The sequence below is a fragment of the Cupriavidus metallidurans CH34 genome, from assembly GCF_000196015.1.
GTDB classification, from domain to species: Bacteria; Pseudomonadota; Gammaproteobacteria; order Burkholderiales; family Burkholderiaceae; genus Cupriavidus; species Cupriavidus metallidurans.
This window is the reverse complement of record NC_007971.2, coordinates 167,992-223,684: the sequence shown is the minus strand read 5'-3', so window position 1 is coordinate 223,684 and position 55,693 is coordinate 167,992. Positions and strand designations below refer to the sequence as shown.

Here is a 55,693-nt window from a genome sequence, read left to right as displayed (position 1 = left end):
ACAGTTTGCGGTCGTGACGACCATGGTCAATGAGGCAGATGTTGCGCTGAACGAGGCCGAGCCGATGGGCTGGCCCTCGATGAAGTAATCGTACGCAACCTACCGTTTGATGAACCAAGGCCCGCTAAGTCGCGGGCCTTTTTTCATGGGTCAGTGGTACTTGGGCGCCAATTCGATTGCCTTGGCTACATGCGGTTGTAGCTCATCCAAATAGGCATCAACGTCGGCATCCTTCTGTGCCAACAGAGCTTTCTGCCCGACCACGTTTGGCCATTTTACTGCCGCGGCAGCTACGTCGATTGCACCGAGCAAGGTGCGCATTCGGACGCCGCGGTACCTCTCTTCGAGTTGGTCCGTTCTGATGACGTACCGTACAAGCATCGGTGAGACTTGCGCGGTGGCGGCCAATTGCATGGGGTCTTCTATGGCGCCAAGCTCGTCGAAAGTCAGACTCAGAACATCCTCAAACGTGAACTGTTTCATATCGAAAGTAGGTGGCTAAGGCTCACGGCGGATTGTACCAATCAACTCTGGCCGTGGCCTTGCCTCCCTTACCCCTCTCTCGCGCATGTACATCCAGAATGCTGACCGGAGATCAGTGCAACGCCGCCTTGCGCTTTGCTCGCTGGTACCAGCCTGGTAAGTAGGACGCCCCTTCGGCTAAGTCTTTCGCCAACTCAGGGTGTGACCGTGCCCAGTCCTGCAGAGCTGACCAGGCAGGTGAGGAAAAGAACCGCTCTTCGTCGTCCCCGTACTCGGCTTCACCGGCAACCACGATGCCAAACTCTTTACTGAGCTGCTGGATCTGTGTTTCCGAGAACCGCGTCAGATCAACCCTGGCCTCACTGGAGTACTTCACCAGCCACCATCCCTCTTTCTGGGGGCGGCCATTCTTTGGATGGGGCTGAAACTTCCGAAGCATCGAGACGCCGAGCGGAGTGCTGTCCATCCAGCCGTCTCCGCAAGTGATATATGGGCCATCGCTCGTAACGAAGCCTTTGCAGAGCAGCCCACCAAAGTTCGCTCTGTGGAAAATGCGGGTGGAGTAGCTGTCGTCGTTAGGGTCGATCACAAAGCACGCTAACACCCCTTCAAGGTCGTTAGTGCTCAGTGGCGACGCTATGGCAGCAAGGCTCTCTGGTCTAGCAGAGGTATGGCACACCGCCTCCATGCTCGCCCCCAAAATTGGCAACGGATAGGGCCCTCCATCGTGGCGGCGTTCGGATTCAAGCGTTATATAGGGCATTTCCAAAGGCCAGCTTATACGGGCGGTCCAAGGGCCATCATCAGGACTAAGCTTTGTCCCGCGAGTAATGAAATCCATGAAGGCCTCTACAGGGCCAGGGAACACCCGTTCGTCCTCAGAATTCCGTCCGAGAGAAGTTAAAAACGGGCCCTGCAATGCCCACCACTGGGCATCGCGACAACCAGGCATCAGCCCGCAAAGGTGATGCCAGCTGGCCACGTCAAAGATGGCGGCAACCAGCGCCTGCGCTTGCGCAGTGCCGGCTTCGGTTGCTCCCGCGATGCTGAGAAGCTGTCGAGCCAATATCAGCCACTCCGCCGGGCTAGGCCAGTGACCCCACTGCGGCGTCGTTTGCTCGCGATCACCTACCTGGACTGATTCGAATCCCGGCCATCGCTTGATTCGATTGGCGAACTCCTTTTCCGAGTCGCCGTTCTTGTGCAACCGACCTAGCGCGTGCTCGGCGCGGTCAAGTGTCGCGCTGGACCAGCGAGGCGGCTCAGGGACTGGTCTAATCTCTGCAAACGGGACGTTGTCGCGCGAGAATGCAAGGATATTGTGGGCTCGAGATATAGCGGTTGGCCATTGATCGGAGTCTCGACACATATCTAGCAGAGCGGCGACACACTCTGCCTCCGATGCTCCTGCCATTAGCCAGTCGTAGCGACTCGCCAGGACATCTGCTGAGTTTTGCAGCTCAATCAGATAGCGTGCTTGGGGCAGACCGCCTTCGGCGATTGCGACAGTCTCGAAATCAGGCTTGGTGAACAGGTCTTCGAAGCGGTCGTACCAATTCCCACCCAGACAGACTTTGACGTTGCCCAAGAAAGGCTCGAGTCGTCTGGCCAGATCGTTCCAGAACCCGTTGGACCCATAGGGGTGTGCAAGAGCAGGCATGCTGAGTCTTCCATTTTGCGCGGCGTGAGAGGTGTGCACATTGCCTCGGCCGCGACAGAAGTCAGCACGAGAATGAGGAGGTGGAATAGGCCCTGTTTTACCATCCGCCGAGTCGGCGGGTGCACGGAAGGCTTGGGCAGCGCTCCAAGCATGATACTCATCGTCGGCAGAAGATCAAGTGGTCTGATCATTGGTCTGGGTGACCGGCCGTTCCCCTGCCATGTCATGCCGCCATTGGCTGGCCCGCCCCTGCTCAATAGATCTGGTCGTGAAGAATGATTGAGGTACTGTCGTCTGGCCCTACCAAGGCAATGCCTTCTCCAGTCATCGTGTAGAGCGGCTGACTCGGAAAGACCCTGCGCACGCTTGCCAGATCGAGAAACTTTGGAACCTCAACGGGGCTGTCTCCGGCGAGTTCGGGCGAAAGGTCGCCGCCGCCTGGCAAGTCAGAAGGCGACCCTCCGGTTCGCACCTCAAACGGAGGCATCGCGAGAATTCCAAGCGGGATGTAGTCGGCAATCACCCATTCGTTGTAGCAACCTTGGCGCCGATTGGAAATCGTCAGCGCCAATTCTTGAATTGAGAGGCTCGCTGGCGCGTCGCACATTCGGCTTCCCGTCTGGTCAGTCCACGAGCCACAATCTGCCGCATCTGCACACCGTAGGGATTGCGGAGAGTGCAGGCCGAGAATCACACCAACGCAACCAACCGCATTGCTCGCATAGTGTTGCCCAAACCGGTCGCCTGGCATGACCACCGACGCGGAGAGTCCTCCTTGCGCTTTCCCGTCAAGTACCTTCTGCAGGTCGTCAGGGAACCACAATCTTTCAGCGTCAGTTTTCCCCGCGCCTTTCGGCGCCCCAGAAAAATGTACGAGCAGGCCACTGACGCCTTGGAGGAGTTGATACACCTCGCCGACTGTGGGTCGAATGAGAGAATTCGTCATTGTTGATCGTCTTGCGATTCTGGTGATGGTTGGTCTTGATCTGTGTCACAGGGCGCACATGGGGGGCGGCTAGATTACCTCCGTCGCGCCGGGCTTAATTGCCGAAGTCATTGCGCCGGGGTGAATACAAACTGCTGCATCCAGGCTGCAAGGTCTTCCAGCGCTTGCAACGCCCCGCTCAGCGTCGCATCCTTGGGCATGCCGCTGATTCCGAGATACTTGGTCGATCGACCCTCCTCAAACAAATTGTCTGCCGGGTCCGAGTGGGTACGCCATGAACTGACTTCGTTCTTCGTGTCGGCGTAAAACCTTTGTTTGATCTCTTCGATGCTTTGCTTTTCGGTACCGAAGCTGATGTAGCCGAGAACGTAGAAGTACAGCGCATGATCTTCATCCGTTTCATCTTCACCATAAGCCAGTACCACCTTCGAATATTTTCCCCAGCTAGCAGGATAAATCTCGACTACATGCTGGTTAAGGGATCGCCAGACCTGCTGTTTCGAAGTCAGCGCGACGGACCCTTCTAGTGTCATAGCCGATAGACGTTCTCGCACGCGTGCCGTGGCATCGTGCTCAAGCTGCGATTTGAACTCGCCTAGGAGATCGGCGGCCTGGCTAAGTGCATGGAAGTTTTTCAGGGCAAAGCTGAATGCTGCGTCTGACATTATGGTGCCGCTCTCTGGGTTGGCGAGTGACTCTAGGTGGTTGAGAAATTCTCTGTAGAAAAAGTGCCACTTTGATACCGGTGCCCGAACGAATTCCTGGCCTAGAAGATCGAGCGCTGTCTTCACGAGATCGGGATAGGTGACCACCGGCCATCCCAATGGAACATCGGAGGTCCTATCGGTCGGGCGGAGTACGCATTTGATAATTGGCCCACCGGCTGCGCGTTCAGCAAGCAGCCGGTCGTAAACGTGGAACGGGTTTCCGCGTGCGGTGGCGTAGACCTTATTCTCGATGCCCAGAACGAAGTCCCCGTCAGAAATCACGAGATCAAGGCGTTTTACAGAATCACTCTCTTGATCGGTCTGGGCAACTTCCCGTTCAGCGGTAACGCCGTCCCAGTCGACCGACTCGACTATGATCCCTTCAGCCAGGCCTCTATTTGCGAGACACGATAGAAGTGCTTTTGCTAGCCATCGCGGCGCTTGTGGTTCCGCACCCATGAAAAGAGCCATCAGGTCGGACGTAGGGTTCTCCAAATACCCCGCGCCGCCAACCGCGTAGAAGTTGAGTTCCGGCGATTCCATCTGGGGCAGGTCCCCGATCTGCCTCAAAACCTGTGCAAGTTGCTCCATTAGTCTCGTATCTCTTCAAAGCCGGTCTGTGTTGTCGCCACACGCTTGGCGGCGGATTTACCCGCCGCACACATCGCAGGTCAGCAGGCCATTGATGTACGGCCGGTTTCCCTGATGGGGGTCAACAATCTGTTTGGGATGGTAATGGCCCTGAACGCAATCGGGGGGGATGTCTTGGCGAACGACATAGCAGGGGGGCTCACCCCCAAAACCCAAGGGGCGCCGAGCGGCTAGTTGCCCCCACTCGGACAAGATCATCTTCGCCACTTCAACATGCTGCGCCGCAGGCACGAGGCCTACTGGGACATCGACCTCCAGAATTGTCGGGATGCCATAGTTGCGAAGCCGGAAGCGGTAGTCTTCACCACTCAGGGGACGGCCCAGATGCGCCGCGAGCGCCATCAAATATTCACTACCTTGGATGAGGTAATGGCCGCATTGTTTTACTAGAAATTCGTCACTTCCCACGAGCCACATTTTGCCCCGCTCCCTATCGCTGCGGTCGGCGAACTGCTTGATGGCACTATCCACGTCCTCCTTGGGTACATCCGAAAAAATCTCGCGGAACGCGTCGCAAAGAAGTTCGCTGTCTTGCCCGAGCAAGCCGCGCTCGTAGTAGCTGGCCAGCTTCAACGGGCGGCAGCCATGAAAGCCCTTGAAATGCGTGTAGTAGCTGGTTAAGCCAGCGACGAATTCGGGTAGGACGTATTCCGAGTCGGGTAGCCAGGCAAAGTCGTCCGACCAGCATTTCGGCCGCTCTTGCGAGAGATGCTGTCGCAGTTCGACGGTTAGCACATGGCCTGCATAGTGGCGGATGCTAGCCAGCCAGTTCCGGCGCATTCTCCAGTCAAAAACCTTGGTATTCATTAGGGTCAATTGTCAGCTAGTACGGTTAGGCGCAATGTAACTGAATTGCCGCGCGGCGATCGGCGATCATGACACGTCCGGAGTACGGCGCGAGGCTTTGGCAGTGACCGTGACCTAGACCAAGGATGGCCCATTTTCATTCCTCGAAGCTAGCGCCCAACCTGATGCCTTGATCAGTTGAAGCAGGCGACCGAGTTGTGAGGAGGCGACTGTCTGGTTGATCGTCGGAAATAGCTCACTCAACATATCGTCGAACGTCAGTATCCTGATGGGGTTTCCATTCAAGCTCTGGCGGAACTCTGGGTGCTGTTCCCAAGCAGTCCGATCTGCTTGGGCAGTGAGCCGCGTCACGGCCGTTACGTACGTGAATGCCTTTGCGCCCGTGGCTCGCTCCACCTCAGCGCGAAACGCCTGCGCCCATTTCGGCCTGGCGAGCTCGCGAAATGCCATCCATGCTTCCCTACCATTCACCTTCTTGTTCTTGGCGATCGCATCACTCCAATACTGCGGGCTGAAGCCTTGCTGCCAGCTCTTGCAACTGACTACCACCACCCGTTCGGGCCCCTGCATTAGCGGGTGAATGCCGATCACGTCGACGTCGCTGTGAACCGCATCGGCTTGGGCGACATAGTCGACATGGTCTTTGGCTGGTCGGAACTTCAGGTTGTGCTGGGTGAAATACCCCTTGTGCTGGAGGTACTCGTCGACCATCTGCTCCAGAATGTCTTCTTTCATGTCCCCTGCCCTTTGTCTATCGTGGACCCGAATCAAGCTGTTGGCAGTACCGATCTTCCAACCCCCAATAACTTAGGGGAAGGTGCGTACCAGGTACGCGACGATTTGGTGGCCAACGGTGTTGAACTGCTCAAGTGACGTAACCATGAACTTCAGTTCGTCGCCTCTGCCACTTGCGTACTGCCGAACTTCGATGCGCTCGTTGATGAAGTCAACGACTAGGCGCACGCGAGGCTTGTCACTAGCAACCCACGCGGTCTCTGCAATGTCCACGCTCACTGTGCGACGTTGTAAAGCCCAGCCGCTGACGGTAGTGACCAGCCTCTTGCCGAGCCGCATTTCAATGCGGTAGGCACGCGCTAGCATCTTCGCTAGCAGGCGTGCTCGACGAACTTCGAACATCGCTTCCCCCATAGGTTGATTTCAATTACGTTGATTGCGAATCCCAGAACTTCCTCATTGCAGCTCGGCGGCGGGCGTCCTCGGTCGTGACGTAGCGGGTGGTGGTATCAAGCGATGCGTGCCCCGCGTTTTGCTTGACGGCCTCGAGCGGTGCGCCAGCGGCCAATGCATGGGAAATATGGGTGTGCCGCATCCAGTGCGTGCTGGCCGCCGCCAAGCGCGAGGCGCCTCGGGCGTCGACCGCTTCCAGCTCGGACGCGCACGCCTGGAAGAACCGCTTGATCTGCCGGTACAACGTGGTCGCCGCCAATCCCGCCTCGGCGGGGGCCGTGTCAATCTTCGCCCACCCCCCTGCCCGTTCCTCCTGGTCGGTCGCGTGGCCGAGCAGCGCCACACCGCGGCACCGGGCAGGATCACTGGCGAACCCCCGCGACTCCAGATACTCGCCCAATGCGTGGACCGTCGTGTCGGGTACCGGCACGCGGCGCAGCTTGTTCCCCTTGCCGATCACGGTGAGCCACCAGCCCTCCTCACGCTCGCCGGTACCGGGCTGGGCCAGGCTCACCCACTCCAGATCGTCCGTGCTGGCCGCGATCACCTCGGACAGCCGCAGGCCGGTCGCGTACAGCAGCGGCAAAGCGACCTGCAGCCGGCGATGGATGGACGTCGCCGGCAGGCGGGCCAGACACCCTTTGACAAAGGCCCACTGGTCCTCTGTCAGGCTGCGGCCGACGTCCAGCTCGGGTTTGGCGCTCGTCGGCACGTGAATGCCCTGCCAGGGATTGCCGGCCAGGTAGTTCTTGGCGTTGAGATACGCATACAGGTTGGCCAGCACCCCGATCGCATAGCCTTGGGCGCGAGGATTCAGCGGGCCCTCGAATGGTCGCCAGAGGGGCGTCCATCGCTCCCGCGAGCGCGGGCCGCACCATTCCTTCGGTGGGTCGGCGAGGAAGTCCCGGTACGCCATGCAGTCGTCCGTGTCCATGGAGGACAGCGGCTTTCCCCGGGCCAGCATCGACCACAGGAGGAAGCGTTCCGCCTCCTTCCGGTACGCCCGCTGGGTATTCGACAGGTAATTCAGCCAGTCGTAGGGCCCCTGCCCCGTGCCGACATCCTTGCGCTTCTCCCGCAGGCGCAAGATCCGATCCGGCGCCAGCCCGGGTTTGGAGCGCAGCCAGGACAGCACCGCTTCGTAGTCATTGTGGGCGTTGATGAGGCAGCGAGCCTGCGGCAGGCGGTAGGCGCCGTCGCGACCGTCCAGATGGACAGGCAGCACCAGCTTGTCGAGCGGGACCAGGGCGTTTTCCTTGCCGCGGGGCACGACCGAAGCCATCTCGTGCACATAGCGCCTGCGGCGCGGTACGGCCACGTGGTTGCCGATCGACCGGCCCAGCGTCTCGGCGTGAGTGGTCAGGAAGGCTTCGATCGCCCTCGCCTTGCCGGCGCCAATCGCCGGCAGGCCGCGGGCCCAGCCGGCACCCAGCCCGTCAATGCGATCGAGCAGATCCGCCAGCGTCGTCACACCGGCCACCTCCAGCCGCTCCGCGAGGGGTTCGGCCAGCCAGGCACGGCACGCGTCGCCGGCGAGGACAGGCTGGGCGTACCGTTCTTCGAGCCAGTCGATCGCCTCCAGCTGGCGGCGCATCATCCGGGCGCGCTTGGACTCCCGTTTCAGGGCGTCGCCATAGCGTTCCTGGTAGGCGGCCAGTTGCTCGGACTCGCCAAAGCCGTCCATGCCGGTCTCCGCCACAAACTCCTCGAGCGACGGCAGCCCCAACCCTTTCTGCCCGATCTTCCGGAGGTCCCTGGCTTCCAGCTTCAGGCGGCGGGCGGTACCGGGGCGCTGGGCCCGAGTTGCCGCGGCGACGAGCTCGCTGCGCAGCCAGGCTGTCACCCGACGGACCTTGGGATGGGTGGCAAAAGCGTGCGCGGCCGGATCGGCTTCGATGTCGGCCTCCGCGCCCTCCTCGCCCTCCGGGGATCGGGCCAGCAATTCCTGGTCGGCCTCGATCTCGCCTTCCTCCATCAGATAGCGTTCCCACATGGCCCGTGCATGCAGGCCCTGGATGATGGCCCGCAGGAACCCGAAATGCCCCCGATGCAGCTGCCGGCGCGTGACGGACCGGCGTCTGCGCAATGGCGTCACGATGGTGGCCCCCGATGCCGGGGCGTTCATGCCGAAGCCTCGCGCATGGCCCGGGTGCGCTCGCGGTGCTTGGCCAGGTAGCCGCGCTGGCCAAGTGTCGGCACGACCGCCAGCCGCAGGTCCGGGCTGAGACCCAGCGCGTCACGCGCGGCGGTGTCCAGTTCGGGCGAAATCAGTATCCGGCCGTCGTCGTCGAACGCGATCAGCCCCGTCTCGAACAGGCAGTCGAGGTTCGCGGCCAGCAGCAGGCCGTTGTCGATATCGTGGCGAGCGGTGGGCGTGTCGCCGCAGTCGGCCCAACGATGGATATGGGCCGCGCGCAGGACCGCCGGCGTCGAAACGCCGCTCACGGCGCAGCAGCCGTGCAGCTGGAGAAGCGCCTCGCGGAACCGTCCCTGTCCGATCCGCCCCCGCACCTGACGCGCCGCTTCCGTCGGCAGCCCGTTCTGGGCGGCCAGCGCCTCCAGCGCGGCGTCGAGCGGGTCCGGGGCGGCACGCAAGGCGCCGCCTGCCTCGGCGATCGCGGCCCGGTCCTGTGCCGATGGCGCCTGACCGGCTGGCAGACCGAGCAAGTCGGCAGCCGGGTACGCGCGGCCGTCGAGGACCACTTGCAGCGGGTCCATACCTGCGCCCGCGGCCTCCAGCTCCATCCCGGTCAGGCCGGCGGCGGCGGCGCGTAGTTCACCGGCGCCCCACGCCGGCTGGGACCGCGTCGGCGTCCGGCCACGCTTCAGGGAGAAGCCCAAGGCCTCGAGGTGCGCGCGATATCGCGTGTACTCGCCGTCGGGCATTTTCCAGTTGAAGGTGGGCAGTTCGGCTGCGGTACACGCCTCCTGGCCGATCGCGCGTGGGCTGTACCAGAGTCCGTCGAGGCCCAGCCGCCATTCAGTCTCGTGCGGCTTGTTGGCGATGTGTTTCATGGAAATGGCCCATTCCATCCTGTCTCGCAGCGCGGCAGCCCCGGCCTCGACGTCGTGCCGCTGCAGTCGCGACCACGCTGGATTGTCCGCTGCCGCGACCTCCTGCCCGGGCCGTCGCAGCGGGATATCCATCGCAGCCAGGCGGCGGCGGGCGGCTTCCCCGGCAAGCGTGTCGCGCGTGAGCTCGCCAAAGCCGGCGTGCCGGTGCGCGAGCGCCAGAATGGCCTTGGTCGGGTACCACTGCCCTGCGATCTGCGCCTCCCATGGCGTGCTCGACTTCAGGGCGGCGACCCGCTCGCCCGCCTGCCACGCGCTCGCGGCGGCCTCCAGGTGGGCATGGGTGATCTGTTGGAGGGTGTCGGGATCGCGGGCCATGTGGTTTGGTCGGTGGGGCGCAGAACCCGCCAGCCCAATGCCGGCGCGGCCTCCGCGCGAATTCGTCACATTATAGGCGGAGGCGTGTGCGCGATGCTAGGTGACCCGTACCTTATTTTGTGTGTGCTTGATAAGTACGGTTATCATGCACAGGCGGAAAGCACCACAATCAAGCGAAAGTGCTTTATGTGGCATTTTTTTGGCGACGGCCAACTTATGGGCACGTAACAAGAAGAACGGCCAGCGCATGGGGCTGCTAGCGGTTCCCGCGTAGCCGCCAGGTTGGGGCCGGTATGAGCGCAGTGCCCCCGGCATGCGGCGCCGGCAAAGAAAAAGCCGGCTGGCGCCGGCTTCTTCCCAGTAGAGCGTGGCCCGCGTCAGACGACTGTCACCGGCAGGTTGCCCGAGATCTGCAGCATGTCGTGCTTGGTGAGGAATTCCTCGCCCGTGATGCGGATCTCGGCGATGTGGGTCGTGCTCTGCGCGGCATCCGTCTGGGCGTCGAGGAGCGCCTGGGTGCCGGCCTGCACCAGCGTCGGCAGCGAGTGCTGAACGACGTTGGACCAACGGGCGCTGGTGATCTCGACATCGACCTGCGTGATCGTGGCACCGGCGACCCGAGGCTTGGGCAGCAGCTCGGCCATCATGCTGAAGCCGTTGGCGTACTTGAAGGTGATGAGTTGCATCGCGTCCAGCGATGTGTGTGGGTAAATCGGATTAACCATATTGTGTAGCCTTGTATGTTGCGTCGGCCGGATAGGCCCGACCGAGTGCATTGATCGTGCCGCGCCCGGACCCAAAAGTCAAAATGCGAGCGGACGTAGTAAACCCCGCGCGCACGCCGTCAGGTGTGCGCCCCTGGGCGGTTTCACCCCCCTATATATAAATAGAGGGCACGGAACAGCGCGGCGGTACCCTGAGAGTTCGCCCGACGCAACCAGTCAGGGCAGGAGCCCGAGCCGCACCGCATACTCCTCGTCAGTCAGGTTTTTCATCTCCCGTGCGCGCACTGCCGCAGGATTTGGCTGACGGATCAGCGAACCTAGCGGGCCGGGCACGTCGACCGACGGGAAGAGAAGATCCGCGCGATCGCGTTCTCGGGCAATGTTCACGAACATCTGGACTTCAGGTGGGAGGGGCATATTTGCTCCGCTGCTTTAGGAGCCTTCATTGTCACGGCGACGCGCGACGCAGATCGGGGGCGTTTTCCTAGCTTCTGCGACCGTAAAAAGTCGACGTTCGCGGCGGAGCAAGCTGGGCCAGATCTGCCAGAGGCGTTACCGGGCCCTGCACGGGCTGGGTGGCTAGCCCGCTGGGACTTCGGGGACAATGGCCGTTCCGCTGCACGGCCGATCGCCTTTTTATGCCCACTGTCCCCATCCACAAAGAGTTTCGCCTGCTCTCGTCGACGCCAAACCTGACCTGGCAGAAGAAGACGCCGCCGGCCTCCGGGGCACACGTCAACATCTGGTGGCTCTATCTGACTATGCAGAGAGCCAGCAAGCTCGGGCTCACGCTGGGCGGGTCCGGACAGGAGACCGTGCGAGCTACCGCGGAGGCAGCATTGTCCGTGTGTGCCTGGGATGGCCACGGCTATTCGGTGACGCCAGCGTACTCCCGCCTCAAGGATTACGTGAAGCCATTCCTGTCGGGGACCCTGGGTGCGGGGCTAGCCCTGCTCCAGATGGACCACGCCGGCTACCCATGGATGGCGCACTGGGAGGACTGCGGGGGGCAGACAACGTCAGCGCATCCCGACTTCGTGTTCTTCCGCGCCGCAACCGCGACCACGCCGGCGGCCGTGTGCCTCGCCGAGTCAAAGGGCTCGCGAGCGACGACGACTGATTTGGATGTACAAAAGGACTGGGAACGGCAAGTCTGGTCCAACCGCCATCAGGTTCTCACCCTGCCAGGTGGGGGAAACGTTGCGCCCACGGAGGGAACGCTCGTTTCCAGTGAGCTGCCCGGACCCGCAGGAAAGAAGCGGTTCCGGTCCACCCTGGTACACGGGGTGTTTCCGAGCGGGCTACCGGCCGTGACTCCTGCTACCGCATCGTCGCCCGGCGGCGGAGTGGGCCCGAACGCGGCCGGCGGCAATCAACCGCTGGATCAGCACGCCCCAGAGATGGACTGGCGGGGCATCCAGCGTGCCAGCCTGCGCCACACTTGCCGACTGCTCGACATGCCGCTGACGGAGTCCATTCTCGCGAGCCGATTCTGGGACGGCTTTTCGCTCAATCTCCTTTTCACCCAGCCACGACCATCAGCCCGTCGCGTCGTACTGGAGCTGCGCGATCGCCGTGCCCTACTGGGATGGGATGATCAATCCGAACCTGACGTTGTCTACGCGGGCCCGCCGCAGGTTGTGGTCCAGCCGGACGGCAGTTGGTGGGGAGCGACAATCTACTGTCGCGCCAGCGTGCTACGGGAAGTGCTCAGGGGGCGGGTTGTTGATGTCGTCGATACTACCGAACGGCGTGTGAGATCCTGGGGGGAAGGCGGGCAGCAGATGATCCGGTTGGAAGCTGCCGACGGCGTCGGACTGATGGTGCGCAAGATGTTCGGAGCCCCTGGCTCCTAAAGCCAATCTGGAAAGGCTGGTGGAAACACGGCCTCCACAAAAGCGAAAAAGGGCGATCATCGGTCGCCCTCTTCTGAACGTGCTGCTTGTGATTAGGCTGCCGCGTCCTTAAGCTTCTTCAGCGGACGCACCTTCACCTTGACCGATGCCGGCTTGGCGGCGAACCATTGGTCTACACCAGTGAAGGGATTCTTCCCGAAACGCTTTTTCGTGGCAGGAACCTGGATAGCGGCCACCTTGAACAGGCCCGGCAACGTGAACTCGCCAGCGCCCTTTTTGTGGATTGCGCTCACGATGGTGTTCTCGAGATGAGCCAGCACAGTCTGCACGGTCTTCTTGTCCAGTTCAGTCTGGGCGATCAGGTGGGCAAGCAAACTCGACTTGTTGAACGTCTCCTTCAGCGGCTTGACCACCGGTGCCGCAGCGGCGGCCTTCGGTGCTGCCTTCGCAGGGGTCTTCACAGCAGCCTTCTTGGCCGCGGGCTTGGCGGCCGGCTTCGCAGCGGCCTTGGCAGTCGTCTTAGCTTTGGTAGCCATTTTCGGTTCGTAGTCTTAGAGGTTTAGCGTGCCAACGCACTGGCGATCTGCCCGGGCGCGACACTGCCCGTGATATTGCCATGATGACGAGCGTTTTCAAGGCCTTTTTTGAGTATCCGCGTTACAGGATGTTCCGGTGTTGTCGTGTCCATGCATCGCAGGCGGAAGCGCGGCGTATAGCCTTGCGCCGGCAGCGCCGTCGCCGATTGATACGAAATCAGCCAGGTCATCAACAAGCCCATCGACGACGCTAGCGCGTCCACCGAAGCGACCTTGCAGGGAATGTGAGCGCTATGTCGCTTGACCCGCGAGGATCGTTCGCGGATAACCAAAGCTTGCCAACAACCAGTTGCACAGATGATCAGGTTCAAGCTTCCCGCGATGAGAATCGCCAACGTCGCGATTCTCTTCTCGACGTACTTCGCCTATGCAGTTGCTGTCTCAGCCTACTCGTACGCTGTGGCCGCACACAGGTGGGCGGCTCCTGGGAAACCTCAGGCAGAGAGGTTCTCCACGGAGGTGCGTCAGTACGTCTCAGCACTGCAAAACTGGGAGACGCAATGGCATTCGCTTTTTCCGAATACCCTTGACCACCTTCTGTTCGGCATCTGGTGCGCGGCGTTGGTGTCGATTGCTGCTTTGGTACTGCTTTGCTCGGATCAAAACGCTGGCACCGGCACGTATCGACTCGGTCGCAAACTCCGCATTTCCCTTGCAGCGACTCTCGCAGTTTTGGCCTTCTGCGGCCTATCGATTCGGCCTTACAGTTGGCTTGACTACATCACGGCGGCGTCGGCCGGACTGGTGATCGTTGCTGTCGGCATTTCAAACTGCAACGTTATCGGGTTTGCGCGGCGCAGACCAAGTGCGTTTGTTTTCGTGCTCGGGATTTTCCTTTGGCTGCGCTTGGGAGTAGGTTGGGAGTTCCACCAGTGGTTGATCGACGATCCCAAGGCGGAAGGCACGCCAAGGGAGCTTACTGCCTCCATTGTGGGACTGATTGTCGGGTCATACCTTTGGGGCAAAGTATGTCGGGGACTGGAGCGCATCCTGCGCCGGATTAGAAGTGGCAGGAGCCAGCAGAACGTTGTGGTGAACGCAGCGGCATAGCGTGGTTCCTTGCGCGGTACGAGGGGAACGCGTTGAAGCGCCGAGACTTCCCCCCTGAAGCACAAAGGCCCCACGAACCGCGAGGTCGTGGGGCCTTTCGACTTCTGAACGCCAGTCGCTAGCTGCTAAGGCTTCCGGCTATTAGTGGATCACAACGGAAAGAGTCGTGCCGGCCGGTACTTTAACCGTCTCGGTGTATCGACCCTTCGCAGCTTGCCGCACGACGGGCAGGCTCGCATATGCCTGGAGCGTGGTGGGCACCGTCTGAGTCAGCGTCCGGTACGGCGCGTAGGCCGTCGGATCGATGGCCGGAATGTTGTACCCGTTGTCGGAGCGAGCCGGGAAACCAAAGCCCTTGGGGCTCGTCGCTGCTGGAATAAGCGCTCCCGCCGTTGCCGAGAATCGGCGGAACTGCCCCACGAAACTGGTGCCGGGGAAATTCGTCTTGATGACGGTATCTAGCACGTCGACCGAGTTCGTCGAGCTCATGTTCCCCAGCAGGGACTTGAACATGCGCAAGCCCAGTTGGCGATTCAGGAAGCCGCCGAACGATCCCGATACGGAGTAGCTATCGCACGATGCGCTGAACGGCGTCCAGTCGAGCAAGCTGCAGTTGTAGCTTCCGCCCTTGTACTTGACGTAGTCATAGAAGCGAACGTCTCGAATGGGATTGTGGCCGGGATCGAGCGTAGCGCTGGCGAAATCCTCCATCATCATCGCCGTGGCTTCTTCCAGCCAAGTCGCGAACATACTCTCCACGCCGCCCAGAACGCCACGGCGATAGAAATTTTGGGCGTGCATCCCTTCGTGCGCCATCGTCATGACCACTTCCGTAAGACCAGTGGCGCCGTCGAGGTACAGGGTTTCCGAGTCCAGATACAGCGACAACGACTCATTGCTGTACGGATTCGACGCACTCTTCGCAATGGCATTTCGCGAATAGAAGTAGCCTGTCATCCCGTACGGGGCGTTGTTGCGATCGAAGTTCAGAATGACGATATCGATCGGCTGGCCCGTGCCTGGGATGAGATTGATATAGCTGTGAGAGCCCCACAGCGGGCCGCCGACATCCTTCAGCATGTCGTAGACCTTGCCGGGCGAAGCGAAGCGGTCGACAAGCTGGTCGATGATTGCTGAACTGACTTTCGTCGGGGCATTCTCGGAGTTCTCCACCCAGAAGTTCACCGTGACACCGTCGGTCGTCGTTGCCTGGCGAACCAGGGTGGTCGATCGGACGGAATTGTCCTCGTTGAACCAGTCGCGCGTGTCATTCACAACGGACTTGCTCGGCCCACTGGACATCGAGTATCGCGGTGCGGTGCCTTGGCTACCGGCAAGGGCGGCCCAGCCATTTCGGTTGAACTCGCCGATGCGCTGCTTCGCATCGGTGGCGGGGTCTTGCCAACGCAGCTGGCTTGCTGCGACCGACGGGAAGCGGGAGGCAGTCAGCGAAATGGCAGGCATGGGCTGCGCGACGCCGCTCTCGTTCGTGAAGACAAGCGTCACATCCTGACCGGTAAGGCCATCAATGCTCACGGGCACATCGGCGGCAGCCAACGAGGCGTTCGTTGCCTGCCACACCCCGACGCCGGTGCCGGAGTACGTATTCGAATCAACCGCGCCACAGTTCAGGCAGGACGGCGCCACCAGGCTGGTGGGCTTGGCCGGCGTGACGGGCGTGGTTGGGCCTTCCGGTGTGCCGGTCACCGGTGAGCTGGGAGACTGCGGGGTGGCCTGGGGCGTTTCCGCTCCATCACCACCGCCACCACAACCTGCGAGGGCAGCGACCAACATGGCCAGTGCCAGAGCCCCCTTCTTGTTTGACAAAGTTCGCTGAATGCGCATAACGACGACTTCTCCTGTTGTTATATGAATCGACTTTTCCCATTTGTGCTGAATTTGGCAGATGTGATAACGGACTCCCGTCACGACTCCAACACCCCCCGTATGGGAGGGGGGGCCGCATCCAGCCAGACGCCGTGATCACTTTGCGTCATTCTTACGAAGCATAACACGTACGCACACGACGTATAAATCTAAATGGATTCTTGGGGGCGCAGCAACGCTCCGCTGTTCGTGGGGTTGTGGGAGCTCTCGTCCGAATGAACCTGCTGCTCCGCGGCCTTCTGGCGTCGTTCGTACTCGAGCAAGGCATGCGGAGGAGGCGTGCCGACGACGTAGCCATTTTCGATGGCAAAGAACGATCCGTTACGAAGCCCCGTTTTGATGGACGCGTCGATCTCTTCCTTGCCGAATGTCTTCCGCAGGGAATCGATGAACTCGGTAACCGAAGGCATCTGCTCGCGAGCGTTGGTGGGCTTCTCGAGATCCATTCGCTACTCCGGAATTCCAACCATTTTCTTGCCAGCGGCCGGCTCGGCAGTGGGCAGTCCGCGCGCTTTGACAAGCTGCTCGACGTCGAGGGTTGGCGCGACGTTTGCGATGTCGGAAACTAGGACGTACGCGTGCCCGTTCATCCGGCCGCACACCGGCAGTTTGTTGTCGCTTATGAGCGCAAGAACGTTGGACAGCGCGTTATCCGAGATTTCGCGGCTGGACGCACGCTTTGACGTTCGTGCGGCGAACGTCGGCGGTGCCAAGTTATCGAAAGCGGCAAGTGCTTCTTTGGTTTCTTCGGCGGTGCGGCGTTTCATGGCATTCTGCCGATCCTTGTCGGGGATCGCGACACCGGGTCTGTCAGCGATGAGAGGCCGCTCTTCGCCTTCAGGCATGCGGTGACCAGGCGCCGAAATGTCGATGCTCGCGACCGGCTCTGGCGCCGCCGGAAAATCGGCAAAGTCGTCGCCATCAAATACGGAAGCGCCTTCATTGCTTCCGGCGTCTGGTGAGGAAGGTAGCAACCCACTGAACGGATCAGCTTCGTCCGCGCTTCCACCGGTCTCCGGGGATGCGATCTCGCTTTCGAGCGCGGCAATATCCTCGAGCGATGGGTCATCGTCCGCATCCACATGCTCTGTCGCGACATCGTTCGTAGGCGGCTCCATTGGAGCTGCCGGCGACTGATTCTCCGTGATGACGCGAGACAGCATGGCCGGTGCTGGCTCTTGCTCCGCCATCGACGGCTTGAGGGCTGCAGAGGATTCTGCCGGAACCGCCGCAAGGCTTGTTGGCGCCATCGGTTCGAGGCCTTCAGGTTTGCCATCCGCCGTTTCGACCTTCTGTTCTCGAGCCCTTGCTTCCGTTTTAGTTTCCTGGCGGCCCGAGATGTAGATGCTGCGGGCCACATCTTCGCCAAACGCACGCCGAACCAACTCGCGCAATGCCTCAGCATCGCGAATACCAGGGTTGTGCGTGTAGATGGGCTTGTTGATCACCATCCGCGAGCCAAAGTTTGGTAGGCCCCCAAGTTCGGCGAACTCCTGCGTCTTCGTCAGCGGTCGGAAGATGATGACGGGTTCCCACGTAGCGATATGCTGACCGTTCTTGCTGCTGCGGAACGATACCGAATGCATGGGGTGGTAGCGCGAGAAGTCAATTCCATTGTGCTTGTCGTACAGAAGCCCCTTCTCGCCAAGGGTGTACAGCAGGCTCATGGTTACCCGGTAGCGCGAGTCACCGTCGTCCAGCGACATGCCCAACTTCGCCAAGATGAGTCGACGCAACTCAAGCTCTTTCACGACGATCAAGCCGTCGTGCTTTTGGGCGATCTTCAAACTGGCGTCGGTGCTCTTATTGCCGGTGCCATTCACGCGGCCAAACTGGGTGATGACCTCGACAAAAGCCTTGTAAATCGACTCCGATTGTTCCTCAGTAATCTCCTCGTCCTCTTCGAGCAGGTCGCGGCCACTTTCCTGCATACCCGTCTTCTTGTCGACGTAGATCAGGAACTCCATCAGCGCGGACATGCGATCGTCAAGGGCGAAACCGTTCGCATCAACGGGGAAGGCGCTGGGGTGGTGGTAATGGCCAATCACGAAGTTGATGGCCCGGCGGTCTCGTGGGGGAAGCTGCCAGTACTCGGGAAGTCGCGCGAGCATCCGGGCGCCCAGGGAATCGTGAAACACGCGATCGTCGTCGTGATCGGTGCTCGACCCTTCCTCCAAGGTAACGATCTGGCCATCGTCCCCAATCTTGTACGCCTCGAGCTTCCCGAAATCATGTGCAAGCGCAATGATGGGGACAAGTGGGTCCGCTGCGTCGAACTCGTACTCGGGATTGCGCTTGCTGAGAAGCAGTATCTTTGCCTTGCCGCGTTTTTTCACGTACACGCCATCGTATTTCCATGTCGAGCTTTCTGCGAAGGCAGTCTCGGTAACGGCTAGACAGTGCTGCCAGAGTTTCCGGTTCGCATGGCCACCCTTCCTATGCGTTGCAGGATGCTCCTTGTTTGCAGAGTAGATGTCCCACACTGCAAGGAAGAATGCTGCATGCTGAGGATGATTGGTCTTGGCGAGCTCCAGCCAATCCATCACCGCCTTGCTTTGCATTGGGAGCCGAGCCTGAGTATCACTCGAGCGGCCAAACTGCTCTTCCAGCTTGCGAATCGAATCCGGGGTGCCGGAGTCCTTCGCCGCTGCGTGGACGAGCGAACCCCATTTGCGCAGCAGGTCATCGGCGAAGCGCTTGTCCAGGTGCATGGTGTTCGGCTGTTCGAACGAGATGCTCTTCATGTGGACGATGCGCTGGTCTTCCTTGCGCTCACCCGAAGCGTGGCAGATCGCGAAGATCAGGTCCCCTTCCTGAATGTTGCGAGGAAGCGGCGTTTTCTTCGGGTCGAACGCGATCGGCAACATGTGATTCTCGTTACGGGTCTGCTGGATATAGCAGATGCCGTTGACAGGATCTGGGTTGCGAAGCACGCCGCCGACGTATCCCGAGTTCAGCATCCCATTGGGATACGAATAGGAGTCGGCGTTCTTTTTGGCGTCCATGGGCAGCATGGATGACCTCCTTGTATGGGTTGATCGGGTACGTCTACGTCTGCGCGATGGAATTATACATAACACGTACACTGAAAACAACGAGACGCAAAAACATACTGAAGGTTGTTGTCCATTCTCAAAGACGCCGCCAACACGTTCCCCATAAAAATCAAGGCATTGCGAATCGATGAATCACTGAACTCACTAAGGATTCTCACAAATCCTTGCCACATTGGGACTGTCGTATCAAAGAAAGATGCAGATTTGGGAAGATCGATTAGCCGTGGCTTCTCGTGGACTCACAAGTGGCCGTAGGTAACCCACAGCGAAACTGCGCTGGGGCCGAGGAATGCCGTGAGCACCCGGGCCTTGATGACACGATGCCGCGCAGTCTCCACAACCCAGCGCCCTATGCACCAGCACGCGAGCAGAATAGGACGAATTATCCTGCAGTGGACACCCGCATTTTGCGGGCGGCTTTGAACGTCAACGAGTCCGTGGAGAAACTGGATTCTCTGGTGACGGGATTTCGATTGCTGTAACCCCACTAGACGTGTAGGTTGCTGCAAGGAATCCGTAGCCAACGCCATTCACTCCCACTTTCGGGCACGAGCCATTTGGCAAATGAAGACAAAGTTGTTAGGAATTTGAAGTCGGCCACGCCGCCCCCCCCTACTGGCGCGCCACGCGAGTACCGCATCCCGGTCAGCCAAAGCTGCAGACTGTGACACCTCGAGCCGCTGCAGCAGTTCATGCCCAGTCGTGCGTTTCGAGACGCCGCCCGGACGGCAGGCGCAAGTTGATTTCGCCGAGTTTCGGCTGCCATGGGGCAAGCGGTATGCCTTGTTCGTGGTGCCACGGGCTCAGTTAATTTCCCGACCCGGGTCTACGACAACGCGCCAGAACTGGTAGATTGGCTCGCCGCTGAAATACTGACGCACGACGTCAAGCCCGAAGTGGAAGCCTTCGACTTATCGATGATCTTCCAGGCCGCCAACATGCAGCGGGTCGGCAAGATCGCTGGAGAACTCCACGTCCAATTCGTGATGGGCCTCAAGAACGCAATGCCCGTCGACCGAGAGGTCCTGGAGTTCTATGTGGCGACGCTGCGTAGGCTTTCCCCCAACGCGACCTGGACAGGAGCTGGTATTGGGCGAGACCAAATTACTATGGCACGATGGCCGCTCGAACTGGGTGGACATTGCCGCACAGGTCTTGAGGACAACGTTCGCCTAGACCGAGATGTTCTCGCCCCTTCAAACGCTGCCCTAGTCCGCCAAATTGAAGCGCTTTGCGAAGAGTATGAGCGTCCAGTGGCAACTATTGCCGAGGCAAGCGCCATCCTTGGATTGAACGCCCTCGCCACATAGCAATCCAGCCTGTCAAATACTGGCGGCCAGTCGTGAGATTGACTCCGAAGCGCGATTCACAAGCTCGGCGACGATCGCTCGCGCTGGCCTCGCCTCTGTCAGTAGCCCTCCTCCGACGCCACTAGGATTGCTGTGCAGGTCCCAGCGACTGGCCGCTGCTGCCGCTGCATTGAAGTCATCCATCAAGACCTTCTGGTACGGATTTGCGAGCGGCTCCAATCCAGAGTCCTCCCAAGCCTTGATCGTGGCTTTCCGGAATCCGCGCATGGGACTTCCAGAGTAGATCCGGTCACTGCGGAAATCCTCCAGCCGCCCTTCAAGAATCTGGGACTTATGTTCGCCGGGAATATTGCATTCCTCGGCAACCAGGAACGCAGTTCCCATCCAAACTCCAACGGCCCCAAACGCCAAAGATGCAGCGATGCCCCGGCCATCGCTGATGCCTCCCGCCGCAATGACGGGGACAGAAACAGAATCGATGACATCAGGAAGCAGCGCAAAATTCGGAATTCGCCCCACATGGCCGCCGGCCTCCAGTCCTTGGGCAATGAGGAGATCTGCGCCGGCGAGCGCCTAGCTTTTAGCTTGCTTCGTGCCAGTGGCTAGTCCCATAACGAGCATCCGCTTCTCGTGCGCAGGCCCCGCGATGAGCTTCAGGTCACCGACCGCCCCTGCGAAGACCTGGACATCTTCCTCTAGAACCGCGTCGATCAAGCTTCGCGTCAAGTCAGCGCGCGAGCCACGAAGGTCCGCATCTGTGCCATCTGCAGTCGCCGCGCCAGACACGGCAATGCGACCATCTAGCTCCACTAGTTCAAGTCCGAAGCCTTTTGCCAATTCACGCACGAAAGCGGCATGCTCAGGGAACTGTTCAATAATCTCTCGCCGGATCCTGTCCCTATCCAGCTCGGCCTTCGCAGCGGCTTGTGGCAATACAAGGTTGACGCCAATGGGCTTAGCCGTCAACGCGCGAGCCTCTCGGATGACTGCACGTAGCCGCGAAGGCGATAGTCCTGCGGCACCGATAACGCCCAATCCTCCGGCTTCCGACACCGCGGCGACAAGGGCCGGAGGCGTTGCACGACCTTGAGATCCCATCCCTGCGAGACAAATGGGGTAGTTGATATCGAGCAGCTCGCACAGTCGCGTCCTGAGATGAATACCTGTCATAGATGTCTCCTAGCAACCATAGATCACGAACTAGCTAGCAACTCGTCCGCATCGCTCAACTCTCCTGGGGCAACGAGGACACCGTGGTCAATTACGAGGATATCGTCGATATATACACCGTGCTCGGTACACACAGCGTCGGGATGGTTCTCTCCACCCCCTCTTCCCACCAAGGAGTGCCAAACCCAATCGCGTCATTGCCCCGCACGCGAATGTCTTCGTTGAACGATTTCCCAGTAAACCGGGCCCGGGGATGAAATCCGTGAGAGAAGTGGATAATTGAGCCGAGCCCCCCGGTACTTGCCCTTCGCAGGGCCGCTTCGAACACCTTCCGATGACTGCCCCCTCCGGCAATGCTGCGAATACGACTTCCACCTCCATGGTTAGCCTGGCTCTGCTGGCAACGCCCGGGGCTGCACGTGGGCGGCCGCACCGCGCTGGACTGGCAGGGCGTGCGACACTTCGTGGCCCTGCGCCCACGGCTCATCTTGGGGCGAGGCGCCCACCACCCTGCCGCGTTGGGTGGACGCCGTCTATGCCTATACCTACCAGGGGTGCGCGCTGTTCGATCGGCGCCTACCGGCAGATTTCGGGATCACTGCCCTGCCCGATCACCATCCGGCGGTACGGGTGTCGGTGCCCGAGCGTGCGATCCTGGAACTGGTAAGCGACTGCACCATGAGTTCGCCCGAAGGCATGCGGCTCGTCCTCGGCGCGCTGCGCACCGTCCGCCGTCCCGTCCTCGAGCGGTTGCTGACGCATTGTCACCACCTGGACATCCGCCTGGTACTCGCCACGCTGGCCGGCCAACTCGACGCGCCCTGGGCGCAGTGGGTGGAGCGACACCTTGCCGCACGGCCGCTTAGCGCGCCGTGACGGCGTGCGCCACGCCGGGGCCGCCTTGGCGCACGCCGTCACGGCGCGCAGGAAACGAAGTGGCCGAGGTGCAGGCGCGGTCGCAGGCGACTCAGGCGGAACGGTTGCAGCCATGGCGGCTCCAAGCGTCGGAGCCCGCGCGGCACGGACTGGAGACAGAACGCAGACCACAGGTATCGGCGGCAGACAAGAATTGGCCTGCAGTGGACACACCGATTTTGCAGGCCTGTGGTGGCAAAACGCCCGCATTCCCAATGTAAGTGCGCACCAAAATCGACATCATTGGATGCTATAGTCTGTGCCGGTACTTGCGGAGATTCCTATGCGTACGACGATTACGCTTGACGATGAACTGCTGGCCAAGGCCCGTGCCTATACGGGGCTGGAAGAGAAAACGGCACTTGTGCGCGAGGCGCTAAAGGCCTTGATCCAGCGTGAAGCCGCCAAACGACTCGCGAACCTTGGCGGGAGCCAACCTGGCATCGAAGGGGCACCGCGTCGCCGCAGCGACGATGACGAAAACCGGATCGGTGAGCCACCAGACGGTGGATCAGATTAAGATCATTGAGGCTCCTGTCAATGGCGACGCACCGAATACGGTTGACGAAGAGGCCAAGGTCCTTACACGTTCACTGCCAGGCGTGGAGTCGGTCGCCGACGAAGACGGCGCGATGATCATCCGGTTCAGTGACGGAACTGAGGCTACTGTCGTGCGCAGCTTTCTCGCGTGGGCGGGCGATCCGACGTTTGAGCTTTGACTCCCTCGTGATGAGCGGACGGGCATGGCGTGTTCCCCTCGACCCCGAGTTCAGGCCGATTGAATTGGCAGCAGAAGTTGCGCGCGCGCTCTTCTCGCAATTCGCTCCCAATGCCGATGAGATTACGTTCTTATTCAAGCAGGACGTCGAATTTTTCACCCCGGAGCAAATTGGTCTAGCGTGGCTTGTCCCAATTGCGATGTGGACATCGAAGACTGGTGGGTGACCAAGATGGATGATTTCGCTGTGGGCAGACTACCTGACCTGCTGGTCAAGACTGCTGCTGTCAGGCTACCGTCTCATTGAACGATCTCAGATATTTGTGGCCGACAGCATTTGGACGGCTCGTACTTGAGGCGATGAATCCGAATCTACGCACCCTATCGGGTGAGCAAGAATCGCAACTCGAAGATGCGCTCGGCTGCAAGCTTAGAGCAATCTGTGTACCTATCTAGCTCTGATGCTCTCAACCGCCCGGAGAACGCCTGCTGTAACGGTGCTGCGCGCGAGCGCCGGCGACCGAAGGCCTTCCGAGTTTTCGCGTCATTTCCATTGGAATGATGCTGCTCGCACGAACTGCACACGCGCCTCCTCGGGCAGCCATGAAAATCCAATCTCGAGCCCGTGATCACACGCATCAGAGCATTTCGAAATGTCGACGTACTGCCAATGTTCCGGACGACACGCTTCTGCCCATATCCGCTCGAAAATGGCGCGGTCGTCGGAATCATGTGAGATGTGGTCCAACACAACCGAATAGAACGTCCATGGCTTTTCCCAATCCTTGAACTGAATTGCAACCCCGATGAGGTCAAGCGTGGCCATATTGCTTTGGTCCCAAAGACTCGAAGCGGTCAACGATACCACGCTGAATGGCTGCTTTCGGGTGTGATATGAAGGGTCGGTCACGGCCCGCTCACCGAGACGCCCCCTGCGTCCCGCACAGGAACTCGGCGATTGAGTCTCGGCAACCAACGAATCGGCAAGATCCGAAGCTGCCCCCGCACGAAAATTTTGGTCCTATGCTTCGGCTCTTCGGAGCCTGCGGTGCCTTCGGGCGCGCGCTCATGACGATCAGTATCTCGCTGATCCGAGGAAGCCTCCGGCCGTCACATGCTGCAATCCCCTTCTGCCACGGAGATAAGCGATGGATGACCATACCCAGATTCTCGTCTGCAAATGCGGGGGCCCCGTCCGGATTCGCGAACTGCACTTCGAAATCGGAGGCAACCAGGCCTTGGACTGTGCGCCATGTCCGCTGTGCTACCGAAAGCTCTACCAGATGTGCGTTGAAGGGGTCGTCTCGGCCGAACTGGTTTCGGAGGTGGAGTGGGACTAGCGCCCAGCGCCCACAACTTGAGGGGCTCCGGCACAAGCGCAAAATGGGCTCCCATCAACTCTAGGAGCTAGTCATGACTACCTCCCAAACATCTGTCACCCACCACGACCCGTGGAACAAGGGAAGACTGACGGGGCAGAAACCTCCGTTGAAGCTATCCGAGATCTGGGCCATCCGTACGCGCCTTCAGCTCACCGCAAACACGAGAGACTTGGCGATGTTCAACCTCGCCATCGACAGCAAACTGCGCGCTTGCGATCTGATCCGTCTCCGCGTTCAGGATGTCAGCGTAGGAAGACAAGTTGGCATGCGTGCGACGGTCATGCAGCAAAAGACCCATCGACCGGTGCAGTTTGAGATTACTGGCCCGACTCGCGAATGCCTCCAGGCCTGGATACATGCACGGGGATTGAGCTGCGGCGACTTTCTCTTCCCCAGTCGTTTGCATTCTTCGCCCCATATATCGACCCGACAATATGCCCGATTGGTCCATCGGTGGGTAGCCTCGATCGGCCTGGACACCTCCGCTTATGGGACGCATTCAATCCGGCGAACGAAGGTCTCTTTGATCTACCGACGGACCAAGAACTTAAGAGCCGTCCAACTGCTCCTCGGTCATACCAAGCTCGAGAGCACCGTCAGGTATTTGGGCATTGAGGTTGATGACGCTTTGGAGATTGCAGAGCAAACCGAAGTCTGACCTTTACATCGGCCGGCAGGCGGTCGCTTGTCGGCCATTAGGGGCCATTTGGTTGGTAGACGTTCGTGACCGAACTCCCCTCATTCCGGACGTAGACGCCTCTGTACCTGAATCCCAACCAAGTCGGGGAGACGCCGAACAGAATCCGCCACCCTCCGCGCATCCCGTCGCACCAATTACGCACGTTGCAAGCAAATATTAGAAAGCACTGGACAAGTCAAGCCACGAGGCCAGTGATTCGCAGGATTGACGCGCAACGCGGGTCGCTTCGCAGTTCCGGCAACCTGCGGCGCGATGCATCTCGGGTGGGATGACCGCACGGTATGTTGACATGCATCCAGAGGTCGCAGCCGAAGCGGTTCTCGGCGAACAGCCTGTTGACCCCGCTTGATGCTGGCGTGGACGTCGCGATCAGGATTGCACGTGCGCATTCAAGACCCATGCCTCTGCAGGATTTCCTTGGCGATCGTGTTACGCTGGATTTCGCTGGTTCCCGTGACGATGCGGTATAGCCGGAGCCTGCGGAAGATGAACTCGACCGGATGGTTCTTCGTGACACCCACGTTGCCATGAATCTGCACGGCCTTGTCCGCGATCTGGAAGCAGGCTTCCGAGACGAAGAGCTTGCACATCGACGCCTCCATGCGGACGTCACTGCCTGCATCGGCACGGCGCGCGGCAGCCAGCACCATGCTCTCGCAGGCAAACAGGCTGGACGCCATGTCCGCCAGCATGTGCTGGATGGCCTGGAATCGCATGATCGGGCCGCCGAACTGGCGGCGCGTGTTCGCGTAGTCAATGGACAAGCGCAGCGCCTGGCGGGCCAGGCCGATCATGGTCGGGCAGTGCAATAGGCGGTTGAGGCTGATCCGGTTCATCGCAAGCCGGAAACCGTTGCCTTCGCCGCCGATGCAGTTGCAGCGTGGCACGCGGACATTGTCGAGGATGATGTCGGCGTCCACGTACTGGCCGGTGATGGGCACGCAGGCGGTATCGAGTGTCACTCCCGGGCTGTCCAGATCGATAAAGATCGCGGAGATGCCTTCGTTGCCCTTGTCGGGGTCCGTGACGCACATCGCAAGTCCAAGCCAATTCAGAGACGACTCAGGACAAGGACAGGGATCGCAAGAACTTCGCTGAGATCTTTGAAGTGGCCGGAGTTGGCACCTGACGGTTGCTGTTCCATCGGCATGGAGGCGGTGGCGTAAAAAAAAGCCGCCCGGAGGCGGCTTTTGCCAAAGTTGCTTAGGGCAGCGCTACAGCCACAAGTGCACTCATACCCAGCCCGTGAATCGTTTCCAACACAGACAACACAGACAGCTTCACGAAATCCAGAGAGTTTTTGCCCATACCTTCACCTTCGGCCTTTCCGACACCAGTTGATGTCGAGTTAATATTTGTCATACCGCGCAGCTTGACGAAGTCAAGCACCACCAGCAGGAGAAAATAAAAGACCAGGTATGAGGCACCCAGCAGGGTCGAACTGCCCGCAACCGCCCCTGACCTAAGCAACCTTGCCGTGGATTATGCCAGATCGGCCCGTGTTCTCACGCTCGGGCGTGGCGCTTCCGGTCACAGGGGCGTTTTCTCACGATTGCCAAGCTGCATGAAGGGGCGTGCAGCGAGCGCGTCAACGAAGATTTTCTGCATTGCTGCCATCCTGTCGGCCACGGGCGGCGACTCGTATGTCCATCGGCGCCCTTTACCTACAGGTAGCCGCCCACAAGGCCGCCGGCCTGGTGCAGCATTTCCCGCAGCCACGCGTCGCGGTCCAGACCCAAATTCCGGCCGTAGGGATCGTCGTTGGGGTCGGGCGCATCGCGCTGCGCCAGCGCCTCGGCAAATTCCGCGGCAGCCTGATTACCAGCGAGGTCGACAGCAGCTGCGTTGCCCAGTGCAATCCATCCGCCAGACTGGCCCATTAGAGCCTGTGCACCGTCCAGATCAATAGCCCGCAAGGCGCCGCGCGCGGTCGCGTGTGCTGTGAGTTGGTAGTCGGCCGCAGCGTCCAGCGCGGCCTGCGCCTCGGCCTCGCGCGCGCGGTAGATATCCGGATTCATAGGGACGTTTCCTTAAGCCTGCCACGAAAATCTGGTCGCAAGATACCGAACGGTCGAGTCTTGCAAATCATGCCCGACCTGTCTCATCTGCGCTGAGAACGCAGGGAGCGTCGGATCGGCAAACGGCTCGCTGACGTAGAGTTCGGCACGCGAAATCACCGGTGTACGACAGCGACCCGACAAAGAAGGCAGTGGCCCACCTGTCGTCGTCTGGCAGCGCGCCGAAACTTGGCATGGCGGTGCCGGTAACACCGTTGCTGAGCACTTGATGCAGCGCGAAGAGGCTTCGCTCCTGCGCGCGCAGATGATCGGTCAGATCGGTTGGCTTCGGATCGAGCGTCGCAGCCAGCGGCCCATCACCACGCCCCTGCGCGCCATGGCAACTTGCGCACTGCGCCTGGAACAGCTGAGCGCCCCGACTTAGATCGGGTACTTTGGCAGGCGCCACTGGAAAAGGGTACGCGCGCTGTACAGCGGCCGCGAGTTCGTGGGCGATTTGCGCCACGGCAACCGCTGTGGCCTTGTTCGCGACTGCCTCGCGCAATGACGCTGCCTGCTCGCGTAGCGATTGAGTGGCGGGACCCTGAGGCAACTCTCCCAGTTGGCGCTCCGCTGTGGCCGCAAACTCCTGCATCTCCGCATATTCGGATCCATTGAGCACCTTGCCATCGTCCACCGCACCGCCGTAGTCAACCGCGACGTAGTCCAGGAGTTGCCAAATCTGCCGGGCTTTGGCGTCGAAGGCCTCCGCGGCGTGGACAAAGTTCGTGAACAACGCGCTGATCGTCAGCAGCAGTGCAATCGGCCAACGGCTCAGAACTCGGCAAAACATGGAGGCACCCCGGATATTCATTCGGAAATGAGTGTAATTCGCATTCGCCACCACGTCCACGCCAAACGCTTCGTTCCCGCCACCCTGCGACGCATTAGTGTCCAACGATGGCGTCGTCGGCTAGGCCAAGCGAGATCCTACCGTCAAGTGAGGCCTAAGGATCGCGCCGGATCTCAATGTAATCCCCCCGACAGTTTCCGGTTAACTCCTCGTACTGAGTCCCTCGCATTGCAGACGCCGCAAAACTGACAAGTCAATGCGACGCACCGTGCTTGCTGCATTCCTTCTCGCACCTTTCGCAAATCGTGGCACACAGCGCACAGATCTCCCTTGCGTGCTGGGGCTTTCTGAGGCCACCATCGCCGCTGCGAATGCGCAGGCCTGCACGCACCCGATATCAAGTTCGATGCTGTAGCGAGGCGTCTCAATGAACGCCCGCGCAAGACACTAAACTTCGGTACGCCGGCTGAACGACTCCATCAAGCTGTTGCGTTGACCGGTTGAATCCACAGGTGAAATCCGCTGCCACGCCGCAATGCCCACGCGCATCCACGAAGAATGCGCATCCAATCGTTAAATGACGGGAATCTAACCGCCACATGACATAGTTCTTTCAGAGCGGCTTCAAGTATTACCGCATCAGAAGCGATGCAATGCTCTTAAATTTTTCAATATCCAATCCAAGCTCCAGACGTTTGCCTTTGCATTGGCGCGATCAACGCAGGAAAAGATTTGTATTCATTACCGTATGAAACTGTATCTTCAATTTCTTCCCCGCCAGTGTTACCTCGTTAACATCAATCTTTCGGGAGGATTACATTTTCGCTCTATACGGCCCGCTGCTCGGGTCCGGGAATAAAATTAAATTGAAAAGACAGTTCTCGAACGCCCCATCCGCTACTTGTAATGTCAGGATGCGAATGAAAGCAGGCATGCCACTCCTCTTGTCCGTTGGCGCAGCCATCTGCCTTGTGCCGGGACAGGTGTGGGCAATACAACTGGCATGGGTTGCCGAGACACCGACTGGACTGGGCATTGATGGCATCAAGGCCGAACGCCGCGACGACGGGGATGAGGTCCAGCTATTGGTGTTGGCGGCCAATCCCCGGCATCACTCGATGAAGCATGTTACGCCGCCGAAGGCGACGAGCCAGCCGCCGGACCGATCGACGCCGGCATCTGCACCGGACAGTCAACAGGCGGGTTGCGAAGATGACAAGAAGACAAGGTCCACTGAACCTGTTGTTCCACAACATGGTGGACCCAATGCGCCCTAGTGCAGGACCATAACCTGGAGATCTAAACGATGAAACAAAAACTGATGGTCGGAGCCTTCATTGCTGCCGTATCGCTGAGTGCGGCGGCGGTCGATATGAGCAATGTCGTTAAAACCTACGATTTGCAGGACGGCTCGAAGGTGCACGTTTTCAAGGACGGCAAGATGGGCATGGAGAACAAGTTCGGCAAGTCCATGAACATGCCGGAAGGCAAGGTCATGGAGACCAGGGATGGCACGAAAATCATCATGAAGGGCAACGAGATTTTCAGGCTCGACGAAGCCCTCAGGAAGGGCCACAGCGAAGGGGGCTGATGCTGCCAGGGCGCGTTGCGCGCCCTACTTCGCCCACTCGGGGGATGCAGAAACGAAAATCCGCAACGGCCTCGTTGCCTGCATTCTCCATTCCTGCCGTTCCCCCGCAAGCAAATGAATCGTCACGGGCTGACTATTCGCCATTGGCGTCATGGCTTCGCTCTGCGATAGCACGACAGCGACGTCGATGCTTTTTTCACCCAGGTTTCGCAAGCTGAGCGAAACCGACTCACCGGTCCGGACGGCACGGCTCGCAGGCTGGCCGTCGAGACGGTCCACCTCCACGACCCACTCCGTCGCCGGCCATGTCTTTCCCGACGCGCCCGGCGCCAGATAGGCGGCCGCGGCAGGTTGCACGTCCGGGATGGGGATGATGTGTGCGTGAGCGACAAGCCCCGATAAGCTCGCCAGCCCAACGATTCCATATCTAATTCGACGCAACGCTTGCCTCCACTGCAGTAAGATTTGAAAGCCCATCGGGTCACTTGCTTCCGCCTCGCGGCGCAAGCTGACCAGCACGGCAGCCCACCCCAGGCAGCGCTGCTGTGCGCGAGGCCCTTGCGCGGGCCTCAGGTCAGTCCGAGGCGACCATGCGGGAACGTCATGGTGAAACGGGTTTTTCCGCCGGAACAGTCCGCGGCAATTTTTCCGCCATGCGCAACCACGATCGCCTTGGTGATCGACAGTCCCAGTCCGACACTGTCCGAATCCAGTCGCGTCCTGGACTTATCTGCCCGAAAAAACCGATCAAAAATGTAAGGAAGCAGATCCGGCCGGATTTCCTCGCCCTCATTCTCCACCACGATCATGGCATCAGTTCCGTGCTCCCGTACAGACACCAGGATCTGACGACCCTCCGCGGTGTAACGCAGCGCATTGGATAAGAGGTTGCTGAGCGCCCGACGCATCATCAGACGGTCGCCCGCTAATTTGGCGTTCCCCTGCAGTTGCAGGTTGACCCCCTTGTCCTCGGCCAGCGCGTCGTAGAAGTCGAAGAGTGCCAGCACTTCATCGGCAATATCGATCGACTCCTCATTGGGCAGCGTGATGCCGTGCTCCATTTTTGCCAGATACAGCATATCCGAGACCATCCGTCCAAGACGCTGCAATTCCTCGGCGTTTGAGGTCAGCACATCGCGATACTTTGCGGCGTCACGCGGCTGGGACAGAACGACATGTGTCTGCGTCATGAGGTTGGTAATCGGGGTGCGCAACTCGTGCGCCAGATCTGACGAAAATTCCGACAACCGTTGAAAATCGTTCTGCAGACGCTCGAGCATCGCGTTCAATGTCGCCGCGAGATCCGCCATCTCGACTGGCACCGCGGCCACCGGCATGCGCGCATCCAATCGGTTCGCCGTCACATCTTTAGCGCGCGATGCCATCATGCGCAGTGGCGCCAGACCGCGGCGCGCAGCCCACCAGCCCAGCAAGCCGCTAGCGAAAGCAGCGAGCGTTGTATAGAAAGCCAAGGACCGGCGGAAGGCATGCATAAAGTGTGCATGAATCTCCGTGTCCATTCCGACGACCACTTTCAAGGCGCCCACATCCGAGCCTAAAACGGGCACCTCCGCTCGCATGCCGCGGTAGTGCTTGGTTTCCTGCTGCCACACGAAGGTGCCTTCGGAGTTCGGCCCCTCGTTCGTAGCGCTCTCCGCCGGCCTGAAATCGAAATCCCGCGTGGCAAAAATCGTCTTGCCTTGCGCGGTCTGCACCCGTGCGACAAAGCCGGGATGGTGCTCCACCAACTCCTGCAGGCGCGCAGGCAGACGTTCCACAGGAGTTTCATCCGCGACGCGTTCAATCAGACGGATGTTGTCCCCCAGCACCACAAAATCTTCGTTGGCGAAGTGCCGGTCCATCGCCAGCCAGATAAGCACGCCAAGTCCGAGCAGGACCACTGCGGAGGAAAGCGAGAACAGGATGGTCAGCCGAACAGTCAGGGACAGACGGTGCCTCATAGAGGATCCTCAGGTGCCTCGAGGACGTATCCCATGCCGCGCACAGTCTGGATCAGCTTTACTTCAAAGCCGTCATCGATTTTTGCCCGCAGGCGCCGGATCGCCACGTCGATCACGTTACTATCGCTATCGAAGTTCATGTCCCACACCTGGGAGGCAATGAGGGATCGGGGAAGCACCTCCCCCCTTCGACGCGCAAACAACTCGAGCAAGGCGAATTCCTTACTGGTCAGCGTGATGCGTCGCCCACCGCGAGACGCTCGCCGCCGGCTCAGATCCAGAATCAGATCGGCCACTTGAATCCGGTCCATCGCTAGTTGCACCGCGCCTCGACGCAGCAGCGTCCTGACCCTGGCAAGCAGCTCCGAAAAGGCAAATGGCTTGACCAGATAGTCATCCGCGCCGAGCTCGAGGCCTCGCACGCGATCGGCAACACTGTCTCGCGCCGTCAGAAACAAGACCGGGACCGCGTTCCCTGACGCGCGGATGGCATGCAGAATATGCCATCCGTCGACGTCGGGCAGCATGACATCGAGGATGATGAGATCGTAGGTTTCATTGACCGCAAAGTGTTGACCATCGAGTCCATTGGCGACCAGGTCGACCACGAACCCCGCCTCGGTCAGGCCCTGCCGGAGATACTCCCCCGTCTTGACTTCATCTTCCACTACCAGCAGTTTCATTACCCAACCTCCTCCCAACGCGATCGGCCGGGTTTTGTTAATACAAATTTTTATCTTCGGCGTAGTCTACCCAGTACGCACCGAGGTGACCCCAACCTGTCCGGAATGTAATGTTCAGGTAAGTCGTCGGTAGCCAGCATCTCGCTACTCTTTGACCTGCCGCAAAAACCGAAGCGGCCATTCAAGCGAAAAGGACTATTTTCATGCGACGTGATCGACTGTCTGGCATCTTGCTGCCCAACCTGCCACGCCGCCGTTTCGTACAAGGTTTGGCCGCCGGCGGGGTAATGGCGGGGCTGAGTGCTTTGGGCGGAACTGCGTGGGCACAATCATCGGGACTCCCCGAAAGCGCTTCATCCGGCACCGCCCCGGTATTGACGGGGACGGAGTTTGACCTTGTCATCGCCGAATCGGTTGTCAACTTTACCGGTACGCCGCGGGTGGCGACAACTATCAATGGGATGCTTCCCGGTCCGACGTTGCGCTGGCGGCAAGGCGACACCGTGACGATCCGCGTCACGAACCGCTTGCACGAGCACACGTCAATCCACTGGCACGGCATCATCCTGCCGTTCCAGATGGACGGCGTACCGGGAATCAGCTTTGCCGGTATCGCCCCCGGCGAGACATTTACCTACCAGTTCAAGGTCGAACAAACCGGCAGCTACTGGTATCACTCGCATTCCGGCTTCCAGGAAATGACCGGTGTGTATGGCGGCATCGTGATTGATCCGGCCACCGGCGTGGACGGTGTGCGAGCCGACAGGGACTACACCATTCTGCTCTCGGACTGGACCGACGAGGACCCCATGCGAGTCCTGTCGAAACTGAAGGTTCAGAGCGACTACTACAACTACATCAAGCCCACCGTCTTCGATTTTTTCCGCGACGTTTCAAACGACGGTGTGAAGAGCGCTTTCGAGAAGCGCAAGATGTGGAACGAGATGCGGATGAATCCGACCGACCTGGCGGATCTTTCCGGTGCCACACTGACCTATCTGACCAATGGCGTTACCCCCGCTGGCAATTGGACTGGCTTGTTCAAGCCCGGTGAGAAGGTACGCCTGCGGTTCATCAATGGGTCCGGGAATACGTTCTATGACGTACGTATTCCCGGCCTGAAGCTCAAGGTCATTCAAGTCGACGGCCAGAACCTGGAACCCGTAAGCGTTGACGAGTTCCGCTTTGGTCCCGGCGAGACCTACGACGTGCTGGTGGAACCGCGAGACGACGCCTATACGATCTTCTCCCAATCCATGGATCGCACTGGCTACGCCCGCGGCACACTCGCGGTGCGCGCAGGACTCAACGCCCAGGTGCCGGCCGTGGACAAGCCCGAGTGGCTCACCATGAGCGACATGATGGGTGGCATGGGTGGCATGGGTGGCATGGACCACAGCAAGATGGACATGGGCGGCATGAACCAAGGCAGCATGGCTGGCATGAACCATGGGGCCATGACCATGGACCATAGCCAGCACGCGATGGGCGGCATGGCCATGGATGCTTCGCTCAAGGTCCCCAGCACGAAGGCTCGGCACGCCAAGACCGAATATGGCGCGAACACGGACATGCGCGTGGACATGGCCAGAACGAATCTCGACGACCCTGGCATCGGTCTGCGTAACAACGGCCGCCGCGTTCTGACGCTGGCCGATCAACATACCATTGGCGGCCCCCTCGACAAGCGCGGTCCTGCTCGGGAAGTTGAACTGCACCTCACCGGCAACATGGAACGCTACTCCTGGTCAATCGATGGTGTTGAGTACGGCAAATCCACACCGGTCCGTTTCAAGTACGGTGAACGACTGCGCGTGATTCTGCACAACGACACGATGATGACTCACCCGATGCACCTGCACGGCATGTGGAGTGAGCTCGAGTCGCCTGACGGTTCGTTCCAGGCCCGGCGACATACCATTCCGGTCCAACCTGCGCAGCGGATCAGCTTCCTGGTAACCGCCGACGCATTGGGCCGCTGGGCATGGCACTGCCACCTTATGTTGCACATGGATGCCGGGATGTTCCGCGAAGTACTTGTGGCCTGATCCGACTCTCTTCAACCGACTACCAGATCCCATGTACAAGTACACACGAATTGCAGTCGCCGCCCTGCTCACTGCAGGAATGAGCGCCGCGTGGGCACAGCACTCGCATTCGCCCAACAGTTCAAACAACGATGGTGCGCCGGCAAACGAAGCAACGCCGGATTCACGCCCCCAGAAGGCGACAGCCCCAACCGCGAAGAAGCAGGGCTCAACGCCGAGCGCAGGACAAGGCTCAATGCAGGGCATGGACCACAGCAAGATGCAGGGCATGGACCAGGGCTCGATGCAGGGCATGGACCACAGCAAGATGCAAGGCATGGACCAGGGCTCAATGCAGGGCATGGACCACAGCAAGATGCAAGGCATGGACCAGGGCTCGATGCAGGGCATGGACCACAGCAAGATGCAGGGCATGGACCAGGGCTCGATGCAGGGCATGGACCAGGGCTCGATGCAGGGCATGGACCACAGCAAGATGCAAGGCATGGACCAGGGCTCAATGCAGGGCATGGACCACAGCAAGATGCAAGGCATGGACCAGGGCTCGATGCAGGGCATGGACCACAGCAAGATGCAGGGCATGGACCAGGGCTCGATGCAGGGCATGGACCACAGCAAGATGCAAGGCATGGACCAGGGCTCAATGCAGGGCATGGACCACAGCAAGATGCAAGGCATGGACCAGGGCTCAATGCAGGGCATGGACCACAGCAAAATGCAAGGCATGGACCAGGGCTCAATGCAGGGCATGGATCATGGCGCCATGCAGATGCAGGGTGGAAGCGCTCCGCCGGACGCCAGAGATCCAGATGCTTATTCCGACGGCGCAAAGCTCGGCGTCGGCCAATACGCGATTGGCCCCAGCCGGTCGCTGCATATGGCGGACGAACATATCTTCGCGTCCGTTCTCGTTGATCGCCTTGAATGGACCAAAGGCAACGAAAGCAATGCGGCATCCTACGAAGCGCAGGCGTGGATTGGGAATGCGTTCAACAAGTTCGTGATCAAGGCAGAAGGCGAGGTGGAAAAGGGCAAGGTTCCCGAAGCCCGCACCGAACTGTTGTGGGGACACGCCATTGCCACGTATTGGGACACCCAACTGGGTGTCCGGAACGACGCCGGCTATGGGCGCCCTGCACGCAACTGGCTTGCGTTCGGTGTGCAAGGGTTGGCGCCTTACTGGTTCGAAGTCGAGGCAACCGGCTATGTCGGCACCGAGGGACGAACCGCGCTGCGCCTTTCCGGTGAGTATGATTTGCTGCTGACCCAGAGGCTGATCTTGCAGCCCAGGTTGGAAGCCAGCCTGTACGGCAAGAACGACCCCGAAATCGGTATCGGCAGTGGCCTTTCCAGCGGCGCTGTCGGAGTGCGATTGCGCTATGAATTTAGCCGGCAGTTTGCGCCGTACATCGGTATCGAACGCTCGCAAAGCTTTGGCAATACCGCAAACATGGTCCGAGCCTCCGGCGGTCGCAGCGGCGAGACGCGCTTCGTCGCGGGTATTCGCATGTGGTTCTGATCGTCTTTATCCTTTCTCACCCCACCAGCAATTGGAGTTTTTCATGCAAGCATCACGCCTCACTATTCGTGCGACCCTCGCGGCTGCCGCATTGCTCGTCAGCTCCGTGGCCTTTGCGCACCCGAAGCTGCTCACATCGACACCCGCTGACAAGGCGGAAGTCGCCGCTCCCCAAAAGATCGAACTGAAGTTCTCGGAGAATCTTTCGACGCAGTTCTCAGGCGCAAATCTGCTGATGACCGGCATGCCGGGCATGGCTGACCACTCGCCGATGAAGATCGCAGCAAAGGTCGCCGGCGGCGACGATCCCAAGACCATGGTGGTCACGCCTACGCAGCCGCTCAGCCCCGGCAACTATCGTGTGGAATGGCGCGCTGTGTCGTCCGACACCCATCCGATCAACGGCAATATCACCTTCACCGTCAAGTAAGCTGCAATGGACTGGGCAACTGTCGCAGTGCGTTTCGCACTCTATCTAGATCTCGCAGCGCTGTTTGGCCTTCCGCTGTTCGCCTTGTATGCATTGCGCCAGGAGGAGCGGCGGTCACCGATCGGTGCCTCCTTTGCAACTCTTTGCAAGGTGGCCGCAACGCTCGGTATCGTCCTGTCGTTCGTGAACATCGCCGTCATGGCGAAGGGCATGACGGGCGCCGCTTCGTACACGGAACTTCAAGGCCACGTTTTCGAGATGATTGTGACCGGGACCGCGTTCGGTACGGCCTGGATTGTTCGTGTGGTTGCCCTGTTCCTGTGTCTGCTCGCCGCGCTCTTCCTGCGTAATCGGCCGCTGTCCCAGTTCAGCGCCATAACAGGCGGTGCCGCGTTCGCGCTGGCAACCTTGGCGTGGGGAGGGCACGGCGCGATGGACGACGGCGTGAAGGGCTATATCCACCTTGCATCAGACATCGCACACCTGATCGCAGCCGGCGCATGGTTCGGTGCCCTGATTGCCTTCGTTGTGTTGTCCCGCACGGCCGCAACCCCCAACAAGGTGGCGCTACTGAGCCGGACGTCCAATGGATTCGCCCAGGTCGGCACGATGGTGGTTGCCACCCTGGTGGTCACCGGCGTCGTCAACTACTGGATGATTATTGGGTTGCAACTGCCGGAACTGAGCCTGGCGTCGTACGGTGGCCTGCTGCTATTCAAGCTAGCACTCTTCGGCATCATGCTGCTGCTCGCAGCGGCCAACCGTTTCCATCTCAGCCCGCAGCTTGAACATGCGGTTCGCACCGGGGATCACGTGGTCGCCGTACGCACGCTGCAACGCAGCCTGACGATCGAGACCGGCGCCGCGACGCTGATCCTGATTCTGGTTGCATCGCTCGGCATTCTTTCCCCCATGCAAATGTAAGACCCGTCCAATTCAGAGGCTGAGTCGATCCGACTCGGCCCATCCCTAACATCCCACCACCGAGGTTCGCCATGAAGACACTCGCGCTTTCTCTCATCGCTGTGGCCTTTGTACCGTCGCTGGCGACAGCCGCCCCGAGCAATGACAGCTCGGCCACGCGCAAACCGGCTGCATCGGTCGCAGGACAACCTGGCGTTAGTGCCAAGGCCACGCGTACGGTGGACGTCACGATGAACGACACCATGCGATTCTCGCCCGACGCGATCCCGGTGAAAGCGGGTGACACCATCCGGTTTCAGGTACGCAATGCCGGGATGATCGAGCACGAGATGGTGATCGGCACGACGGCCGAACTGAAAGAGCATGCAAAAATGATGCGGGAGATGGCCGGCGAAAAGCACGCTGCCCCGAACAAGCTCACGCTCGCACCGGGCGCACAGGGAACTCTCGTCTGGCGGTTTGAAAAGCCTGGAACGGTCGATTTCGCCTGCCTGGTGCCCGGCCACTTCGAAGCCGGTATGGTCGGCAAGGTCGTTGTGAGAAAATAGCGCGGCACGCGACTAACCACTCCCGCCAAACTGACCGATGGCCTCCAACCTGTGATGACGACAGGCATGGAGGCCGTTCTTGTTTCTCGACAGGCTAGCGACCGATGTACTCGTTGGTCGCCTCGCGCTGGGCGGCCTGCATCTTCTCTGGCCAGGTGCTTTTGATGTAGGCCAGTACTGCAACGATGTCCTCGTCTGACATCGACGACTTGAAGGCCGGCATGTCGCTGACATAATTGCTCGGCGCAGAGACGCCTGGTACCAATCCATTCTTCGTGAGCGAGAACAGTATCGCGTCCGCATGGTGCCAGGTATGGCCTGACGCGTCGTGTGGTGGGGCCGGCAGCCGCCCACTTGGCAGCCTATCGCGCCAGTTCGGCTGCCCTTCCAGTTTGGCACCGTGGCACGCCGCACATGCCTGCGCATATAGCTGCCTGCCTCGCTCCACCCGCTGTAAATCCGATGTGTCGATGCGCAATTCACGCCCACTCCGTGCCCGATCGGGGATTTGCGGTGTCTCCAGATAGCGTTTGGCCTGCAGCGCGATGACCGTCGCGGCGACGGTACCTAACCCCAGGAGGCCGATGATCCTCCAGCGCGGCTTGTTGGATTCTTCCATGCAGCATTGTCTGGCGGCATTGGTGCCGCCAGCTCTGATTTCTTTAATCTTGGGAGAAGGGCTTGCCCTGGAAATCCACCGTGACCAGGCCGCCGTTCAGCTTGCCCATGCCCGGTGCGTTGGTCGGCATGCCAGGCACTGCGACGCCCTTGACTGCGCGATTGGCCACCAGTTTCTGGATAGCGGAGGCCGGCACATGCCCCTCAATGACCTGGCCGCTAGTTTCCAGCACGGCGGTGTGGCAGGAACTGAATGAGGCCGGCACCCCAAGCCGCGTCTTTACCGAGGTCACATCCGTCGAGTTGATCACCTTGGGGGGGAAGCCGGCTTGATTGATGTGCTTCACCCACTCTTCGCAACAACCGCAGTTAGGATCCTTATAGACCGTCATGGCAGGCGCCGCGGCATACGACGCGGCACTTCCTGCCAGGATGGCAGCGGCAAACAGGTATTTCATTAAAATATTCCTTGTACAGAACTTGCAACAACGATCGGCTCGCGTCAGACAGCCGTCCGCCTGAGCCTCAGCGCGTTGGAAATCACCGATGCGGAACTCAGGCTCATCGCGAGCGCCGCAATCATGGGGGACAGCAGCAACCCGGTAAACGGGTACAGGACGCCAGCGGCCAAGGGCACGCCAAGCGCGTTATAGACAAAGGCAAATGCCAGGTTTTGCTTCATGTTACGGATCGTCGCTTCCGAGAGGTTTCGGGCCCGGGCGATGCCGCGCAAATCGCCCTTGACCAGGGTAACCTGGGCGCTGTTCATTGCAACATCGGTCCCGGTGCCCATGGCGATACCCACATCGGCCTTGGCCAGTGCAGGTGCGTCATTGATCCCGTCACCCGCCATGGCCACCACGTCGCCAGCGTCCTGCAGTTGCGTCACCAACGCAAGCTTGTCGGCGGGCTTCACTTCCCCACGGAACTCGTCAATGTTCAGATTGGTGGCCACCGCTTTCGCTGTGGCGAGGCCATCACCGGTGGCCATGATCACGCGGATACCCTCGTCCCGCAGACTCTGCAACGCTTCTGGTGTCGAGTGCTTGATAGGGTCCGACACGGCAAGTAGCCCAGCCAGCGTGCCGTCAACGGACAGATACATGACGCTCGCTCCCTGTGCGCGCAGGTCCTCGGCTTGCGCACGCAACGGCTCAACCTGGACACGCTCCTCCTCCATGAGCGCCGTGTTGCCAATGGCCAGCCTTTCCCCCCCCACTTTGCCTCGAACGCCAATCCCTGTGCTTGATTCAAAATTTTCTGCCTTCTCCAGGGTCAACCCTGCATCCCGTGCGGCGGAAACCAGCGCGGCGGCTAGCGGATGCTCGCTCCCTTGGTCAAGACTTGCGGCGAGCCACAGCACCTCTTCGTCGCCATAGCCGTTGATCCCCACAGATCGCGCAAAGGCGGGTCGGCCCTCGGTCAATGTACCGGTCTTGTCCACAATCAGTGCGGTAACCTTGCGAAGGTTTTCGATCGCCGCCGCATCCCGAAATAGCACGCCGTTCGCAGCACCCTTACCGCTTGCGACCATGATGGACATCGGCGTGGCCAATCCAAGCGCGCATGGGCACGCGATAATCAGCACGGCGACCGCGTTGATCAGGCCAAATACCCAACTCGGCTCGGGGCCGAAGAGTCCCCACGCGAGAAACGTGGCCGCCGCCACACCAATGACTGCGAGCACGAATACCCCAGCAACGCGATCCGCCATGCGCTGCATCGGCGCCTTCGACCGCTGTGCCTGGGCAACCATCTGGACGATCTGGGACAACATGGTCTGCGCACCGACCTTCTCCGACCGAATGATCAGGCTGCCCGAAGTGTTGATCGTCGCGCCAATGACGTGGTCACCCGCGCGCTTTGAAACCGGCATCGGCTCGCCCGTAATCATCGATTCGTCGATGGAGCTGCTACCTTCCGTGACGACGCCGTCCACGGGTACTTTTTCGCCGGGCCGGACCCGCAACAGGTCTCCCACGTGAACGTGGGTCAGGGCCACATCCTCCTCTTGTCCGTCGGTGCCAATGCGGCGGGCAGTTTTTGGTGCCAGGCCGAGCAGAGATTTGATTGCGGCGGAGGTCTGCGAGCGCGCCTTGAGCTCAAGAAGCTGCCCGAGCAGGGTGAGCGAGATGATGACCGCGGCGGCCTCAAAATACACGCCAATACGCCCATGCGCGGCGAACGCGGGCGGGAAAACGCCCGGCGCAATCGTCGCCACCACGCTATAGATATAGGCAGCACCAGTTCCCAGCCCAATCAGGGTCCACATGTTCGGACTGCGATTGACGAACGATTGCAGGCAGCGTTCGAAAAATGGCCAGCCCGCCCACAGGACGACCGGCGTCGCCAGAACAAACTCCATCCAGCTTTGCATGTCGGGTGACATCAAGCCCAGCCGAGACCCGAACATCGCGAGTACAAAGACGACTGCGGTCAGCGGCAGCGTCCACCAGAAGCGGCGTCGAAAATCCGTCAGCTCTGGATTTTCGCCGTCCTCGATATCCGGCAACAGCGGCTCCAGCGCCATCCCGCACTTCGGGCAGTTCCCGGGACGATCCCGACGAATCTCCGGGTGCATTGGGCACGTGTAGATGGTCCCTTCCGGCGCGGCAACCGGTTCCGTGGTATCAGAGGTCTTCACCCCCACATACTTCGCCGGCTCCTGCAGAAACTTCTGATGGCAGGAGTTGCTGCAAAAGTAATACTGCTTGCCATCGTGTTCGGCTCGGAATTTTGACTCCGTCGATACGGCCATTCCACACACCGGATCTTTCAAGTCGGCCTCGGACGCGCGATTGCCATCGCATTGCGAGCTATGCCCGGCATGCGAATGGTCATGATGCGCGTCATGATCGCCTGGCGACGCTCCGCCGTGCGCAGAGTGCTCGTGTGGCGGGAGCGGGCTACGGTCATTCATTGTGCGACTCCTGTATTCCGACGCGCTGTTCGTTTGCCTCGTTACCTCTCGCCGAGGATGAATTCCGGTGACGCCCGGCGTGATGGAAATGCATCAACGGGCACAGCAACACTAGCCCAAAAGGCAACATCGATGCAAGCCGCTTCCAGTCCGAGGCAGCGAAAGCGAGCGCGACGATCGACACGGCCCCAAGAGCAAGCCCCGCAATCGCACGCCGGTTGAACCCGGTCTTCGACCCAGCATCCTGTACTACGTGGGAATCCATGACGTCACCTTTCAGACAATTAGCCAAGCCACGACCCGACAACGCTAACTCGATACACCATAATCCTTCCCGCCATGGGAAGGTCAAGTTCGCTTGCGATCGTTTTGGCGCACAGTATTCCGGGTCCGCGGTGATACACTGCCCGGCAAAAAAGTGACGCCATGACAGACACCACCCGAACCCTCATCGAACGCTGGAAATCCGATCCAAGCGGCACCTATCAAACCTGGTTCCTCTGGCCTAAACGCCTCAAGAATTTCAGATCCATCCGGCGCGGGATCGGCGCCGTCGTCGAGGAAATTCACGCAGGCACCTTTGGCAATGCGTACCGAGGATCGTCGCTGGAGACCGTTGTCGCTTCGGTTGCCGAACAGCGGCAGATCTTCAAGGGTGCCGATCACGCGTTTCTCTGGAAGCCGAAACTGCGCATTCCCGATATTTACGAGAACGCCGACAACCAGCGTGCGTTCGCAAGGTTGCTTCACACGTGCAATTGTTGCGATACCGAAGCAGAGATGCTCACCGCGATCCAGCGACTGAGCGGCGTGGGGATCAAAGGCCTCGGCCCCGCCGTCGCCAACCTGCTCTATTTTATCCACCCCACCCTGCTTCCACCGTTCAATACAGCGATCGTGAACGGCTACAACGCCCTGACCGGTGCGGCAGTCAAGCTGGGCAAGTGGGATCACTACCTTGCGATGCGCGATCGCATCCTGGCGCTCAATCATCGCTATCGTGATGTCCTTTCCAATGATCTTGGCGCGCTGGCCGGCCTGTTATTTGACGTCGGCACAGGGCGTTATCCCGCTCCGCCATGCAACGATCTGCCCGGCGAGGTCAGCGCGTGGGAAGACGATCTGGCCAAGGTCAGGGAACAGGCGTCCGCACTCGCCAAGCAGATCCAGGCAGACAAACTTGAAGATGCCACGCATACCGAAGTCCAAGGCTGGCTAAGAGATCTCGGGAAGTCGCTCGGCTACGCGGTTTGGATCGCGACCAACGACCGGGGGCGCGAATACAATGGCGAGCCCCTTAGTCTTGGGTGTTTGTCCGCCTTACCGGCGACGCTGCTCGTCTCGGGCGGTGAGACGGTCCCGCTGATCGACGCGGTCTGGCTGGATCCCGCAACCCTTGAGGTGGCCGCCGCGTTCGAGGTCGAGCATTCGACATCGATCTACTCCGGCATCGTGCGGCTGCTGGATCTTGCCCTGGGCACCAGTCAATCCGCCACCAAACATCTATTCCTCGTGGCGCCAGATAACCGCGAAGCGGAAGTCCGTGCGCAACTCAGCCGGCCGGCATTCAGCCGTGTCGCGGAACTCAACATGCGATACGTCCCATACTCCAGCCTTCGCGAGCATCGGGAGAACATCGCACGCTTTGGCATGGGCATCAAGCCGATCGAGGCGATCGCCAAATCCTTGTAGTTCGCGCTTCACGGCCGGCGGGGCTCCAGAATGCACAACGCCCATGGACGACACCGAGCCTTATTCGGTGCGCCATGGGCGCGTGCCGTCTCAGCCAGGACCTTGACGATCAAGCGCCGTCAGAGAACGTATCGCGGGTTCCGATGGAATGTCCGCCGTCGGTGAACGGGTCACGCGTGCCCATCGAATGCGCACCATCCGTGAACGGATCGCGCCCCCCCATCGAGTGGCCGCCATCAGTATAGGGATCGCGCGGGGAAGTTACCCCGGCGTTCGCGACTCCTGCCGTTCCACCAAGCGTGGCGACTGCCAGCACCAGCAGGACACTCTTCTTCAGCGTTTTCATCGCAATCTCCAAGAGGTTGGGTTCAGCGAACCGTTGATATACAGCTTACGTGACGGTTGCCGACCCCAGCCTGACCGGAACATGACAAAACAGACAGGTGCGCTGTTGGCACTGTCGCCGGGTCAACCGCCGATGTAGAGTTCGCTCTGCTCGATGTACACCCAGACGCCCTGGCCACCAGGCAATTCCGGGAAGAGCACGTTGAGGGCAACGGCCTTGTTACGGTCCAACTGCGCAAAAGCGAAAGTGATCTCGCTCGCCCCACTCTTGAACGTTACGGTCTCGCCCGAATCGACATTCACATACTTCAGGCCCGGCGCAACGTCGACGACGCGCGAGGTGCTTCCCGCCGGCGCCTCGCTGCCGAACAGGGAAGCCTCCGGACCGGGCTTGATAGCGGACAACGAAGAGAGACCGGCTCTGGCGCCATGATCATGCTGTGCAGCCACTTGAATCTGGGCCTGCTGTGACCACCCGGCTGGGTTGGTGGATTCGAGTTTGTCAGCGCTCCATGCAACGGAGGTTGCGAGAAGTGCGGCGACGCCGAGCATGAACGACGCGATCGAGGGCTTTTGAGATGTCATGATGTTCTCCTTATAAGTTTCGGGCCTAACCCTTGCCAACGATGTTAGCCATCCAGCCCATACGAACACCTTACCCACCCGTTACAACTCGGAAAGCTCCGCGAATAGCGCAACCGAGATTGTCAGCGTTGCGTTAGCCTTCCAGACGCTTACGCCAAAGCCTCGCGTCACGATGCATCGTGACCTGTTCCGACGGGCTAGTGGCACCGATGCGATGCCCATCTCAGACCGAAGGACGAGAACCTTTTTTTGCTGCTTCAACATGCTTATGGCTTGCCCCACCCCAATTTCCCTGTCACCGCCTTACGCTCTTATCGAGTGGCTGCGGTCCCTGCCATCGGCCGTTAGCCGTGAACTGCTCCAGGACGCCGTCTCGCCGATGGCTTCATACATGCCAGGCCTCCTCGGAAGTGCGGGAGAACCTGACGTCGACGCGCTGTCGAGCTGGCTACGTAGCAGCAACGACGAACTGCCTGTCGTCACCTGGTCCAAGGTCGTCGCCCTGCGAGCCCATTTGCAGTGTTTGCTGGCGGAGCGCGGCAAAGACGCGTGGTGGGCGCACAGACGCGAAGGCCTGCAGCGAGCTCTGGATGAATTGACGATCGGCAGCAAAGACGGGCATCCTGCCCGATTGCCGGCGGAGCTCCAGTTCTACCTCGCGTCGCTAGCCGCCGAGAGAAGAATCTGGGCGGATGCCATTCGCCAGTGGTACGGCCTGTGTGCGACACAGTTGTCCGACTCCGCGCTCGCGAAATGGGTAATCGCTGAAGATCGCCGCCGATTTGCAGCTCCTCGCAACGAGACCTAGTTCACCCCAAAGCTTTCTGCAGTTGTAATGGGAGGGTCATCTGTAGGTTCGGTTGGCCGGACTAGACTGACATTGTCGAATTGCTAGGGCGTATCGCGCCCCCGACCGTCGTGCCCATTGCGTTCCGGCACACGCGCAGACGATCCTTGTCCAAAGGGGGACCGGATCATATTGAATAGAACTCAACAGGAGGCAACTCATGAAACGCACCACTGCGGCCCTGTTCGCTCTCATGGTCTCGATCATCGGTATCGGCAGCGCCATTGCAGAAACCGCGCGCAATGCTGAGCGTGGACAGATTCATCGACCGAGGGATCCGTACACGGACGGCGCCAAAGCCGCGGACTTCGATGTGTACGGCGGTGGTGCAACGATTGAGCATCGCGTGGGAGAAGACATCGCGAAATAGCCCATCCAGGAATGCAGCGAAGATGCCAGCCTCGCGGCGTCTGACTTGTACGAACACAGGACACGATATCGGCCCACTCCTCCACTGGCCCTCGTCTTCGCATCGCTGGGTCCGATATCCTTGAAATCTGCCGTTCCCCCGGTGGAACCCTTAGCGGTTGCTTCGATCTGGGCAACCGCTCTTTTTTTTGCGAAACGATCCTCCAGACGACTGGGGACTGGGGACTGGGGACTGGCACAGCATCGACCTATCGACAGGTATCGCTACGAACGCCGAGCTACGAGCTGTGACCGGCAGGGGCCGCCGACACGGCCGCCCGGTTGCGCTTTCTCAAACTGTTGGACAGGTTGTGCCGCCACCTGGTCCTCGTTGACCTGCGTGCAGCCAACCCTGTTGCGGAGCTGATGTTGGCCGACCAATGGCTTCAGGACGATCCCGAGTGCCTCTACCTCTCCGAGGAAGTGGATGCACGCCTGCAGGAATTCGTACAACCACTAAGCGGCGACAACCCCACGCAACTGCGATGCCGCGCGATCGTTGCATTTTTTCTCGGCACGGGTGTCACTGCCGGCGAGGGTAGAATGACCCGCGTGCAAGACCTGCTCCCCGACGCGGCGCCCCTCTATTTGCATGTGCCGGCGAAATCCCAGAAATTGCCTCGCACCATCGACCTTGAGTCCTTTTCCGTCGCGCCGTTGTCAGCATGGCTGGCCATCCGCCGCAAGGCACCCGTCTATGGCGACCTGCTGTTCACCCTAAAGCGCACCGGCACCCCCATCACGTACATGAGTCTTGGGAAGATCGTACGCGAGGCCTTCGATGCCATCGGCTTCGACGTGGTGGATATGAGCCCGCGGATTCTACGCAACACGTACTGCCGACGCGCCCTCCTCCAGGGGCTGCGGCGTGACGAAATCACGCGACGCCTCGGACTATCGAGCAATCGGACAGCGGACCGCCTCGCCCAGACCATCCGCCGATAGCATGCTGAGCTTGCGCTTTTCGCGGATGGCGTGATCTTCCTGAATTGAGCGCGCCTGCACCGCGAAGCAACGTCAAAGGAAATCCGCGATTGGCCGCATCCTAGCGCTCGCCACCAAGCCGCTACCGGCATCGAGCTGCAAGCCGATAGGCCCAGGGGCACATTGCCGCGCCTGAGCTTAACAGGATCGTAACGCGCGCATCATGCTTGCGTGAGGCACGGGAAACTACAGTGTTCGCAGGCTGGAGAAGCCGTGCATAAGCGCGGCAAAGAAAACCATGATGATCCGACGATGCATACTAATGGCCGCTGCCGGGGCCTTGTTGGCCTCGCATGCCATGGCGCAGGCCGCCCCGGCCTCACCATACAGCTTGAGCGTGGCTGTGCTGCCGAGCAGATCCGAGGCGTGCAGCCACGTGGCGCCCCACACGGTGAAGACGTGCAGCGATGGCGCGAACGCGGGAAGATACCTGTCGTCTTCTGATGGCGCCCCGCTGTAGCCGCGCCGTGGTAACCGAATCACCGGGGCTGTGCTTCGTTATGTCATCTCTAGCTGAGATGGCAAGAGGTGACCGGCCAAGCCTGACATCCGGGCTGTCTGTCATTGAGATGCTTCGCGACTCCAGCCACACTGCCTCGTGCTCCTGCGGCGCTACGGACACATCAGCGACCAGCCGCCTCACCGCGGCATCCCGGCTATCCGGCCCGCAATAGTGGATCCGACGGATGACAAGGCAAGGAGACCTTGCCGCGCATTCACAAGCGGTGCTGATACATCGCCTTCAGCGTGATGCCCGCCGCAGGAAGGTAACTCGTGTTGTTGCCGTTACCAGCAGTTGGCTGTAGAGCGGATAGTAGTAGCAGTTCAGAAGGTTATGAATCCCGACCGCCACGATGGCATGACATATTCGTCAAGACGTTTTTAAATTCTATACCGTCAATAATTTCCGGAATACGGCAATGTCTCTATGAATGTGTACAAAAAAAGGACCACCGATATGGTGGCCTCAAGCTCTCTTGTTGTTAGCAAGGGAGTGTCGATCTTGAAGAATTCGATTAGAACTTGTGACGTACGCCGATGACCGCGCCAACCTGGTTCTTGCCCGGCGCGACACTGGTAGGTGCACCCGAAAGCGAGTTGTAGCCGTTCAGGCCGAGCTGCGAGCCATTCTTGTTCCTCGCATAGGCCACGTTCATATAGACGTCCGTGCGCTTCGAGAAGGCATAGTCGGCCGACGCCACGAACATGAGCGGATCGGCACTGGAGTTGCGCGTATCCGTGTAGTAGGCAGCGCCCGTCAGGCTCAGCGCCGGCGTCATGCTGTAGCGCAGACCGGCCCAGTACAGGTTAGCCCCGCTGGCAGCCAGCGTGCCGGCGTTACCATTGAACCAGCGATACCCCAGGAAGGCCTTCGCGGGACCGAATGCATAACTCGCACCCACCAACGCGCGACGGTCCTTTCGTTCGTCCGTTGCCACAGTCGAGCCGCGGAACTCGTCATAGACCGCGCCAACGGCGAGACCGCCGGTCTCGTACATCAGCGAGATGCCGATGTTACGATCGACTTTGAAATTTCCGGGGATCTCGCCCCCACCTGTGCGGCTGAAGCTGTACAAGGCGGTGGCGGTCAGGCCACCGAACGTTCCACGATACTTGACCGCATTGTCGGCGCGACCGGCAATAATGTCATCGCTGCGATACAGCGAATAGCGCGGTGCGAAGCCCATGGGGTCGAGTTGCAGGCCCACGTCGTAGATCGGCGTGGTTTGGCGACCCAGGGTCACCAGACCATACTTGCTGCCCAGGCCAACCAGGGCGGCCCGGTCAAACAGTCGAGGGCTGCTGCTCAGCACAGCCGTATCCAGCGAGAAGCCGCTTTCGAGTTCGAACACAGCCTTGAGACCGCCGCCGAGATCCTCGCTACCGCGTAGACCCCAGCGCGACGTCGACATATTGCCGGAACTCATGCGGACCAAGTTCGATCCATTGCTAGCAGAAGGCGCGTTGCTGAGGTACTCAATACCCGCATCCGCGACACCGTAAAGCGTCACGTTGGACTGCGCGAACGCCGTGCCCGCAATCAAACTGGCTGTCGCAGCCACGACTCCACATCGAATCTTCATTTCACATTTCTCCTTCAAAGGTAGGCCCTGCAGTGATCGGGAGAATATTAGATTGAATATTACGCATACCTTGCAGGGCGATTACTTGAACATTTTTGGTTGTTAAATGACAACGACCATCTATAAATTTATCGTTTACCACTATGCCTTGATCTCAGTATTTTTTGAATTCCTATACCGATGCGTACCTATATCATCTCCGCATCACGTCCAATTCTTTCTTACTTCCGACGATGCAATGTCAAGGGGCGCGGGAGAATGTTCCACCGAATCCGCACGCCGCACAGCCCTGACGACAACATCCATAGACCTCGTTGCATCCGAGACCCTTCGGAATGGGATACCCTCCTCATCCATCTCTCTAGCGGGGGTATAGCCCGCAACGAGATAGAGCGGCCGGCGCTTGGCTTCGTTGAACAGACGGCCCACATATTCGCCAAGGATGCCCAGGAAGAAGAGTTGCAGTCCGCCAAGCATCAACACGACGGTCATCAGGGACGGATAGCCTCGCACCGGATCGCCGAATAGCAGCGTTTTGCCAACGGTATAGAGCGCCATCCAAAACGCCGGGACAGCGACGATCAAGCCGACCGACGTGGCGATCCGCAGAGGAATTGTCGAGAATCCCGTGACGCCATCGATCGCGAGCTTCAACAAGCGGCGGTAGTTGAACTTCGTTTTTCCCGAAGCGCGCGCATCCCGGTCGTAGAGGATAGAGGTCTGTCGGTACCCAATCCACGCGTACAGACCTTTCATGAAACGGTTCTGTTCGCGGAGCTGGCCGATGGCCGCGACCGCGCGCTGGCTCATCAGACGAAAATCGCCGGTGTCGGCGGGGATGTCGATGTCACTCACCTTCCCCATCAGGCGATAGAAGCAGTGGGCCGTGGCTTTCTTCAGGAAGGATTCGCCCTCCCGGGTCCGCCGGGTCGCGTAGACGACATCGAAACCTTGCTCCCACTTGTTAATCAGGGTGGGGATCAGTTCCGGCGGATCCTGCAGATCGGCGTCGATGACGACGACGGCGTCGCCGCACGCGACATCCAATCCCGCGGTCAATGCGGCTTCCTTGCCGAAATTCCGGCTCAATTCGATGATGCCGACTTTCTCATCGGCGCCCCGTATTGTCCTGAGCACATCGAGGGTCCGATCCCGGCTTCCATCGTCCACGTAGATAACTTCCGACGTATAGGGAAGGGTTCCCAGGACGGCGCCGAGACGCGCATGGAACAGGGGCAAGACCTGCTCCTCATTGAAAATGGGAACGACCACCGATACTGTTCCCTGCAACCGCTTATCCGAACTCATCGTGACTCCCTGTTCAGGAACGTCCAATTGGCATGCAATGTGTAGTTGATGAGCATGAGGAGAAACGTGGACAGGACCTGTGCGAGAAGGTAGTGAAGCCCCGCCCGCAGTCCGATCCACATGAACGCAGCGTTAAGCCCGAAGGCGAGCACCGAGACTGCTAGGAATCTCGCAAAGCGCGACGAAGCATCCGACGCGCGCACGAACACCCACCGACTGCTCAGGAAATAATTCGTCAGGAGCCCCGCCACGCTGCCGACAATCGAACCCAACAATGCAATATCCCCCTGCCTAACAAGCAGGATCAGCACGAGGTAATGCACGCCGGTCGCGGTCGCGCCGGTGACCAGGTAGCGGAGAAATTTGGACGACACTGTCATCGCTTCTCCAAGAGCACCGTCGTGCCCCTACGCGCCACCACCAGACTCTCAGGCCCCAGGTCTGGGGACAGTTGCGCATAGGTTGCCTCGCGCATAACGGCGAGCTTGTGTCCGGGCTCGCCCCAGCGCGGCAGGAATGTCGCGTAGCTATCGATCCACCGCTGGGGCTCGACAGAATAGCCAAGATCCAGCTCGTCCCTGGCAACCACCACCTGGGGAAGCATTCCGGAGTAGAACGCCAGGCCCCTATCGATCTGCCCGACGTTGAACAGTTCGGTATCGGCGCGGCGCAATGCCTTGACGGCTAGGCCAATCGGCTTGATCGACAGGGATTCGAAGGCCATGGATGCCACGAGCCCCAGCTGAAGGCTGCCAATCGATGCAAGAGCTGCCACTGCAACGGCAATGCCACGTCGACCTGACAGGGCAAGGGCACCGGCAACCAGCCCGCCAACCACCAGGGCGCCGATGGTTAGCGTGCTCCAGAAGGAGAAATGACGAAGATCCGAGATCCCGCGCCTGAGCACCTTGTCCGATAGCTCGGGGATCCATTGCAGTCCCGCGATCAGGATGCCGAGTATGACCATCAGCGAGCATCCGACCACTACCCATCTCGTGCGCACGCGCAGGATGGCGTCACCAACGAGCACGGCGAGCGGCGGAAATGCCGGCAGGATATACAGGGGCAGCTTCGATCGCGAGACAGAGAAGAAGACAAGCACAATCAGCGTCCACACCAACAGGAATAAACGCGGGTCAAATGTCCCCGAACGCCTCGCAGGTCGGTAGCGCTGCCAGACTGTGGCGGGGATGACGCCGGCCCACGGCAGCATTCCCGCGACCAGCACCGCGGCGAAGAACCAAGCAGGCTTGTTACGGGCATGAACGGAGGAAGTGAAGCGCGCAAGGTGTTCGTGGACGAAGAAATAATTGAGAAATTCCGGATTGCGAACCGACACTGTGACGATCCACGGGAGCGCGAGGACGCACGCGAACAGCCCCCATATCCAGAAGTCGCGACGTCTGAACAGTCCGAACTGCCTGGTGAGCACGGCGTAGACCACAATGGTCGCGGCGGGCAGCACGATCGCAATCAATCCTTTGGCAAGGAAGGCCAGTCCCAACAGGCCCCAGACGAGCGGATAGAGGCGTCTATCGGCATTCCTTGCCGCCACCGCATACACAAGGATGGCGTTGCCTAGCAGTGCGGCGACGCCGATATCTGTCGTGGTCAGGTTGGAGCCTAGTATCCATAGCGGCGAGCCGGCCAGCACCAGGGTGGAGGTGAGCCCCACTCGCCGCCCGAAGAGTGCCGTCGCCGACCAACCGGCGACCAGGATGGCACTGGCCCCGATCAACGAACTCCAGAGTCTCGCGCTCCATTCACTGACGCCAAACACCGCAAACGCCGCCGCGGTCGCCCAATACTGAAGTGGCGGCTTGTCAAAGAACTTGACGCCGTTCAGCCGAGGGGTCGCCCAGTCGCCCGAGACGAACATCTCCCGGGCAACTTCGGCGTAACGCCCCTCATCCGGCTCGTAGAGCGGCCGGATCGAAAGGGTCGCGAACCATAGCAAGATGGCAATGACAATGAGCGAAAACCAGAGAACGCGAGACTTCACGAAGGCTTCCTCGCGGCGACAAGTAGGGAGCCGCCTAGCGAAAACCTCAGACCGGCAAGAATCAACTGTCGCTCGGCGGCACAGATGCCGCCGAAAATGCGGTTAAGCGTCGTGCCAATTCGGAAGCCGTCGTCCACAGCGTCCTTGGGCGGCTTGAGCCTTTGCTGCAATCTCGAGAGCGCCATCGCCGGCAGAAGCAGCGACATGAAGGAGGTGGCGTAGACGGGCTGGAATCCGGCGGCCCGCACCTTGCCAAGCAACTCACTGTATGTGTAGCGTCGCTTGTGCTTCGCCGCATCGTCAAGATGGCTCCACAGGCTAGGATGCTGGGGCACGGTAAGGATGAGGCCGCCGCCAGCGCGACAAGCCCGGTACATCTCTGCCAAGACACGCTTATCGTCGTCGACGTGTTCGATCACATCGAACGCCCCGATCACATCAAAGGCAGCGGTAAAGGGCAGCGCGCGGGCGTCCATCTGGATGAACTGGGCGTTGGACTTGTTGCGGGCCGAGGCCAGTGCCTGCAGCGACGCCTCCCCACCGCAAATGCGCGCATGCGGAAAGCGCTGCTCGATGGCCTTGAGGTTCTCGGCGGTCCCGCACCCGATGTCCATGAAGGACCTGAGTGTCGGGAAATGGCTCTGCAGGACGTCAAGAATCAGCCGCCGCCGATGAACGAACCAAAAGTGTGTGGCTTCGAGCTTTTCGTACTCCTCGAAGAGAGGTTCGTGATAGCCATCATGGTCGGCCAGCATGGCCGGCGCCATGCAGACCAATCCATCCTGACTCATCGGTTGCCAGCCGCACGCGGCGCAACTCCAGATTTCGTGCTTGATAGGGGCTCTGCACTGAATGCATGCGCGCATGGTCGTCTCCCGTTCGAGGTTCCTGCTCCACGCGTTGGCTTGCCGACGCACGGGCGAGGTTGTCCCACGGCAACGCGTCAACGCGATGACGTGGCAAGTGAATTGAGATACCTAGGTACTAGGCAGCAAGGCGTCGCAATCCGATGAGGGCGGGACTGCGATCGGGGTGAAGCCCCAATTCACACAGGAGTGGAGGGTGGACGAAGAAGCACGTCTGGAATGAAACTGGCGAGGAGCGCGGCCGTCCTGCCCGCCACCTCGAACGATTCCGGCTGCCGCAGCCAGAAGCCCGAGAACCATCCGGGGGCCTGGCTCATGGCAATGCAAGCGTCGCACGTGTGACCGTCCGCATCAGGATCCAGTTTTCCCCGCGAAGCGCTGTGCTGTGTATTGTGGTGGCACGGCTTGTCCGGGTTGGTGACTGTTTCCTCCACGTCGATCTCGAGGCCCATTGCCGCATCATTGCGCAACCGGTCATGCGCTGGGCAACCGCCGTGTACGGGCGCTCCCATCGCCTGCAGCGGCAATGCGAGGATCATGAACCACAGCAGGAGGCGGGACAGCAAGCGTCTCATTCGACGGCACAGAAAGGCGGAATTTCGTCTCAGCGTATTCTAGAGAGCCGGCCTGTCAGCAAAATGACTCACACATGACAGGGCCGCCATGCACCAGAATCAGGCGGGGCGCACGGCGCCCAGACGGACCGAATCCCTTGCGCACGACCATCGTCGGCTTTTCCGACCGATGGTCAAGTGCCGCACTTCGTGAGCGTCTTTGATCCAGGACAACCCACTGCAGACTTATTGCCGGAAGTAAAATCAAGGCTGCTAGGATTCGCCCACTTGATTCCCGGCTCATGCACGCCTCCTATCGCCGGCACTGGATTGCCGCATTCCTGTTGATTTCGTTCCTGACAGTTCAACTGGCAGCGGCCGCCTACGCCTGTGAGGGCAGCCGGTATGCGCTGAGCCTGACGGCGAGCATGACCGGGATGGCGGAATCCTGTCCGGACATGGCAATCAAGCGGGGCCATTCGCATGCAGGCCTGTGCCAGGCGCATTGCCACCAGGACAGCAAATCTGCCGATCATGCGAGCCCGCAACTGCCCGTATTCCAGGCGGCCTCGGTTAGCCCGGTAGCCACACCTGACCTGACACCGATCCTTGGCGGGTATCGGCTGGCCACGGGCAACCCCGTCCCACGACCGCCTCCCCGCCCGCTCGCGATCCTCCATTGCTGTTTCCGCATTTAGCCCGCGAAGCAACGTCCGCTATCGTGCCCTGAGTCGTCAAGACCAAGGGAGTCGTTGCTTTGTGGAGGCTTTATGTTTTTGCGTTTTCCCCTAGCGCGCGGGCGGCGGTGGTCGCTCGCCCTCTCGCTCATCGCGGCCGCCCATCCCGGATGGGCGCAATCGGCCGCACCCCTGTCGTTGCAGGAAGCCGTGGTGCTCGCCTCGGCGCATGCCTCGGACGCTGAGACGTCGCGCGCAGCAATCCAATCCGCCTTGGAAATGGCGGTTGCGGGCAGGCAACTGCCGGACCCGGTTCTCAAGGTTGGCGTCAACAACGTGCCCGCCGATGGACGGGATCGCTTCTCAATCGGCACGGAATCGATGACGATGCGCTCGATCAGCGTGATGCAGGAACTGACGCGATCAGCCAAGCGTGAAGCGCGCGCACGACGCTTCGAGGCCGAGGCCTCGTCGGCGCAGGCGCAACGCACGGCCGCGCTCGCCGCCGTACAGCGTGGCGCGGCACAGGCGTGGCTCGATCGGCTCTATGCCGAGCGGGCAACCGTCGTGCTGGCGGAACAGGCGCAGTCCATCGGGCTGATGATCGACGCTGCCCGCGCTGCCTATCGTGGCAACCGCGGCCCCCGGACCGATATCCTGACCGCTGAACTTGAGTTGCAGCAATTGCGCGACCGGGAGGACGAGGCGCGCGCCGCTGTGTCGACAGCCAGAGCAATGCTGCAGCGCTGGGTCGGTGACGCCGCCGTGCGCCCCCTGGGTGACAGTCCGACGCTTGCGATACCCGCGTGGCTCGCCAATCTCGATGGCAGCGTCGTGTCCCAGTTGCCCGATGTGGCCACCGCCGAGGCCCAGGTCGGCGTCGCGGAGGCCGAGGGCAGCGTGGCGCGGGAAAACAGGATTCCGGACGTCAGCGTGGAGTTGATGTACAGCCAGCGCGGCCCAGCGTACTCGAACATGGTTTCGGTCAACCTATCCCTGCCTTTGCCCTGGGATCGGAAGAACCGGCAAGATCGTGAGCTCGCCGCGAAGCTCTCACAGGCCGATGCAGCGCGAGCCCAAGCCGAAGCGGTTCGACGTGGGCTACAGGGCCAACTGCGCGGCAAGCGAGCCGAACTCGGCCTGAACCAGTCGCGGCTGGAACGTTATCGCGACGTCACGGTGCCGCTGGCCAGAACGCAGACAGAAGCAGCACTGACGGCGTATCGCGCCGGTGCCGGCACGCTCTCCGCAGTCGCCGACGCGAGCCGCAAAGCGCTCAATCTCTCGCTGGAACGCCTGAAGTTGGAGGCCGCGACGGCCCGGCTGTGGGCCGAGCTCAATTTCCTGATGCCGCTTGCGACTGAAGCAATGCCGGCATCCACGCAAGGGGATCAACCATGAAAACGACCGCAATCGCGCGCGTCGCGATGAGTCTCGCCGTTGCGGCGGGCCTGGGTGGCGCATATTACCTTGGACAACAGCAACGTCATCAGCAAGCTTCCGGATCCGCAACGGTCAATGGGCCCCACGACGGCCATGATCCGGCCGCGGGCGCCGAGCTCAAGACCGGCAAACGGATTCTCTACTGGCGCGACCCGATGGTACCGGGGCAGCGCTTTGACAAGCCGGGCAAATCCCCTTACATGGATATGCCGCTGATACCGGTGTATGAAGAGGAAAATGCCGACGGCGCCGCGGTGCGCATCGACGGCCGCGTGACGCAGAACCTCGGCGTCCGGACCGCGGAAGTAAAGCTCGGCCGGCTGGAGATGGCCCTGCAGGTCCCCGGCAATGTCGCCATCAACGAGCGCGGCATCGAAGTCATTCAGGCGCGAACCACCGGGTTCGTCGAACACACTTACGTGCGGACCACCATGGAAACGGTCCGCAAAGGCCAGGCGCTCGCCCAGGTCTATTCGCCAGACTGGGTGGCGGCGCAGGAAGAGTACCTGGCCGTCGCGCGCATGCCGGGTAACCCGCAGCCCGAACTGCGCGACGCCGCGGTGGCGCGCATGCGGCAGGTAGGCATGACAGACGGCCAGATCCGCGTAG

Annotated in this window: 56 protein-coding genes and 4 pseudogenes (2 of these 60 running past the window's edge); 22 read left to right on the top strand and 38 right to left on the bottom strand. The window is 60.3% G+C overall.

Annotated elements, in window-relative coordinates; genetic code table 11:
* Positions 1-88, top strand: partial view of a hypothetical protein gene (locus tag RMET_RS30795; protein ID WP_017510565.1) — the 3' portion only. 281 nt of this gene lie to the left of the window's left edge; the window shows 88 of its 369 coding nt (coding positions 282-369); its start codon lies off the left edge, out of view; its stop codon occupies positions 86-88.
* Positions 89-150: 62 nt separating this feature from the next.
* Here RMET_RS30795 and RMET_RS30790 read toward each other — a convergent pair whose 3' ends face one another.
* The 11 genes from RMET_RS30790 to RMET_RS33330 form a co-directional block, all read right to left on the bottom strand.
* Positions 151-483, bottom strand: coding sequence for a hypothetical protein (locus RMET_RS30790; protein WP_011514862.1), 333 nt, complete (start codon positions 481-483; stop codon positions 151-153).
* A gap of 112 nt (positions 484-595) precedes the next feature.
* Complete coding sequence (locus tag RMET_RS30785; RefSeq protein WP_017510564.1) at positions 596-2,143, bottom strand: hypothetical protein; 1,548 nt, start codon at positions 2,141-2,143, stop codon at positions 596-598.
* 253 nt (positions 2,144-2,396) lie between these two features.
* On the bottom strand, positions 2,397-3,089 hold the full coding sequence (locus tag RMET_RS33335) for a hypothetical protein (RefSeq protein ID WP_011514860.1): 693 nt from the start codon (positions 3,087-3,089) through the stop codon (positions 2,397-2,399).
* Positions 3,090-3,196: 107 nt separating this feature from the next.
* Complete coding sequence (locus RMET_RS30775; protein ID WP_017510562.1) at positions 3,197-4,387, bottom strand: PDDEXK-like family protein; 1,191 nt, start codon at positions 4,385-4,387, stop codon at positions 3,197-3,199.
* Positions 4,388-4,444: 57 nt separating this feature from the next.
* Positions 4,445-5,254 (bottom strand): hypothetical protein, encoded by an 810-nt coding sequence (locus tag RMET_RS30770; protein ID WP_011514858.1) that lies wholly within the window; start codon positions 5,252-5,254, stop codon positions 4,445-4,447.
* Positions 5,255-5,368: 114 nt separating this feature from the next.
* A complete protein-coding gene (locus RMET_RS30765) occupies positions 5,369-5,989 on the bottom strand; it encodes a hypothetical protein (RefSeq protein ID WP_011514857.1) in 621 nt (206 codons plus the stop codon).
* Positions 5,990-6,061: 72 nt separating this feature from the next.
* Positions 6,062-6,403: a hypothetical protein gene (locus tag RMET_RS30760; RefSeq protein WP_017510560.1), complete on the bottom strand. Its 342-nt coding sequence runs from the start codon at positions 6,401-6,403 to the stop codon at positions 6,062-6,064.
* A gap of 13 nt (positions 6,404-6,416) precedes the next feature.
* On the bottom strand, positions 6,417-8,567 hold the full coding sequence (locus tag RMET_RS30755) for a phage integrase family protein (protein ID WP_011229412.1): 2,151 nt from the start codon (positions 8,565-8,567) through the stop codon (positions 6,417-6,419).
* Positions 8,564-9,832: an HNH endonuclease gene (locus RMET_RS31940; protein WP_011229411.1), complete on the bottom strand. Its 1,269-nt coding sequence runs from the start codon at positions 9,830-9,832 to the stop codon at positions 8,564-8,566. Before RMET_RS31940 ends, RMET_RS30755 begins: the two co-directional genes overlap by 4 nt.
* A gap of 377 nt (positions 9,833-10,209) precedes the next feature.
* Positions 10,210-10,557 (bottom strand): hypothetical protein, encoded by a 348-nt coding sequence (locus RMET_RS30745; protein ID WP_011229410.1) that lies wholly within the window; start codon positions 10,555-10,557, stop codon positions 10,210-10,212.
* Between the two features lie 216 nt (positions 10,558-10,773).
* Positions 10,774-10,974 carry a hypothetical protein gene (locus RMET_RS33330; protein WP_011514855.1) on the bottom strand — a complete coding sequence of 67 codons (201 nt, stop codon included), beginning with the start codon at positions 10,972-10,974 and terminating at the stop codon, positions 10,774-10,776.
* Between the two features lie 221 nt (positions 10,975-11,195).
* Between RMET_RS33330 and RMET_RS30740 the strand changes: the two genes are divergently transcribed.
* The gene (locus RMET_RS30740) at positions 11,196-12,413 is read left to right on the top strand and encodes a hypothetical protein (protein WP_011514854.1); all 1,218 of its coding nucleotides are present in this window, start codon (positions 11,196-11,198) and stop codon (positions 12,411-12,413) included.
* A gap of 92 nt (positions 12,414-12,505) precedes the next feature.
* On the opposite strand, the gene RMET_RS30735 is transcribed toward RMET_RS30740, so the two are convergent.
* Both RMET_RS30735 and RMET_RS30730 read right to left on the bottom strand, forming a co-directional pair.
* Positions 12,506-12,949, bottom strand: a complete 444-nt coding sequence (locus tag RMET_RS30735; RefSeq protein WP_011514853.1) for an HU family DNA-binding protein — start codon at positions 12,947-12,949, stop codon at positions 12,506-12,508.
* 23 nt (positions 12,950-12,972) lie between these two features.
* The gene (locus RMET_RS30730; protein ID WP_124682126.1) at positions 12,973-13,320 is read right to left on the bottom strand and encodes a hypothetical protein; all 348 of its coding nucleotides are present in this window, start codon (positions 13,318-13,320) and stop codon (positions 12,973-12,975) included.
* Here RMET_RS30730 and RMET_RS30725 point away from each other — a divergent pair.
* Positions 13,307-14,059 carry a hypothetical protein gene (locus RMET_RS30725; protein WP_011514851.1) on the top strand — a complete coding sequence of 251 codons (753 nt, stop codon included), beginning with the start codon at positions 13,307-13,309 and terminating at the stop codon, positions 14,057-14,059. The genes RMET_RS30730 and RMET_RS30725 overlap by 14 nt on opposite strands.
* Before the next feature lie 141 nt (positions 14,060-14,200).
* On the opposite strand, the gene RMET_RS30720 is transcribed toward RMET_RS30725, so the two are convergent.
* From RMET_RS30720 to RMET_RS34345, 3 genes are all read right to left on the bottom strand, one after another.
* The gene (locus RMET_RS30720) at positions 14,201-15,988 is read right to left on the bottom strand and encodes a M30 family zinc metallopeptidase (RefSeq protein ID WP_011229408.1); all 1,788 of its coding nucleotides are present in this window, start codon (positions 15,986-15,988) and stop codon (positions 14,201-14,203) included.
* A 107-nt stretch (positions 15,989-16,095) separates the two neighbouring features.
* The gene (locus tag RMET_RS30715) at positions 16,096-16,392 is read right to left on the bottom strand and encodes a hypothetical protein (RefSeq protein ID WP_011229407.1); all 297 of its coding nucleotides are present in this window, start codon (positions 16,390-16,392) and stop codon (positions 16,096-16,098) included.
* Between the two features lie 3 nt (positions 16,393-16,395).
* Positions 16,396-18,960: a hypothetical protein gene (locus RMET_RS34345; RefSeq protein WP_011514850.1), complete on the bottom strand. Its 2,565-nt coding sequence runs from the start codon at positions 18,958-18,960 to the stop codon at positions 16,396-16,398.
* Positions 18,961-19,796: 836 nt separating this feature from the next.
* On the opposite strand from RMET_RS34345, the pseudogene RMET_RS30705 reads away from it, so the two are divergent.
* Positions 19,797-20,312: pseudogene (locus tag RMET_RS30705) on the top strand (3-keto-5-aminohexanoate cleavage protein); the annotation flags it as partial.
* Positions 20,313-20,324: 12 nt separating this feature from the next.
* On the opposite strand, the pseudogene RMET_RS30700 reads toward RMET_RS30705, so the two are convergent.
* Both RMET_RS30700 and RMET_RS30695 read right to left on the bottom strand, forming a co-directional pair.
* Positions 20,325-20,867: pseudogene (locus RMET_RS30700) on the bottom strand (NAD(P)H-dependent flavin oxidoreductase); the annotation flags it as partial.
* An 18-nt stretch (positions 20,868-20,885) separates the two neighbouring features.
* Positions 20,886-21,482: a nitronate monooxygenase gene (locus RMET_RS30695; RefSeq protein ID WP_017511943.1), complete on the bottom strand. Its 597-nt coding sequence runs from the start codon at positions 21,480-21,482 to the stop codon at positions 20,886-20,888.
* A gap of 501 nt (positions 21,483-21,983) precedes the next feature.
* Here RMET_RS30695 and RMET_RS30690 point away from each other — a divergent pair.
* The 3 genes and pseudogenes from RMET_RS30690 to RMET_RS30680 form a co-directional block, all read left to right on the top strand.
* Positions 21,984-22,358, top strand: a pseudogene (locus RMET_RS30690) (type IV toxin-antitoxin system AbiEi family antitoxin domain-containing protein); the annotation flags it as partial.
* Between the two features lie 322 nt (positions 22,359-22,680).
* Entirely contained in the window at positions 22,681-22,917 is a 237-nt protein-coding gene (locus RMET_RS30685) for a type II toxin-antitoxin system VapB family antitoxin (protein WP_008652555.1), read from the top strand.
* A complete protein-coding gene (locus RMET_RS30680) occupies positions 22,889-23,116 on the top strand; it encodes a cytochrome c1 (RefSeq protein WP_231108952.1) in 228 nt (75 codons plus the stop codon). Before RMET_RS30685 ends, RMET_RS30680 begins: the two co-directional genes overlap by 29 nt.
* A gap of 543 nt (positions 23,117-23,659) precedes the next feature.
* Here RMET_RS30680 and RMET_RS30670 read toward each other — a convergent pair.
* Positions 23,660-23,941, bottom strand: a complete 282-nt coding sequence (locus tag RMET_RS30670) for a hypothetical protein (protein WP_008652558.1) — start codon at positions 23,939-23,941, stop codon at positions 23,660-23,662.
* 587 nt (positions 23,942-24,528) lie between these two features.
* Between RMET_RS30670 and RMET_RS30660 the strand changes: the two genes are divergently transcribed.
* Positions 24,529-25,155: a tyrosine-type recombinase/integrase gene (locus tag RMET_RS30660; protein ID WP_008652562.1), complete on the top strand. Its 627-nt coding sequence runs from the start codon at positions 24,529-24,531 to the stop codon at positions 25,153-25,155.
* Positions 25,156-25,586: 431 nt separating this feature from the next.
* Here RMET_RS30660 and RMET_RS30655 read toward each other — a convergent pair.
* The 3 genes and pseudogenes from RMET_RS30655 to RMET_RS30640 all read right to left on the bottom strand — a co-directional run.
* A pseudogene (locus RMET_RS30655) lies at positions 25,587-26,237 on the bottom strand (acyl-CoA dehydrogenase family protein); the annotation flags it as partial.
* Between the two features lie 624 nt (positions 26,238-26,861).
* The gene (locus RMET_RS30645; protein WP_008652569.1) at positions 26,862-27,215 is read right to left on the bottom strand and encodes a hypothetical protein; all 354 of its coding nucleotides are present in this window, start codon (positions 27,213-27,215) and stop codon (positions 26,862-26,864) included.
* 67 nt (positions 27,216-27,282) lie between these two features.
* A complete protein-coding gene (locus RMET_RS30640; protein WP_227461555.1) occupies positions 27,283-28,107 on the bottom strand; it encodes a c-type cytochrome in 825 nt (274 codons plus the stop codon).
* A gap of 872 nt (positions 28,108-28,979) precedes the next feature.
* Between RMET_RS30640 and RMET_RS33320 the strand changes: the two genes are divergently transcribed.
* Positions 28,980-29,324 carry a Cu(II)/Cu(I) resistance protein CopM gene (locus RMET_RS33320; protein ID WP_133428603.1) on the top strand — a complete coding sequence of 115 codons (345 nt, stop codon included), beginning with the start codon at positions 28,980-28,982 and terminating at the stop codon, positions 29,322-29,324.
* 29 nt (positions 29,325-29,353) lie between these two features.
* Positions 29,354-29,638 (top strand): periplasmic Cu(I)/Cu(II)-binding protein CopK, encoded by a 285-nt coding sequence (gene copK, locus RMET_RS30635; RefSeq protein ID WP_008652571.1) that lies wholly within the window; start codon positions 29,354-29,356, stop codon positions 29,636-29,638.
* A 24-nt stretch (positions 29,639-29,662) separates the two neighbouring features.
* On the opposite strand, the gene RMET_RS30630 is transcribed toward copK, so the two are convergent.
* The 3 genes from RMET_RS30630 to RMET_RS30620 are packed head-to-tail and all read right to left on the bottom strand — an operon-like array spanning position 29,663 to position 32,282.
* The gene (locus tag RMET_RS30630) at positions 29,663-30,157 is read right to left on the bottom strand and encodes a hypothetical protein (protein WP_011514844.1); all 495 of its coding nucleotides are present in this window, start codon (positions 30,155-30,157) and stop codon (positions 29,663-29,665) included.
* A 50-nt stretch (positions 30,158-30,207) separates the two neighbouring features.
* The gene (locus RMET_RS30625) at positions 30,208-31,599 is read right to left on the bottom strand and encodes a heavy metal sensor histidine kinase (protein WP_008652574.1); all 1,392 of its coding nucleotides are present in this window, start codon (positions 31,597-31,599) and stop codon (positions 30,208-30,210) included.
* Positions 31,596-32,282 (bottom strand): heavy metal response regulator transcription factor, encoded by a 687-nt coding sequence (locus RMET_RS30620; RefSeq protein ID WP_008652575.1) that lies wholly within the window; start codon positions 32,280-32,282, stop codon positions 31,596-31,598. Before RMET_RS30620 ends, RMET_RS30625 begins: the two co-directional genes overlap by 4 nt.
* 203 nt (positions 32,283-32,485) lie before the next feature.
* Here RMET_RS30620 and RMET_RS30615 point away from each other — a divergent pair, with 203 nt between their 5' ends.
* The 5 genes from RMET_RS30615 (at position 32,486) to RMET_RS30595 (ending at position 37,751) form a co-directional block, all read left to right on the top strand.
* Positions 32,486-34,330: a copper resistance system multicopper oxidase gene (locus tag RMET_RS30615; RefSeq protein WP_011229403.1), complete on the top strand. Its 1,845-nt coding sequence runs from the start codon at positions 32,486-32,488 to the stop codon at positions 34,328-34,330.
* A 532-nt stretch (positions 34,331-34,862) separates the two neighbouring features.
* The gene (locus RMET_RS33865) at positions 34,863-35,849 is read left to right on the top strand and encodes a copper resistance protein B (RefSeq protein ID WP_457912106.1); all 987 of its coding nucleotides are present in this window, start codon (positions 34,863-34,865) and stop codon (positions 35,847-35,849) included.
* Between the two features lie 43 nt (positions 35,850-35,892).
* Positions 35,893-36,279: a copper homeostasis periplasmic binding protein CopC gene (gene copC, locus RMET_RS30605; protein WP_008652096.1), complete on the top strand. Its 387-nt coding sequence runs from the start codon at positions 35,893-35,895 to the stop codon at positions 36,277-36,279.
* Positions 36,280-36,285: 6 nt separating this feature from the next.
* Entirely contained in the window at positions 36,286-37,203 is a 918-nt protein-coding gene (gene copD, locus RMET_RS30600) for a copper homeostasis membrane protein CopD (protein ID WP_008652092.1), read from the top strand.
* A gap of 71 nt (positions 37,204-37,274) precedes the next feature.
* Positions 37,275-37,751, top strand: a complete 477-nt coding sequence (locus tag RMET_RS30595; protein WP_011229401.1) for a cupredoxin domain-containing protein — start codon at positions 37,275-37,277, stop codon at positions 37,749-37,751.
* Between the two features lie 94 nt (positions 37,752-37,845).
* On the opposite strand, the gene RMET_RS30590 is transcribed toward RMET_RS30595, so the two are convergent.
* From RMET_RS30590 to RMET_RS34430, 4 genes are read right to left on the bottom strand one after another with little or no spacing between them, the layout of a single operon-like run.
* Complete coding sequence (locus RMET_RS30590) at positions 37,846-38,370, bottom strand: c-type cytochrome (protein WP_011229400.1); 525 nt, start codon at positions 38,368-38,370, stop codon at positions 37,846-37,848.
* Between the two features lie 43 nt (positions 38,371-38,413).
* Positions 38,414-38,827: a DUF411 domain-containing protein gene (locus RMET_RS30585; RefSeq protein WP_011229399.1), complete on the bottom strand. Its 414-nt coding sequence runs from the start codon at positions 38,825-38,827 to the stop codon at positions 38,414-38,416.
* A 44-nt stretch (positions 38,828-38,871) separates the two neighbouring features.
* On the bottom strand, positions 38,872-41,289 hold the full coding sequence (locus RMET_RS30580; RefSeq protein ID WP_011229398.1) for a heavy metal translocating P-type ATPase: 2,418 nt from the start codon (positions 41,287-41,289) through the stop codon (positions 38,872-38,874).
* Positions 41,282-41,554, bottom strand: coding sequence for a DUF2933 domain-containing protein (locus RMET_RS34430; RefSeq protein ID WP_008652085.1), 273 nt, complete (start codon positions 41,552-41,554; stop codon positions 41,282-41,284). The genes RMET_RS30580 and RMET_RS34430 overlap by 8 nt, the downstream gene beginning before the upstream one ends.
* A 161-nt stretch (positions 41,555-41,715) precedes the next feature.
* Here RMET_RS34430 and RMET_RS30570 point away from each other — a divergent pair, with 161 nt between their 5' ends.
* Entirely contained in the window at positions 41,716-42,981 is a 1,266-nt protein-coding gene (locus RMET_RS30570; protein WP_008652084.1) for a hypothetical protein, read from the top strand.
* Positions 42,982-43,090: 109 nt separating this feature from the next.
* Here RMET_RS30570 and RMET_RS30565 read toward each other — a convergent pair whose 3' ends face one another.
* Both RMET_RS30565 and RMET_RS30560 read right to left on the bottom strand, forming a co-directional pair.
* Positions 43,091-43,327, bottom strand: a complete 237-nt coding sequence (locus tag RMET_RS30565; protein WP_008652083.1) for a hypothetical protein — start codon at positions 43,325-43,327, stop codon at positions 43,091-43,093.
* A 122-nt stretch (positions 43,328-43,449) separates the two neighbouring features.
* Entirely contained in the window at positions 43,450-43,911 is a 462-nt protein-coding gene (locus RMET_RS30560; RefSeq protein WP_011229397.1) for a CzcE family metal-binding protein, read from the bottom strand.
* Between the two features lie 391 nt (positions 43,912-44,302).
* Here RMET_RS30560 and RMET_RS30550 point away from each other — a divergent pair, with 391 nt between their 5' ends.
* From RMET_RS30550 to RMET_RS30540, 3 genes are all read left to right on the top strand, one after another.
* The gene (locus RMET_RS30550; protein ID WP_223277382.1) at positions 44,303-44,719 is read left to right on the top strand and encodes a copper resistance protein CopE; all 417 of its coding nucleotides are present in this window, start codon (positions 44,303-44,305) and stop codon (positions 44,717-44,719) included.
* A gap of 199 nt (positions 44,720-44,918) precedes the next feature.
* Positions 44,919-45,128 carry a hypothetical protein gene (locus RMET_RS30545; protein WP_008642736.1) on the top strand — a complete coding sequence of 70 codons (210 nt, stop codon included), beginning with the start codon at positions 44,919-44,921 and terminating at the stop codon, positions 45,126-45,128.
* A 404-nt stretch (positions 45,129-45,532) separates the two neighbouring features.
* Positions 45,533-46,111 (top strand): site-specific integrase, encoded by a 579-nt coding sequence (locus tag RMET_RS30540; RefSeq protein WP_223277383.1) that lies wholly within the window; start codon positions 45,533-45,535, stop codon positions 46,109-46,111.
* Positions 46,112-46,336: 225 nt separating this feature from the next.
* On the opposite strand, the gene RMET_RS30535 is transcribed toward RMET_RS30540, so the two are convergent.
* The 7 genes from RMET_RS30535 to RMET_RS30505 form a co-directional block, all read right to left on the bottom strand.
* Entirely contained in the window at positions 46,337-46,633 is a 297-nt protein-coding gene (locus RMET_RS30535; protein ID WP_008642731.1) for a hypothetical protein, read from the bottom strand.
* A gap of 533 nt (positions 46,634-47,166) precedes the next feature.
* On the bottom strand, positions 47,167-48,234 hold the full coding sequence (locus RMET_RS30530; protein WP_008642729.1) for a porin: 1,068 nt from the start codon (positions 48,232-48,234) through the stop codon (positions 47,167-47,169).
* A gap of 204 nt (positions 48,235-48,438) precedes the next feature.
* Positions 48,439-49,542: a glycosyltransferase family 2 protein gene (locus tag RMET_RS30525; protein WP_011229396.1), complete on the bottom strand. Its 1,104-nt coding sequence runs from the start codon at positions 49,540-49,542 to the stop codon at positions 48,439-48,441.
* Positions 49,539-49,922: a GtrA family protein gene (locus tag RMET_RS30520; protein ID WP_011229395.1), complete on the bottom strand. Its 384-nt coding sequence runs from the start codon at positions 49,920-49,922 to the stop codon at positions 49,539-49,541. Before RMET_RS30520 ends, RMET_RS30525 begins: the two co-directional genes overlap by 4 nt.
* Complete coding sequence (locus RMET_RS30515; protein ID WP_011229394.1) at positions 49,919-51,544, bottom strand: glycosyltransferase family 39 protein; 1,626 nt, start codon at positions 51,542-51,544, stop codon at positions 49,919-49,921. The genes RMET_RS30520 and RMET_RS30515 overlap by 4 nt, the downstream gene beginning before the upstream one ends.
* Positions 51,541-52,311, bottom strand: coding sequence for a class I SAM-dependent methyltransferase (locus RMET_RS30510; RefSeq protein ID WP_171020481.1), 771 nt, complete (start codon positions 52,309-52,311; stop codon positions 51,541-51,543). Before RMET_RS30510 ends, RMET_RS30515 begins: the two co-directional genes overlap by 4 nt.
* 278 nt (positions 52,312-52,589) lie before the next feature.
* A complete protein-coding gene (locus RMET_RS30505) occupies positions 52,590-52,985 on the bottom strand; it encodes a hypothetical protein (protein ID WP_011514840.1) in 396 nt (131 codons plus the stop codon).
* A 281-nt stretch (positions 52,986-53,266) separates the two neighbouring features.
* Between RMET_RS30505 and RMET_RS33310 the strand changes: the two genes are divergently transcribed.
* The 3 genes from RMET_RS33310 to RMET_RS30495 all read left to right on the top strand — a co-directional run.
* Positions 53,267-53,662, top strand: coding sequence for a copper/silver resistance protein SilD (locus RMET_RS33310; protein WP_008642716.1), 396 nt, complete (start codon positions 53,267-53,269; stop codon positions 53,660-53,662).
* Between the two features lie 72 nt (positions 53,663-53,734).
* Entirely contained in the window at positions 53,735-55,042 is a 1,308-nt protein-coding gene (locus RMET_RS30500) for a TolC family protein (RefSeq protein ID WP_008642714.1), read from the top strand.
* Positions 55,039-55,693: the start of an efflux RND transporter periplasmic adaptor subunit gene (locus tag RMET_RS30495; RefSeq protein WP_011229392.1), read on the top strand. The gene runs 911 nt beyond the window's last position; the window shows 655 of its 1,566 coding nt (coding positions 1-655); it begins with the start codon at positions 55,039-55,041; its stop codon lies off the right edge, out of view. Before RMET_RS30500 ends, RMET_RS30495 begins: the two co-directional genes overlap by 4 nt.

Bases quoted from the DNA above. Each gene is read 5' to 3' on its own strand.
- RMET_RS30790 (WP_011514862.1), bottom strand. From the start codon at position 483: ATGAAACAGTTCACGTTTGAGGATGTTCTGAGTCTGACTTTCGACGAG.
- RMET_RS30785 (WP_017510564.1), bottom strand. From the start codon at position 2,143: ATGCCTGCTCTTGCACACCCCTATGGGTCCAACGGGTTCTGGAACGAT.
- RMET_RS33335 (WP_011514860.1), bottom strand. From the start codon at position 3,089: ATGACGAATTCTCTCATTCGACCCACAGTCGGCGAGGTGTATCAACTC.
- RMET_RS30775 (WP_017510562.1), bottom strand. From the start codon at position 4,387: ATGGAGCAACTTGCACAGGTTTTGAGGCAGATCGGGGACCTGCCCCAG.
- RMET_RS30770 (WP_011514858.1), bottom strand. From the start codon at position 5,254: ATGAATACCAAGGTTTTTGACTGGAGAATGCGCCGGAACTGGCTGGCT.
- RMET_RS30765 (WP_011514857.1), bottom strand. From the start codon at position 5,989: ATGAAAGAAGACATTCTGGAGCAGATGGTCGACGAGTACCTCCAGCAC.
- RMET_RS30760 (WP_017510560.1), bottom strand. From the start codon at position 6,403: ATGGGGGAAGCGATGTTCGAAGTTCGTCGAGCACGCCTGCTAGCGAAG.
- RMET_RS30755 (WP_011229412.1), bottom strand. From the start codon at position 8,567: ATGAACGCCCCGGCATCGGGGGCCACCATCGTGACGCCATTGCGCAGA.
- RMET_RS31940 (WP_011229411.1), bottom strand. From the start codon at position 9,832: ATGGCCCGCGATCCCGACACCCTCCAACAGATCACCCATGCCCACCTG.
- RMET_RS30745 (WP_011229410.1), bottom strand. From the start codon at position 10,557: ATGGTTAATCCGATTTACCCACACACATCGCTGGACGCGATGCAACTC.
- RMET_RS33330 (WP_011514855.1), bottom strand. From the start codon at position 10,974: ATGCCCCTCCCACCTGAAGTCCAGATGTTCGTGAACATTGCCCGAGAA.
- RMET_RS30740 (WP_011514854.1), top strand. From the start codon at position 11,196: ATGCCCACTGTCCCCATCCACAAAGAGTTTCGCCTGCTCTCGTCGACG.
- RMET_RS30735 (WP_011514853.1), bottom strand. From the start codon at position 12,949: ATGGCTACCAAAGCTAAGACGACTGCCAAGGCCGCTGCGAAGCCGGCC.
- RMET_RS30725 (WP_011514851.1), top strand. From the start codon at position 13,307: ATGATCAGGTTCAAGCTTCCCGCGATGAGAATCGCCAACGTCGCGATT.
- RMET_RS30715 (WP_011229407.1), bottom strand. From the start codon at position 16,392: ATGGATCTCGAGAAGCCCACCAACGCTCGCGAGCAGATGCCTTCGGTT.
- RMET_RS34345 (WP_011514850.1), bottom strand. From the start codon at position 18,960: ATGCTGCCCATGGACGCCAAAAAGAACGCCGACTCCTATTCGTATCCC.
- RMET_RS30695 (WP_017511943.1), bottom strand. From the start codon at position 21,482: ATGACAGGTATTCATCTCAGGACGCGACTGTGCGAGCTGCTCGATATC.
- RMET_RS30685 (WP_008652555.1), top strand. From the start codon at position 22,681: ATGCGTACGACGATTACGCTTGACGATGAACTGCTGGCCAAGGCCCGT.
- RMET_RS30670 (WP_008652558.1), bottom strand. From the start codon at position 23,941: ATGGCCACGCTTGACCTCATCGGGGTTGCAATTCAGTTCAAGGATTGG.
- RMET_RS30660 (WP_008652562.1), top strand. From the start codon at position 24,529: ATGACTACCTCCCAAACATCTGTCACCCACCACGACCCGTGGAACAAG.
- RMET_RS30645 (WP_008652569.1), bottom strand. From the start codon at position 27,215: ATGAATCCGGATATCTACCGCGCGCGCGAGGCCGAGGCGCAGGCCGCG.
- RMET_RS33320 (WP_133428603.1), top strand. From the start codon at position 28,980: ATGCCACTCCTCTTGTCCGTTGGCGCAGCCATCTGCCTTGTGCCGGGA.
- copK (WP_008652571.1), top strand. From the start codon at position 29,354: ATGAAACAAAAACTGATGGTCGGAGCCTTCATTGCTGCCGTATCGCTG.
- RMET_RS30625 (WP_008652574.1), bottom strand. From the start codon at position 31,599: ATGAGGCACCGTCTGTCCCTGACTGTTCGGCTGACCATCCTGTTCTCG.
- RMET_RS30620 (WP_008652575.1), bottom strand. From the start codon at position 32,282: ATGAAACTGCTGGTAGTGGAAGATGAAGTCAAGACGGGGGAGTATCTC.
- RMET_RS30615 (WP_011229403.1), top strand. From the start codon at position 32,486: ATGCGACGTGATCGACTGTCTGGCATCTTGCTGCCCAACCTGCCACGC.
- RMET_RS33865 (WP_457912106.1), top strand. From the start codon at position 34,863: ATGGACCAGGGCTCGATGCAGGGCATGGACCACAGCAAGATGCAGGGC.
- copC (WP_008652096.1), top strand. From the start codon at position 35,893: ATGCAAGCATCACGCCTCACTATTCGTGCGACCCTCGCGGCTGCCGCA.
- copD (WP_008652092.1), top strand. From the start codon at position 36,286: ATGGACTGGGCAACTGTCGCAGTGCGTTTCGCACTCTATCTAGATCTC.
- RMET_RS30595 (WP_011229401.1), top strand. From the start codon at position 37,275: ATGAAGACACTCGCGCTTTCTCTCATCGCTGTGGCCTTTGTACCGTCG.
- RMET_RS30590 (WP_011229400.1), bottom strand. From the start codon at position 38,370: ATGGAAGAATCCAACAAGCCGCGCTGGAGGATCATCGGCCTCCTGGGG.
- RMET_RS30585 (WP_011229399.1), bottom strand. From the start codon at position 38,827: ATGAAATACCTGTTTGCCGCTGCCATCCTGGCAGGAAGTGCCGCGTCG.
- RMET_RS30580 (WP_011229398.1), bottom strand. From the start codon at position 41,289: ATGAATGACCGTAGCCCGCTCCCGCCACACGAGCACTCTGCGCACGGC.
- RMET_RS34430 (WP_008652085.1), bottom strand. From the start codon at position 41,554: ATGGATTCCCACGTAGTACAGGATGCTGGGTCGAAGACCGGGTTCAAC.
- RMET_RS30570 (WP_008652084.1), top strand. From the start codon at position 41,716: ATGACAGACACCACCCGAACCCTCATCGAACGCTGGAAATCCGATCCA.
- RMET_RS30565 (WP_008652083.1), bottom strand. From the start codon at position 43,327: ATGAAAACGCTGAAGAAGAGTGTCCTGCTGGTGCTGGCAGTCGCCACG.
- RMET_RS30560 (WP_011229397.1), bottom strand. From the start codon at position 43,911: ATGACATCTCAAAAGCCCTCGATCGCGTCGTTCATGCTCGGCGTCGCC.
- RMET_RS30550 (WP_223277382.1), top strand. From the start codon at position 44,303: ATGCCAGGCCTCCTCGGAAGTGCGGGAGAACCTGACGTCGACGCGCTG.
- RMET_RS30545 (WP_008642736.1), top strand. From the start codon at position 44,919: ATGAAACGCACCACTGCGGCCCTGTTCGCTCTCATGGTCTCGATCATC.
- RMET_RS30540 (WP_223277383.1), top strand. From the start codon at position 45,533: ATGTTGGCCGACCAATGGCTTCAGGACGATCCCGAGTGCCTCTACCTC.
- RMET_RS30530 (WP_008642729.1), bottom strand. From the start codon at position 48,234: ATGAAGATTCGATGTGGAGTCGTGGCTGCGACAGCCAGTTTGATTGCG.
- RMET_RS30525 (WP_011229396.1), bottom strand. From the start codon at position 49,542: ATGAGTTCGGATAAGCGGTTGCAGGGAACAGTATCGGTGGTCGTTCCC.
- RMET_RS30520 (WP_011229395.1), bottom strand. From the start codon at position 49,922: ATGACAGTGTCGTCCAAATTTCTCCGCTACCTGGTCACCGGCGCGACC.
- RMET_RS30510 (WP_171020481.1), bottom strand. From the start codon at position 52,311: ATGGCGCCGGCCATGCTGGCCGACCATGATGGCTATCACGAACCTCTC.
- RMET_RS30505 (WP_011514840.1), bottom strand. From the start codon at position 52,985: ATGAGACGCTTGCTGTCCCGCCTCCTGCTGTGGTTCATGATCCTCGCA.
- RMET_RS33310 (WP_008642716.1), top strand. From the start codon at position 53,267: ATGCACGCCTCCTATCGCCGGCACTGGATTGCCGCATTCCTGTTGATT.
- RMET_RS30500 (WP_008642714.1), top strand. From the start codon at position 53,735: ATGTTTTTGCGTTTTCCCCTAGCGCGCGGGCGGCGGTGGTCGCTCGCC.